This is a genomic window from Brevibacillus sp. TJ4, assembly GCF_044627595.2.
In the GTDB taxonomy this organism is placed as follows: domain Bacteria; phylum Bacillota; class Bacilli; order Brevibacillales; family Brevibacillaceae; genus Brevibacillus.
Map to the genome: position 1 here is coordinate 4,030,172 of NZ_CP185865.1, position 57,671 is coordinate 4,087,842.

The window sequence follows — 57,671 nt, forward strand, 5'->3', positions numbered from 1 at the left end:
TTGGGGTACCTTTGAGCTCCAGCCACACCTGATGGCCGTCTTTGTGACGGCGGACAATTTCATACGTAAACGGTTCCTGGGAGACGACCATGTTTAAAAAAACAGCCTGGAAATCGGTATCGACCCCTTCATCAGGCCGATGAAAGACCCATTTGCCGACATATTCCTGCGGGTCATACCCAAGGACCATTTGGTGGGACGGCGAAGCGTAGGTGACGATCCCGTCCAGATCGACCTGCTGGATCAGGTCGAGCGAATTTTCCGCCAACAGCCGGTAGCGTTCTTCACTTTCCTTCAAAGCCTGTACCAGGCGATGCTGCTCCGTTATATCCATCGCGATCCCGAACACACCGATGACTTCACCGTTGACGATCAACGGGATGTTTTTCACATGCAGATGGATGATCTCTCCACTTTTATGGATGGCATCCATCTTGTATTCGCAGGGAATCCCTTGCACGACGACGGCAAACTTTTCGTTTACCATGTCGAGGTGCTCGGGAACGGTCAATTCTTTGTAATGAACTCCTAAAAGCTCTTCCTTGGCATAGCCGAGCGACTCGGTTAATCCTTGATTGGCTTCAATGATCCTGCCCTCAGTGGAAAGGACGAAAATCCCATCCGTATTATGGTCAATGATCGATGTAAACACTTCGATAGACTGCTCACTCAAAAACCCAATCATTTTTTCCTCCTTCGGCAGCCCAGCCGTCCTAGCAATGCCGTAGACCTGTGGCTTTGCGTCCCAGACTTTCGTTCTGGGTTGCCTTTTCGCAGCAAAACGAAAACATATTCTCTGAATCTAGCATGTGTTTCCGCTTTGCACATCCTACTATGGTCATGCCTTATGTTAAAGTCAACTATATGTAGACACTTTAAATTCAGCAATAGTGTAATTATTGGAAAATGCACATAAAGAAAGAAGCCGTTTTTCAACGGCTTCCCTACACTTGACACTATCAGTCATTTTTCCTGTTGCCTTTTATCCGAATTGAGCCTGATGCAAACGGCTGTAGATGCCTCCTGATGTAATCAATTCTTCGTGGTTGCCTTGTTCGGCTATGCCTTCCTTGGTCACGACCAGGATGCGATCGGCATTTTTGATGGTGGCAAGCCGGTGAGCGATGACGAGCGTGGTGCGCCCCTGCGACAAATCCGCAAGCGACTTTTGAATCGCCAGTTCTGTCTCCGTATCCAGGGCTGAGGTCGCTTCGTCAAGGATGAGAATCGGCGGGTTTTTCAAAAACATGCGCGCGATCGACAGTCTTTGCTTTTGTCCACCTGACAGCTTCACGCCCCGTTCGCCGATGATCGTATCCAGTCCGTCTGGCTGGCTGCGGATAAACTCATCCAACTGTGCCTTGTGCGCTGCTTCCAGTATCTCTTCATCGGTAGCATCCAGTTTTCCGTAGGCGATATTATCCCGAATACTTCCGGAAAACAGGAAGACGTCCTGCTGCACGATACCAATCTGACTGCGCAACGAATTCAGCTTCATGTCGCGAATATCGACGCCATCCACTTCAATCGAACCGCCCTCGACCTCATAAAAGCGCGGGAGCAGACTGCACAGCGTCGTTTTCCCCGCTCCGGATGGACCCACAAAAGCGACCGTCTCTCCAGCGCGAATGTCAAACGAAATGTTCTCCAATGTTTTCTCGTGACCTTTGTACCCAAAACTTACATTGCGATAGCGGATGTTTCCTACGAGATCCACATGGACGGCCCCAGGAGACTCCGTGATGTCAGGAGCGGTATCCATCACTTCCGTAAACCGTTTGAAGCCGGCGATCCCTTTTGGATAGCTCTCGATCACGGCGTTGATTTTCTGGATCGGCCCGATGAGTACATTGGACAGCAGGATGAAGGCAACAAACTGTCCATTGGTGAGGTCTCCCGCGATGACAAACCATGTGCCGAACAAGAGCGTAAACAACGTAATCAGACGCATGAGCACGTAGTTCGCGGTGATGCTTTGGGCCATGATTTTATAGGAAGCCAGCTTTGTTTGCCGGTACTGTCCATTGTTGACGGCGAATTTTTTTTGTTCGTACTCTTCGTTGGCAAAAGCCTGTACGACTCGGATGCCGCCGATGCTGTCTTCCACGCGGGCGTTGATTTCCCCGACGTCCTGAAACAGTCTGCGAAATGTGCGCGTCATCTTTTTGTTGAAGTGAATCGCGAGCACCAGCAGGACGGGAATGACAATAAACGATATGACGGCCAATTTCCAGTTAATCGACAGCATGATGAGAAAGGAACCGATCAGGGTCATCACCGCGACGAAAACATCCTCCGGTCCGTGATGCGCTACTTCCCCGATCTCCTCCAGGTCTTTGGTCAGCCTGGAAATCGAATAGCCTGTCTTATGATTGTCATAATAGGAAAAAGAGAGCCTCTGCATATGCGCAAACAGCTCTCTGCGCATATCTGTTTCAATGTTGATCCCGAGCATGTGCCCCCAATAGGTGACGACGTAATGAAAGCCTGTGTTGAGCAAATAAATCAGCAGCAATCCCAGGCATGCCCAAAAGATGATCACCCAGTCGTTCCCGGGAAGAAGTTTGTCGATCACTTGATTTACGGCAATCGGAAAGGCCAGCTCCAGCAGACCTACGAGAATGGCACATGAAAAATCGAGAATAAACAGCCATTTGTACGGTTTGTAATAAGAAAAAAAGCGCAACAGCAAATAGACTTCCTCCTAACTTTGCGTAATGCAGTTCACCGGATTCAGCGAGGGAATTCCCCCTTCAATTTCTCCTTCATATTACACTACCTGCAGATAGAGATGAATGAAAAAAACCTAACTGCGATTTCACAGTCAGGTGTGGAAATTACCTTTTTCTCTTCCGAATCTGATCCATAATAGATCCGGTGCTCGTCTGCGGACTGGTCAAGACGGGTATGCCGAGCTCCTCCACGGCAAAACGGGCTCTTGCCATGGAGATTTGCGCCAACACAAGGACGTCCACATGGTTACCCGCAAGTTTTTGCGCACGCTCTTTGATCAACTGATTATGTTTGTCTGTATCGCCGTTTTGTAAGGCGTGGAAGGCTTCTACCATCGGCGATACGGAATTCATCGTCGCATGGACCAAACCGATCCTCGTTTTCATCGATTCCTCCTTCTTCACGGCGAAACAAATGTCCACCTTTTGCGTTTTCACAGCCGTTCAACAATCGCCTTGGTAAATTCCGTCGTCGATGCAGTTCCTCCCAGATCGCGTGTGGAAATGCCATCGTACATCGTCTGCATGGTCGCGTTCTCCACCGTCCGCGCTATTGTCTGCAAGTCCCGATCCTCATGCCGGGCAGCCAGCCAGTCGAGCAGCATGACCGCAGAAAGCAGCTCTCCGACGGGATTCGCTATGTTTTTGCCTGCAATGTCGGGAGCCGATCCATGTGCCGCCTGTGCCATCGCCTGATTGTCGTTCGTATTGATCGATGGCGACAATCCCAGGCTCCCTACCAGTTCACCAGCCAGGTCAGAAAGAATGTCTCCAAACATATTGGTCGTGACAATCACATCAAAGTCTCTTGCTCGCCGAACCATGTGAGCGGCCATGGCGTCGATATGATAATCTTCCACCTGCACCTCGGGGTACGCTCTCCCCACTTCCCGGCACGTATTCAGAAACAATCCATAGCCCAGCTTGATGACGTTTGCCTTGTGGACGATGGTTACTTTCTTGCGTCGCTGCATCGCCATCCGGAAAGCAGCGTGCGCGATTCGTTCGGCAGCCTTTCTGGTAAACACTCCGGTGACAATCGCCACATCCGGGTTCACCATGAATTCGCCGGTCCCCTGGTACATGTTGCGATCAGGGTAGAACCCCTCTGTATTTTCCCGAAAAATCACCATATCAGCTTCTCCCACAACACTTTTGATGCCGGCAATCGTCCTGCTGGGCCGAATATTGGCATACAGATCAAAATGATGGCGAAGCTCTCCGCTGGGATTTCGCTTGACTTGATGTTCCGGTGGGTACGCCGAAGAATCATGTGGTCCCATGATCCAGCCATGACATGTTTCCAGTGACTCTTTGGTGATGGCTGGTACAGGCTCACCGTATTCCTTGATTCCCGTCCACCCCATTGGCAGTTCAATAAAATCAAACGTGGCTCCCTTCACACGTTCCGCCGCTGCTTGAAGCACATCTACAGTAGACTGGACGATTTCAGGTCCGATCCCGTCTCCGTACAATACCCCCAACTTGTATGTCGCCATGTTCTCCATACCTTTCCGTCGTTGTTTTTCAAACTTTCTGTAAAAAATGTAGTACAACAAGCAACGAAAATAAAATAGTGATTTGGAATTGGGGTCCATAGTTTTTGGTTATCCCTGGCTTGCTTCCTACAGAACGCGGCTCTGGAAGACGGGACCCCGCTTCTGATCATCGCAGGCAAAGAATACGGCACAGGAAGCTCTCGCGATTGGGCAGCCAAAGGACCTTACCTGCTCGGGGTCAAAATGATTATTGCCGAAAGCTACGAGCGCATCCATCGCAGCAATCTGGTAGGGATGGGCATACTTCCCCTGCAATTTACTCCCGGAAACAGCGCCTCTTCGCTCGGCATCACCGGCTGCGAGAGTTTCGAAACGATAGGATTAGGCAACGAACTGAGACCCGGGCAAACGATCACGGTCAGAGCTACCCGCGAGGACGGAAGCATGTTTTCATTTGAAGTGATCGTTCGTTTGGACAATACGGTGGATGTGGACTATTATCGCAATGGCGGGATTATGCAGACTGTCGTGCGGCGGTTGTGCAAATAGCAAAGCCGAGGAAAATCAGGGCGCACAAACCCTGGTCCCTCGGCTTCCTTTGCGTTTTCCTGGTTCAAAGCGGCCTCCCTTTCTCTTCCGTGTCCGTGACCGTGCGCGCCTGCCCCGACCGCAACCAAAAGTACATCCCCATCCCGATCAAGGTCAGCAAACCTCCTGCCACCTGCATCGCTCCCACCACTTCACCGAGCAGCAGATAGGCGAGGATAATCGCCAGCACAGGCTCCCCGATCACGCCGACAGAGACTGTCGTGGCGCCGATTGTGTTCAGGAGCAGGTTGAACAGAAAATGACCGAAGACAGTGGGGATGATCGCCAGCAGGAGAAAATACGTCCACTCGGAAGAATCGTATTCGGTCAGCGAATAGCCTTGGGCGACGCTGTACGCCAGCAGCACGAGTCCACCCAGACCGAACACCATGATGCTGTACACATTGGCGGGTATCTTGCCGCTCAGCTTTTGCCCGGCCAGCAGGTAGACGGCGATGGCGATAGTTCCGAGCAGGGATAGTCCATCGCCGATCAGCGCCTGTCGCGACACCTCCATATCACCCCACGCGATCAGCACGGACCCGGCGAGAGATGCCGCCATGCACAAGACAATCCCGATAGTGACGCGTTCCCGAAACAGAAAGTACGACCCGACCATGACAAAGAAGGGCTGCAGCGTCAAAATCACCATCGAGCTTGCTACCGATGTATAGGACAGCGACTCCATCCAAAACAAAAAGTGCAATCCCAAAAACACGCCAGCCGTACACACCAGTCCCCATTCGGCTGCGGACAAGCGCATCGCTTTCACCGGCTTCCAGGGGACAAAGGGCGACAGGATCAATACCGTGATCAGCAGCCGATACATCCCGGCGACGGACGCCGGAGCATCCGACGATTTGATCAGGATGGAAGAGACGGCGATGGCGAGTACACTGATAAAAAGCAGGACATAGGGGTGGAACACCGTTTTATACGAGCTGTTCACTTGTACGCTATCCTCCATTGGACATACGGGAGCAGGCTTTACCCTCATCCATTTTTGGCTATTGTACAACGGTCACATGCTGCCTGCCACCCTGTTCGCTGAGCTTTTGCCACAGTGCGGCCACCCAACTGTCAGAGACCGGTGAAAACGCAATTAAACAATCGTGTAATTGAAGTCCTCTGGGCAAAAGACGGGGAAAATCAGGAGGAAATTCCCCCTCTCCATGGTTGACGATTGCATCTTCCGGTGTTGCAACTCCCCTTTATTCCGGTATATAGGGAAGTTCCAACTGCGTCGGGATATTGATCACATGCGTATCCGTGTAGGAGAGGATACCTTCCGCGCCGTATTCGCGCCCGACCCCTGATTGCTTCACGCCGCCAAACGGGAAGCGCACATCCAGCCCTTGTACGGCTGCCGTATTGATCATCGTCGTCCCTGCCTCGAGGCGTCGTGCCACTCTCACCGCATCCTCTTCCTTGCCCCAGACGGAGCTGGTCAGTCCGTAAATGCTCTCATTGTGCAGGGCGATGACCTGCTCTTCGTCATCAAACGGCAGAATCGGCACAGTAGGTCCGAACTGCTCTTCGACGACGATCGGATCGTTGTAGTCGCAGCCAAGCACCAGGGTCGGCTGCATAAAGTAGCCTTGTTCAAACAACTCGGGGTGAAGGACGCGTCCCAGCTTGATCACTTCGGCACCGCGCTGCTTGGCGTCATCGATCAGGCTTTGCACATGCTTGACCTGCCCTTCATTGTTGACCGGACCGATGGTGACATCGGGATCAAAGGGGTCCCCCACACGAATCCACTGGTTGGCCGCCTCCACGTACTTGGCGATGAATTCGTCGTACAGGGAGCCATGGACGTAGACACGTTTGGCGATCATGCAAATTTGCCCCGCTGTGAGAAAGTTGGAGATGACGAGACGGCGCATCGCGCGTTTGTCGCTTGGATCAAAGCTGGGCAGGATGATCGCGGCGTCATTGCCGCCCAGCTCCAGCGTCATTTTCTTGATCGTCTCGGAGGCAGCCTTCATAATGTGCTTCGCCGTTTTGGTTCCACCCGTAAAAGCGATTTTCGCTACCTTCGGATGAGAGGTCAGCTCCACCCCGACATCTGCCTCGCCGTGAACGATATTGAGCACGCCCGGCGGAAATTGTTCGGCTATGAGTTCAACTACTTTCGTGACCGCCAGCGGAGCGAATGGACTCGGCTTCAATACCATCGTGTTGCCCGCCAGCAGCGCAGGCGCAATTTTGATCGTGGACAGGGAGATCGGGTAGTTCCAGGGTGTGATCGCGGAGACCACGCCTACCGGATCATGGGAAATGATCGTTTTCCCCTTCTCGTGCTCCTTCACCTCATCACGCAGCACGTCTTTTGCAATATCGCAGGCAAACTCCATCCACATCAGGGATACCGCGAACTCGCCTTCAGCATCGTACAGCGGCTTGCCGTGCTCACGGGTCAGCAAGCGCGACAGCTCGGGTATCGCCGCCCGCACCTTTTCAATTGCCCGGCGCATGCGCTCCACTCGCTCGTCTACCGTGCTATTCTTCCATGTTGCGAATGTATCGTACGCCGCCTCAATCGCCTGGATCGCCTCTTCTCTCGTATTGATCGGCGCGTGGCAGACAATCTCATTAGGGTTCACAGGATTTTCCCGCGTGTATTGGCGCTGCGTCTCTATTTTTTTGCCGTTGATAATCGCGTGGACAACGATCGGTTCAGCCGTGCCGTGAGTGGACATGGGATCCCTTCCTTCTGCGTTGATTTGAGTCATCCTCGAGTAAAAAACTTCCAGACTCTTCCCATAGTGTTCGGCAGAGGCCGGGAATCTATACGACCGGGCAGATGGTACGGCAAGCAAAAAAGCCGACTCGCCCTGGATGCGACGAGCCGGCTGCCCCCTTTGTGGGGTGTCCTACGACAAAAGCAGGAAAGCAATCGGTGTAACCAAAATCAGAGACAAAATGGTGCGTTCCGCCCAGATGATCAAAAGCTGGGGAATCGTAATCGGAATCTCTGTGGAGAGAATGCACGGGATGCTGGCAGAAAAGAACAAAATTGACGAAATCGATACGACCGCAATAATGAACTTGGTGACGAGTGGCGCACCGGTAACGAGCAGCGCAGGCAGAAACATTTCCGCGATCTCGACAGAGACTGCTTTCGCCGCCAACAGCGGTTCCGGAATTTGCAGCAACAGGGTAAACGGATAGAACAAATACCCGACGAGATCGAACACCGGCGTAAACTCTGCCAATACCAGACCGATCAGTCCGACCGACATGATCGAGGGCAGGATTCCCATCGTCATCACAAATCCGTCGCGCAAATTCTCCCAGATGTTTCGTCCCAGACTGAGGGATTTGTTTGCGCTAGCCATCGCATCGTTCCATGCATGGCGCAGCCGGTTCCCCTTCACGATCTCTTCGGGCTCTCCCTTTCCGTCGTAGTACTCATCCGGCATTTTACTCAGCGGCCAGATGCGGACAGTAATGGCGGTGACCAAAAACGTGACCACCAGCGATGTCCAGAAGTACAGGTTCCATATGGACATCAAATCCAGCGTTTTGGCAATGACGATCATAAAGGTAGCGGAAACGGTGGAAAAGCCGGTCGCGATGATCGCCGCTTCTTTTACCGTATACTTCCCTTCCTTGAACACGCGGTTCGTAATCAAGAGCCCGATCGAGTAGCTGCCGACAAACGAAGCCACCGCATCGATTGCCGAGCGCCCCGGCGTTTTCCAGATCGGACGCATGATCGGCTGTACCATCTTGCCGATAAACTCCATCAGTCCGTAGCCTGTCAGCAATGCCAAAAAGACAGCACCGATCGGTACGACCAGCCCGACCGGGATCACCAGCTTCTCAAACAGGAATGGCCCAATATCCGGGTCCATCAACCACTCGGGACCGATATTCAGGTAGATGATCAGCGCCACCGCTACGCCAAACACCTTTAGCACCGAAAATGCGATGTTGACCTTGTTTTTGTTCCAGCTTTTCGTGATAAATGGATAAGCAGCCCCCAGTATGATGACCAGGAGTGCATAAATCGGAACGACAGAAGGGACAGTCGCACGTATCCAGCTCACCATATGATCGAGCGGAATGGAGGATGTTCCGTTAACCGTAATCGGGATAAAAAACATAAAAATGCCGATCAGACTAAATCCGATAAACTTCAGGGCACTGACAGAAGATTGCGGCGACGGTGTCTGTTCTGTTTTCACTACGTCGTTTGTACCTGTAGACATCTGCGAAATCCCCCTTTTGGTAGAATCTCTCTCCACTCCTGCCTCTTCACGTTACCTGTTTTCTCTTTGTTTGTACCCTGTCAGAAAAGACAGCATCGTATGAACGGCTGTTTTGACAGTCGCTTCTCCTCTATCCTTGAACGGATCGACACAGACGATATCCATCGCCTTCACCTTGAGGTGTTTGCCCGCCAGGTACACGGCTTCAAACAGCTCGTCACTCTGCATGCCGCCCGGTGTCGATGCCGGCACTCCAGGTCCGTAGCTGATATCCAGCACATCCATGTCCACAGTGAGGTAGATCATCTCGACTTTTTCAGCAAGCCGCTCCAGTGCGCTCTGGATCGTTTGCTCGATTCCCTGTTTTCGTGCCTGCCGCATGGTGACATAGTTGAGATTTACCTCATCCGCGTACTGTTTCAGCGACCGGGCGTTGAAGAAACCGTGAAGTCCGATGTTGAACACATCCTCCCCGCGGATCACCTGGCTTTCGATGAGATTGCGGATGGGCGTGCCGTTGCTCGGCCCATTGTCGGTCAAATCCCGCAGGTCAAAATGCGTGTCCAGCTGCAAGATTCCGATGCGTGTGCCCGGGTTCGCATCATGCATGCCTTTGACCAGCATGGCGGTGATAGAGTGATCGCCCCCCATGGTAAGTTGCAAAGTATGCGGATGGTGGCTGCATCGCTGGAACATCGCTTCCCGAATATTGCGATGGCATTGCCCGATGTCCGTCACATGCTGGCGGACATCACCCAGGTCGACCACGCGCAAGTCGCGCAAGTCTTCATCGTAATCGAGATTGTAGGTCGTAAAATACTTCCAGGCTCGACGCATCGCATCCGGGTTTTCGCTCGCGGCCGAGGCCGAGATGGACGAGCGGGAGAGCGGGACGCCGAGTATGGTGACGTCATACTCGGCCCAGTCATACCCTCCTGCCTGTGCAGGATCGAGTGTCTCGATCCACTCGCTTACCTTTCGTTCTGTCGGCGGCGAGCTTCTGTCCCAGGCAAAGCTCGGCGGTTTCAGCATGGGATACGGATATGTCCTCACACCAATCGCCCTCCATCCACGACTTTGACGCCAGACTTGATGACGGTCTGCACGTGGTTGACCCCGTAGCGATATTGCAGCACCATGTAATTCGGCACATCAAAGATGGTGACATCGGCCTTTTTCCCCCGCTCGATGCTGCCGATCTCCCTTCCGCGCCGGATGGCGTGCGCTGCATTGATCGTCGCGGCAGTCAACACCTCTGCTGGCGTCATGCCCATCTTCAGGCAGCCAAGGTTCATAATCAGCGGCATGGATACGGTCGGCGAAGAGCCCGGATTGCAGTCCGTGGAGATGGCGACGGCGACTCCGGCATCGATCATCTTGCGCCCGTTGGCCGATTCCGCCATCAGGAAGAACGCCGTTCCCGGCAGAAGTACCGCGATCACACCTGCCTCCGCCATTCGCTTGATCCCCGTATCCGAGGCGCGCAGCAGATGGTCGGCGGATACCGCTCCGATCTGCGCAGCCAGCTCTGCTCCTTCATACGGCTCGATTTCATCGGCGTGGATTTTCGGAAGCAACCCGTGCTTCATCCCCGCCTCGAGAATACGCCGTGACTGCTCCGGCGTGAAGACACCGCGCTCGCAGAAGACATCATTGAATTCAGCCAATCCCCGGCGTGCTACCTCCGGGATCATCTCGTCGATCACAAGCTGCACGAACTGGTCGGGATTTTCCTTGTAGTCTCTGGGCACGGCATGCGCCCCCATGAACGTGCTGACGATGTCTACAGGATGCTGCTCGTGCAACTGTTTGGCCACCTCGAGCTGCTTGAGTTCATGCTCCAGCGTCAGGCCGTAGCCGCTTTTCGCCTCGACCGTCGTCACGCCGTGCAGCAGGAACTGGTCCAGGCGCTTTTTGCTCTGGGCAAACAAGGCGGCGTGATCGGCTTGGCGCGTCGCCGTCGTAGTTGCGTGAATTCCGCCGCCGTTGTTCATAATCTCCATGTAGGTGGCGCCTTGCAGCCGCATGTTGAACTCGTTTTCCCGCGTACCCGCATGGACGAGATGCGTATGCGGGTCGACCAGACCGGGCGTGACCAGCTTTCCGGAGGCGTTGATGATCTCCGCCTCCGCCATCCTGTGCTGATAGGTGGCTGCCAGCTCCTCATCGCGTCCGACAGCATGGATAATCCCGTCCTCCAGCCAGACGCTGCCGTTCTCGATGATCCCCAGCTCCTCCATTTGCTTGCCCACACGCGCCGCTTCCGATCCGCCCTCCATGGTTACGAGTTGGCTCGCATTGCGGATAAAAACAGGCTTTTTTTGCGTGATCACAGTAGCGTCCCTCCTTTTCTTATCCTTGCAGCATCGGGATGTGTACACCTTTTTCTTTCGCTGTCTTCACGGCGAGCTCGTACCCTGCGTCTGCATGGCGTACGACGCCCATGCCAGGGTCTGTCGTGAGTACGCGTTCGAGGCGTTTTTCCGCTTCCTTGCTGCCATCCGCGACAATGACCATGCCAGCGTGGAGGGAGTAGCCCATGCCGACGCCGCCGCCGTGATGGACGGAAACCCAGCTCGCTCCGCCGACTGCGTTGATCATAGCGTTCAGGATCGGCCAGTCAGATACCGCATCGCTGCCGTCCTTCATCGCTTCTGTCTCGCGGTTTGGCGACGCCACAGAGCCGGAGTCGAGGTGATCGCGGCCGATGACGATCGGTGCTTTCAATTCGCCTTTCGCTACCATGTCGTTGATGATTTTGCCAAAACGGGCGCGCTCGCCGTAGCCCAGCCAGCAGATCCGCGCGGGAAGACCCTGGAACTGGATGCGTTCCTGCGCCATGCGAATCCAGTTGCACAGATGCGTGTTGTAGCTGAACTCCCGCAAAATCACTTCGTCTGTTTTGTAGATGTCTTCCGGATCTCCCGACAAAGCCACCCAGCGGAACGGTCCTTTTCCTTCACAAAACTGCGGACGGATGTACGCCGGTACGAAGCCCGGGAAGTTGAACGCGTTTTCCACGCCCTCGTCTTTTGCCACCTGGCGGATGTTGTTGCCGTAGTCAAACGTCACCGCACCGCGCTCTTGCATGTCGAGCATGGCCCGTACGTGCTCGGCGATGCTCGCCTTGGACTTGGCTACGTAGGTTTGCGGATCGTTTTTGCGCAGCTCTGCCGCTTCCTCGAGGCTCAGGCCGACCGGGATGTATCCGTTCAGCGGATCGTGGGAAGAAGTCTGATCCGTCAGGACATCCGGGATGAAGTCGCGGCGCAGCATCTCCTGCAATACTTCCGGCGCATTGCCCAACAGTCCGATGGAGATGCCTTTTTTGTCGCGCTTTGCATCGAGCGCCATCTGGATTGCTTCGTCCAGGCTTTCCGTCATCACGTCGAGATAGCGCGTTTCCAGTCGGCGTTGGATACGGGAGCGATCCACCTCGATATTGATGCTCACGCCGCCGTTCAGGGAAACTGCGAGCGGCTGCGCCCCGCCCATGCCGCCGAGTCCGGCCGTGACGGTAATCGTTCCCGCCAGTGTACCCTCAAAATGCTGGCGCGCCAGCTCTGCAAAGGTTTCGTACGTGCCTTGCACGATTCCCTGGCTGCCGATGTAAATCCAGCTTCCCGCTGTCATTTGTCCGTACATCATCAAGCCTTTTTTGTCCAGCTCGTGGAAGTGGTCCCAGTTGGCCCACGCCGGTACCAGATTGGAGTTGGCGATGAGCACGCGCGGCGCGTCCGTGTGCGACTTGAACACCGCAACCGGCTTGCCGGATTGAATCAGCAGCGTTTCGTCGCTCTCCAGGTTTTTCAGCGTCTGTACGATCGCCTCGAAGCATTCCCAGTTGCGTGCCGCTTTGCCGATTCCGCCGTATACTACCAGCTTTTCGGAATATTCTGCTACATCCGGATGCAGGTTGTTGAGCAGCATGCGCAGGGCTGCTTCCTGCACCCATCCTTTGGTATGAAGGGTCGTTCCTGAATATTGGGTGATCAGTTGTTGAATGGATTGTGTCGCTGTCATAGCGTTCACCTACTTTTCTGAATATTCTTCTTGTAGGTTTATTATAAAAAAACAGCCGCTGGCGATAACAGGCGGCTGTTTTTCGAATTTTCCTCATTATTTACGCTTGAAAGGGCAATCATTTTATCATTGCGAGCAGAAACCTATCATTTTTTTCGCTAGTTATCCTTTTTTACGATTTCGAAATGAACGAGTGGTTGTACCCGTTTTTTCTTTAAAAACCTTACTAAAGTAATTGACGTTCACAAAACCGGTTTTCTCCGCGATCTCCTGCACCGTCCATTTCGTTTCCAGCAGCAGCCGCTGGGCTTCCTTCATCCGGATCGTCGTCAGCAGTTGCCGAAACGTGGTACCGTGCTTCTTGGAAAGCAGCGAGCTGAAATACGCCGGACTGCGGTCGACGTGACGCGCCACATCCTCCAGCCGCAGCTCGGGGTTGCGAAAATGCTCTTCCATGTAGCGGATCGCCTGCTCGATCACGTCGGTGCGGGCATTTTCCTGCTGGTGGTTGGCGGCTTCCAGGACTTCGTACAGAAACAGCAGAAACTCCTGGACGATCCGATACAGAATCGGCGTGTACAAGATTTTCTCGAAAATGTGGTGGTAGCGTTCCTCCAGGCTGCCATGATCGAGGTAGTACGATTTCATAAAGCGGCGCACCTGCGCGAGAATACTGCTCAATCGCGTTCGCAGCAGCCCCGGCTCCGGGTACGGCTCCTCCATGTTGAGAAACTCCTGGTACATCCACTGCTTGATCTTTTCGCGATCTCCGTCGTTGAGCATGTCGATCCAGGCGCGCTGTTCGGCAGGCGTCAAAAACGGGTCGATCATCACCCACTGCACTTTATCCTCGATCGCCGAGATTTGCCGATAGCCTTTGAAAAAACGAATTTCCAGCGCTTGCCGGGCGTACAGATACTTCTCCTGCAAAGAGAGCGACGGGTCCGGTGAATCGTATACGACCAATGACACAGGCTCGATATGCGACGCCTCCCACTCGGCGAGAAGCTGTTTGCCGACCTGCCTCAGCCGCTGTACAGGCTCCTCGCCGCTGTAGGAAAAAACGCATACGATCATGTCGCTGAGCGGCAGCAGCACCGGCGGCTCCGAAAATGGAAAGTCCTCCAGAAAGGACAAGAGCAGCGTTTGCTTTTTCGGATTTTCCAGTTGCAGCAACAACAGTTGGTAGCGCCCCCCGGCCGTTTCCTGGGGCAGAAACAGGGAACGATACGACACTCCGGCCGGATTCGGTTCTGCTGCCTGCTCCGTCCCCAGTCTGCTCTGCGCCACGGTGCGACAGCATTGGGTCAGCACCCGCCGGATATGGTCGGGGGATTGCGGCTTGATCCACACATCGGCTGCGTGCAGCTCAATTCCTTGCATGGCTCGCTCAAAGGTGGCTTCCGCAGTCATCACGATGACGATCGGTCGGTACTGCCTGACTGCCTGCTTGAAACGATCCCATGCTTCCTTCGTAATCATGTCCAGCTCGATGCAGATGACATCGGGAAAATGGTTGTCGATAGTCTGGATCAGTTCCGAAAACGTACCGGTCGACATGACGCGGTCAAACGGAATGGCATAGGAGGAAACCAGCCAGCCGATACCGGTTCGTTCGTTCGGGTCGCGATCTGCGATCAACAGAGTTGTCATCGGTGTTCTCCCTCCCTGCAAGACGAATGGCGTGCGGTCAGCGCCAATTGTCGGCTTGTCCGTTTCGGCGGAATCTTACAATTCCTTTGTCATAAACACACTGTTCGGATCTTCCCTGTAATTTGCAAAGGGTCGGCATGATTGAAATCCAAAACTTTCGTACAATTTCCGCGCCGGCTCAAACGCTTCCATCGATCCTGTCTCCAGGCTGACACGCCGATAGCCTCGGCGTCCCGCTTCCTCCAGAATATGCGTCAGCAGTCTCCTGGCCACGCCTTTTCCCCGGTGCTTTTCAACCGTACGCATGGATTTGATCTCTCCATGGGAATCATCCAGTTCCTTCAACGCCCCGCAGCCCAGCAATTCATCGTCTGCCCAAGCGCTCCAGAATGTCACATCAGGCTGTTTCAAGCCATCTACATCGAGGGCATGGGTACTTTCCGGAGGCGACAGCTCGGCCATGTTGTTCAAATGTTCGCGAATCAATTCCCTTATTCTCGGACCACTCAGGTCATCTTGCCTGATTTCCATGGTTACTCTCCTTTGCACGCTTTGTATTCATTCTTCACGACGCCCAGCCGTTCTTTGATTCAATCATAACCAAAAGACCTAATGCTGTCGAATGGGAACAACAGTAGGTCTTTTGGAGATCGTTCACACGCCTTTATTGGTGGGTCAAGTCCTGCATGCACTGCTCACAGATGCCCAAAAGCAGCTCATCTTCCTCGTGTTCGTCCCATTCTTCTTCCACCCCGCAAATTTCGCATACTTTCATGGTCTCGCCTCCACCTGAAAGCCTCCGTCGATAATCGCCTGCTCAAAATCCCGGATCGACGCGGCCTTTTCATCAAATAAGACCTGCACCTCTCCGCGAGCTGTATCGACATGAACCTGTCTGACGCCCCACACGTCGCGAATGATCGACTGCACCCGCTTTGCAGCGTCCTGATCGGTCATGCCCTGGATGTGAATGGTTTTGTTTTGCATACATACACCTCGCTAATGAACGTGAGGGGATTCTTTTTGGAATGCTTCCCCCATCCCTTTTGCCAGACCGAGCATCGTCGCCATCGATGCGCGCACAGCAGGATCGCGCATGATTTTCATCATTTCCCACAGGGTCGGAGCGTGACCTTCTGCGGTTGCTTTGGTCGAGGACTCAAGCCCTTGTGCGACCCCATGTAGCAGCCTTTGTACATGCTCAGGATGGATATTGCCGAGCGCTTGCGTGGCTGTGATGACGTTTTTGACGGTGTTGTGCATCTTTGGTTGGTTGAACTGCTGGACCGCGATCGCGCCCACCTCATGGCTGCGCTCCAGCAGGCTTTTGACAGCAGCCAAAATGCCCAGCCGATGCAGATGATGAAGGATGTCCAGCGTATCCAAAACAGCCTCCCGATTGTCGGCCAACGCTTTGATCATCGCAGTTACGGCTTCTGTCTGCCTTTCCTCCGGCGTCGGTTCTGTCCGTTCGAAGTCACGGATGGGCTTGGCCATCGGTTTGCCCTCCTTTGAAAAGTTCTGCGACAGGCACAAAGTCGGGGCGGTTCCACTTTTCTTCTACCTTGACCCCGATCTGCGGCTGGCGGTTTCCAAACCGGTGATTGACTCTGGGGAGCGGCGGTTCCCCTGTCGCCTCGACCACTTCCAGCTTCACGCCCATCTCCTTGTAGTTCGGCGTATGGGTGTATTTGTCGTGGTAGCTGCTCGTCAGGCGGTTGACAGCTTGATGCGCATCCTGCGCGTTCATCGTCAGATAAATTTCATTGCCGGTGACGTTGTCTGTGACCAGCGCCCTGACCTCCACTTCCCCGTACGGCGAGGTCAGACGGACGAGCGCACCGTCTTCGACCCCTCGTTCGGCTGCGAGCTGTGGCGAGATCTCCACCCATGGATTGGGCACCTTGTGAGTAATGCCCTCCGAACGATACGTCATGTTTCCTTCGTGGAAATGCTCGAGCAGGCGACCGTTATTCAAGTGAACGTCGTATTCCGCGCCCGCCTCGAACGGTCGTGTCCAGTCGACCGGATACAGCCTCGCCTTGCCATCGGGAAAAGCAAAACGCTCGGTGTACAGCAGCGGTGTGCTCGTGCCATCTGGGGCTACCGGCCAGACCTGGCTGTTCCATGCCTCCAGCCGTTCATACGAGACACCGGCGAAGATCGGAGCGAGACTCGCTGCTTCTGCCATGATCTCGCCCGGATGCTGATAGTTCCAGTTCGCCCCCAAACGGTTGGCGATCTCCTGGAAGATTTCCCAGTCCGGCTTCGACTCGCCGAGCGGCTCAAACACTTTGTAGAATCGTTGAATACGCCGTTCGGTGTTGGTAAACGTCCCGTCCTTTTCCAGACTCGGCGCTGCGGGCAGCACGACATCGGCATAGTGTGCGGTCCTGGAGAAAAAGATGTCCTGCACCACGAAAAACTCCAGCTCCTCGAAGGCCGACTCGACAAAATTGGAGTTGGAATCGACGAGCGCCATCTCTTCGCCGAACAAGTACATGGCCTTGATTTTTCCCTTTTTGATCCCTTCTACCATCTGGTGGTTGTTGTAGCCAGGCTTCTTCGGCAGTGTGACGCCCCACGCCTTTTCATAGCGCGCCCGCACTTCATCGCTCTCGATCGGTTCGTAGCCCGGCAACCAGGCAGGCATCGTGCCGAAGTCGCAAGCCCCCTGCACATTGTTATGGCCGCGCAGCGGATAGGCGCCTGTTCCCGGACGACCGTAGTTGCCAGTGATGAGCAGCAGGTTGGAAATGGCGGTGCTCGTATCGGTTCCCCCGATATGCTGCGTGACGCCCATCGCCCAGCAGACACACAGCGATTTCGCCTCATGGATCATGGCTGCGAGGCGGATGATCTCATCTCGCGGCACACCGGTCATTTCTTCCGCATAGTCCAGCGTGAACTTCTCCAGCGACTGGACGTATTCTTCATAGCGATTGACGCGCTGCTCGATAAAGGCGGTATCGTGCCAGTTTTGATCGATGATGTACTTGGTGATCGCGGAAAGCAGGATCAAATCGGTACCCGGCTTCGGATGCAGGTACAGGTCAGCCCGCTCTGCCAGCTCGTGTTTGCGCAGATCGATCACCGCCAGCTTCTGTCCGTTGAGCTTGTGCGCCCGTTTGATCCGTGTCGCCAGCACCGGATGCGATTCGGCCGGATTCGCCCCGATGATCAGGACCATATCCGTGGTCTTCAAGTCTTCAATCGTGCCCGAATCTCCGCCGATGCCGACCGTACGCATCAGGCCCATGGTCGCCGGGGACTGGCAATAGCGCGAGCAGTTGTCGACATTGTTGGTCCCGAACACGGCGCGCGCGAGCTTTTGGAAAAGGAAGTTTTCCTCGTTCGAACACTTGGATGAAGCGATGAAGCCGATCGAGTCTGGTCCGTGTGCGTTTTTCATTTCCAACAGCCTGGAGGCGACCAGTTGCAGGGCCTCTTCCCACGACGCTTCCACAAATTTGCCGTCTTTGCGGATCAACGGCCTGGTCAGCCGCTCCTCGTGATTGACGAAATCCCAGCCAAACTTCCCTTTGACACAGGTCGAGATGCTGTTTACCGGAGCTTCGACTTGCGGCTCCACTTTGAGAATGTGGCGGTCCTTGGTCCAAATCTCGAAGCTGCAACCGACGCCGCAGTAGGTGCAGACCGTCTTCGTCCGTTTGATTCTGGCGCGCCGCATCGCCGCTTCCATCTCGGAGATGGCAAAGATCTCCTTGTAGCCGGGTTCGACCTCCTTCGTAATGTCGATCATCGGCTCCAGTACGTCCTTGGGAATTCCCGTCAGGAAGCCGGCTTCGCCGAGCATCGTTTTCTCCATCAAGGCATTGCACGGACAGACGGTCACACAATGCCCGCAGGATACGCACGACGACTCGTCAATCGGCACGTCATTGTCCCAGATCACACGCGGCACTTCCCTGTTCCAGTCGATGGTCAATGTCTCGTTGACCTGCAAATCCTGACAGGCTTCCACACAGCGTCCGCACAGTATGCACTGGTCCGGCTCATACCGGTAAAACGGATGCGAATTGTCCGGCGGATACGGCTTTGGCTGGAATTGATAGCGTTGGTGCTCGATCTCCAGTATCTCTGCGGTGTTGTGTACCACACAGTTGCCGTTGTTGTTGTCGCACACGGTGCAGTACAGCTCGTGGTTTTTCAGGATGCGGCTCATCGCTTCGTACTGTGCGTCGCGCACCCATTGCGAGCGCGTATCGACCCGCATCCCTTCCTGGACGGGCGTATTGCATGCCCGCACCAACTCTCCGTTGACCCCGACATGGCACGTATCGCATGACTGGATTGCCCCTAGAGCAGAGTGGTAACAGATGCTGGGGATCACCTGCTGATTTGCGCCTGCGGCATTCAGGATCGTCTGTCCTGGCTCGGCTGTACATTCCGTATCGTTTATGTAAAACGTCACAGTCGCTTTTTCATTTTGTGTCTGCACCTATTTGACCCCCTTTCGTAGTGAGACGAGGCTTGCCTTCTGATTTGTCCCTCTGATGTAGGCCATCCAGTACAGCAATGCGACGAACACCGCACCACCTGCGGCATTGCCCAGGAATACGGGAACAAAATTGGCGAACCAATCCGCCCAGCTGGCATGTCCGGCAAAAATCGCCGCCGGAATGACAAACATGTTGGCTACGACGTGCTGAAATCCGATCGCCACGAATGCCATGATCGGAAACCAGATCGCCAAAATTTTCCCGGCAATGTCGTCAGCCGCATAGGAAAGCCATACGGCTAGCGTAACCAGCCAGTTGCAGCCGATACCGGACAAGAAGGCCTGCAGGAAATTGTCGTGCAGCTTGCCATCGGCAATCGCCAGTGTCTTTGCCAAATAAGGCCCTTCCGCGACCAGGCCGACGACATGACCAAAAAAGTAAGCGACAAAGACAGCGCCGACAAAATTGCTGACGGTGATCCAAAACCAGTTGGACAACAGCCTCCCCACGGATAGTTTCCCTGCCAGTACCGCCAATGTGACGGACATCATGTTGCCGGTCAAAAGCTCTCCGCCCGCGATGATGACGAGCATGAGACCTACCGGGAAAACAGCCGCGCCCAGCAGGTTGATGAAGCTGCCCCATTCATGGGGAACATCTGCGACTACGCGAATGTCGAGCAAGAATCCCAGCGCAATAAACGCCCCCGCCAAAAACCCGAGAATCAGCATCGTCAGCAGGGGAAGAGTGGCCTTGCGCGCTCCTGCCTCAATACTTAGTTCAGCTACCCGTTTTGGTGTATGGTACGCCATGTTGTCCCCTCCACTAATCAACTGTAGTGTTAGTGTTATCCAGAACGGCAAGAAGTATAAAAACCGTATTGCGGTCGCGCTCGCAGCATCCAGCGTCAAAAGAAAAAGCCTGCTCGCATCGTATGGCGAACAGGCTTTGGGAATCGCCGCGATCAGCGGCAGTAGTTCAATCGAGCGGTATTTCGATTTTGATGTCATACGGTTTCATGTAGTGCACGCCTTCGATTATCATGGACTGCGGTTCCTCCGCGGCATCAAAGAGCAAGGTGCGTTCTTTCTTTATTCGCCCGTCCTCCTCCTTGATGTACTCCTGCCCGACTGTCGTACGCAGCGGAATGACTGCGGATTTTGTTTGGATCGACACGCCATCGAGCATGACATCCTCATCCGTTACAATCGTGATTCCCGCTTCCTGCGAAGACACAGACACCTTTTTCACCCGGAGCTCCTTGCCGCCGAGCATGACCGGCTTGTCGTCCAAGGCGTCCAGCGCAATGGTTTTCTCAAGTGTTTGGTAGCCGACAAACTCTTTGACGACGAGTTCGAGCGACTCCAGATGCGGCGGCAGTGCGTCATAGCGAATATCGAAGTTATACCCGCGAAGCGAAGACGAGCTTCCGCTGCCGAGCCACGGCACAGCGGTTCCGTTCGCCAACAATTCGATGCCGCCCAGCGGAACACTTACCCGGTCATGGTTTTCGACATTCATGCTCCCCTCAATCACGGTCATGGTCGGCGACGCCGTAATGCTTCTGAACGTAATCGTCCCCTTGTCCACTTCCACCTGCTTGTTAATCGTCTGTTTAAACTGCGCTTGCATCGCCTTGTTGGGATTGTACGGAAACGAGATGGTTGATTCGACCATTTGTCCATCCTGGAGCTGTTGCCAAAAGTGCAGCGTCAATGTTTTCGCAAACGGACTGACGGGATCAAACGACATCGATCCTTTGATCTCGGTCTGGTCGTCACTGATGATCGCCGTGCCGCCACCTGCAAAGGAGTCCGTGAAAAGACCGGTAATGCGGGAAGGTCGAAAGGTATCGATGGTCACCATATCGTCCAGCCCATCCGGATTGGTCAAGGTATAGTACATCACCAATTGATTCGCATCCGCCATGATCCCGTTGATGACGAGTCTGGTCCCATTCCGCAAATCCATTTCCTTTTCGACGATTTGACCCATTCCTTGATCGTTCAACTCCTGCAAGGTGCCGGTGATCACTTCGTCAAACCCGAGCAGCTTTTTCCCGTAAAAAGCGAAGGCGTTGTAATGATAGCCGATGATCGTAACCGAGCAAAACAGGGCTACCGCAGCCAGCTTCCAGGCTGGTGTCAGACGTTTTCTCCTCTTTGCCGGGGCCGCTTGCAGGGCGGTCCGCAGCCTTGCCTCCAGCTCGTCTGGCGCTGTGATCGAATCCAGCTGTTGTTTCGCCTTTGCCAACCGTTTTTCAATGTCGTGCATCATCGTCACCTCCATACTGGTCTCGAAGTTTTTGCAATCCCTGGTGAATCCTTGATTTCACGGTCCCGAGCGAAACATTCGTAATATCCGCGATCGTCTGGTAATCCAGATCGAGGAAATAGCGCAACTGGATCGCCTCTCTTTGCTGCGGGTTGAGATGAAGCAGCAGCTTTTGCAGGTCGATTTGCTGTTCGCTGCTGACATAAGGGTTGTCGGCCAAAAATCGTTGACTGCTGCCGCCGTCCCCACTCCACTCTTCGACGAGCACGAGCTTTTTTTGCTTTCGCAGCAAGGCTTTGCACTTGTTGACGAGGATCGTGTTGCTCCAGCTGTAGAACAACGCTTCGTCTTTTAGCTGATCGATTTTGTCATAGACGATGACGATCATTTCCTCCAGCGCATCGAGGGCATCATGCTGGTTTCCCATATAGGCAAAAGCGATTTTATAATAGCGATCTTTTTCCGCCATGATGAGCTGCAATAGCGCCTCTTTGTCTCCCCTTTTTGCTCGTTTGACCAGTTGTTTTGCATTCATGCCTTCACCTCTCTCGTCTGTAAGAGTCGCGGGGGTGCCAAAAAGTTCATTTTTTCTGTTCCCGATACAGAAAAAGCCAGTCCCAGCACGAAAATCAAGTGCCTGACCGACTTTCCGTAATGAGCAGCTTGCAAATGTATGGTTCCCGTTCTGTATTCCTGATACGATACAAAGAGAATCGTGCGTCCTGTTCGTGATGATTGATCGATTTTACTGCCGTTCGGAGGGAATCCATCGTGGCCAATCGCCGAAACCAAATTATCCATTCGTACGTTCCAACCGGGCTTTTGATATGGCTTCTTCTCTGGTTGGTTCCCCATTATGACCAAACGGAGCGGATCATTTTGTTCGCCGCCTTCGTGGTCGTGCCGTTGACGTTGTACCGCGTGTTTGAATCGGCTGCGCATACGCCGGACTACATTTTGAACCTCCTCATCTGGCTGATGCCGATTGGGGCTCTTACTTTGGCAGTATCTTTTGTTTTGCCGCCGGGAGCGGCAGCCGGATTGCTTTCCATTCCGTGGGCTATGGTCACTCTCGCAATCGCTGCATTTGGCGCCCTGCTTTTCCTGAAAAAATCCGCAAATCTGGCGACAGTCTCCAGGGCGATCGGCTTTCTGTACATCAGTATAGCCGGAATCTGGCTGGTTGCACATCAATTCGGCGTGCCCCTGCTCGGCTTTGACGGGCTGATCATGCTGCTTACGGTCAATCATTTTCACTACGCCGGCTTTGTCGCGCCGGTATTGATCGGGTTTTTGTACGACAGCCAAGAAAAAAAGACCCTGCCCGGTCTGACCGTGCTGCTCGGCGGGATTGCTCCGATCCTCATCGCGCTCGGCATGACGTATTCCCCGATGATGGAATGGCTGTCTGTCCTCGTCTTCACAGCGTCCCTGCTCCTCTACAGCATACTTGTGTTTCTGTATGTGATCCCGGCAGCGACGCGCTGGACAAAGGGCTTTCACCTGCTCTCAAGCGGAGCTATCTGGGTGACGATGGCGCTTGCTGTCGCGTACGGGTTCGGCGAGTGGATCGGTCAGCCGACCGTACCGATCTCCACGATGATTACATTCCACGGCTGGGGCAATGCCGTGCTGTTTTGCTTTTTCGGGGTGCTGGCATGGCACGCGACCTTGATGGACAAGGAGACGGCGAGAATTCCGTTTAGCCATATTCAGGGCAGCGGGAAAATCGGCTCTGACATCTTTGCGAAGCTGGCTGTCCTCGACCCGACGCCGCAAAAAGTGCCGACGGGGCTCGTCGACGACATGCGCGAGTACCAGAGAGACAGCTTCGACCCTGCGCGGCTCGACCAGGATATCATCGATTTTTACGAGCAAACCGGCGACTACGAGCTGTATTTGACGCCCAACTGGAGCAGGCCGTTCCGACTTCCGGCGAAAATCTACAAACAGATCAGCCAGCGACTGGAACAGATGAACTTCCCCTTGGAAGCGGAGACGAGCGACTTGCAGGTGAAAAGCGTCATCCTCCCCATCCGGGACGAAAAGGACGGCCGCCCCGATGTACGAGCCTGGGTGCGGACGTACACAGCATCGAAGCAGGCGATTTACGCCGCCTTGTATTCCACGCATGTGTCAGCAGGCACACGCTATATGAACATCGCGTTCCCGCTTCCGTACTCGCAGATGACCAGCATTTTGCATCTGCGGCATGGAGCGGACAATACGCTCGTATTGACCTCCTGGCTACAGGAAGGCAATTCGGGCGATCAAGGCGTGTACCTCGTCATCGATCAGAAAGCGATCCGCCTCCCGATCAATGAAACGATCACGGTATGGAAGGACCCGGCAGCGCCACAAGGGAGCATCGAGGCGCTCCACGAGATGTGGCTGTTCGGGATGAAATTTTTGACACTGGAGTATCACATCTTCAGAAAAACGCACAGCGCTGACTGATCGTGGCGCTTTAAGGGGCAAATGGGCAGACAGCCGGCGCAGCCGCTGGTCTGCTCTGCTCGCAAACTGCCCCCATGTACGATCTCGGCAGAAGCAAAAAGGAGGGCGCAACGCATTGGATTGGCTAATCGGTCTGGTTTCAAGTGCCACAATCGCGGGAGCGGCGTATGCCAAGCGGTCGCTGGCGGGCTCCGGCTTTCTGGCGGCAGTGATTTTGGGCACGGTGATGTACGCGCTGGGCAGCGCCGTCTGGTTCGGCACGCTCATCGCCTTCTTTGTGTCGTCCACGCTATGGTCGAAGTGGAAGAAGCACGCAAAGCAAGAGGCAGAAAACAGTTATGAAAAAAGCGGGAGGCGCGATGCCGGACAGGTGTTCGCCAACGGAGGGCTTGCCCTGCTGCTGTGTGTCGCCTACTGGGCATATCCGCATCCGCTCTGGTGGTACGCCTTCCTCGGCGTAATGGCAGCGGTCACAGCCGATACCTGGGCGACGGAAATCGGCGGCTTGAGCCGCAAACCGCCCCGCTCGATCAAGACAGGACGGCTGGTTCCTGCGGGCACATCCGGTGGCGTCTCCGGTCTCGGACTAGGCGCTTCGCTGGCGGGCGGCCTGTTTATCGGTACCGCAGCATGGGCGCTGCTAATGCTGCCCGGACAAGCTGCACCGGACGCGGTCACCGCCGCGCTGCGACCCGCAGTATGGATCGGGGTAGCCGGTCTGGCCGGGATCATCGGCTCGCTGGCCGATTCGTGGATCGGCGCGACCTGGCAGCGCATGTACCGCTGCGCCACATGCGGCCGGGAAATCGAGCAGTCCCGCCACTGCGGCAGCAAAGCCATACCGATCCGCGGCCGCAACGGCTGGAACAACGATGCCGTCAACGTCGCGAGCTCGCTGATAGGCGGTGCAACGGCTGTTGTGCTGGCGGTGGTATTTGGGTTGGGGTGAGATACAAGTCGATTTCGATCCACGCATCCGCGTAGGATGCGACTTATTATACCCAACCTATACATATTTGTATAGGGATTTCAATCCACGCATCCGCGTAGGATGCGACTTTTGCAAAGTTTCGCAGGTCGCCCCCCGGGTGGCATTTCAATCCACGCATCCGCGTAGGATGCGACGCGGCATGTTCACGATTACGTGACGTGCGGTTGCGATTTCAATCCACGCATCCGCGTAGGATGCGACAGTCATATTCATAGTTCAAACGATTTGCAGCTATCATTTCAATCCACGCATCCGCGTAGGATGCGACCTATTGATATTAGCGGCAAGGATATTCCCGTCAAAATTTCAATCCACGCATCCGCGTAGGATGCGACTCCATCTGCGGATAACACCGGACGCGCGCCTGACATTTCAATCCACGCATCCGCGTAGGATGCGACCGCTGCGACTTGGTAAAGGCCAATCTCCTGCAGTATTTCAATCCACGCATCCGCGTAGGATGCGACACTACTTACGGTCAGCAGTTGGCGACTATCGGGAATTTCAATCCACGCATCCGCGTAGGATGCGACTTGCAGTTAAACCAATACTTCGCCCCTTCGACGATTTCAATCCACGCATCCGCGTAGGATGCGACTGGGGATTTGCTGGATATTCGGACGGTTTTGTCTATTTCAATCCACGCATCCGCGTAGGATGCGACCTCATCTGGCGTCCACTTGATATGATTGTTCAACCATTTCAATCCACGCATCCGCGTAGGATGCGACTCAAGCGCGAGTCTGGCGTTATCCGCAGGTGGACATTTCAATCCACGCATCCGCGTAGGATGCGACGCGCCAGCATGTCTGGCTTCTCGCGCTCGTCCAATTTCAATCCACGCATCCGCGTAGGATGCGACAGGAGCGATCGGCTTAACAAACCATTACGGGAGTATTTCAATCCACGCATCCGCGTAGGATGCGACGCCTGGGGTGGTAATGCTTTCGATGACTGGAGGGATTTCAATCCACGCATCCGCGTAGGATGCGACTACCCGACTCATATCGCAGATTTGCGATTTTTGATATTTCAATCCACGCATCCGCGTAGGATGCGACCCACCCCTGTTCTGCTTTACGGGCAACTCGTGGTATTTCAATCCACGCATCCGCGTAGGATGCGACAGCGAATTTTTAACCCAAATATGCTTTCCTTTTCATATTTGTAATCAAAATACGCTTAAATCCAATCATTCGTTAAGATAATTAGAGAAAGTAGACAAAAAACGGGCATTTCAACCCGTTTTTCGGGTGCGAATCTCCCTGGAAATTCGTGTGCGCTACACATTCGCACTAGAAAATCAATGGCCCCTCTAAATCAATCGACTCTTTCACACCCAGATGCTCTACCTTATTCTTATAATTATTGCCTAGTTGATAAATACGGAGGCTATCCTGATCTTGATCGATGATCGAGAGCAATTTAAGCCTCAATGCGGTAAGCTGTGTGGAGTCCACAACGCATTCAAACACGAAATTTTGGACACGTTGACCGTAATCTTGACATATTTTCGAGACGCGACGAAGTCTTTTTTGCCCTGCACTGCTAACTGTGCTCACATCATACGTAATCAATACCAGCACACCATTCACCTACTTCCACAAAAAAGGAGGATACTCATCCAAATCATTCCGTAAAAAACGGGCTAACAATAAAGCTTGTGCGTGCGGAACCAAGCCCCAGGAAATTTTCTTAACTGTCATTATCCATATCGGAACGCTGCTACGATCTCCCGTTGTTTTTTGTAGAACGATGTCATCATTAATCATATAACATTTTTGGTAAATCGTGTATAAACGGCCCTGGTCCATGCGTTACAGGACCAAGGCCGCTTAACCGATCTATTCATACTGTTTCGCCGACGGGGTGACGTTCACAGCAATGCGTCATTCAACAGATAGCTGCAGCCATTCTCTCCATTTGACGGCATTCTCACAATCCGGATCAATCCCGGAGGAGGCAGAGCTTACAAAAGGGAGCATCTTCCAGTCCTCGGTTCCGGGGCATCCGATTCTCGTCCACCGATCCATGAAATCGACGAAATCGTTCCCGAGAATGGCCCCGTGCCCCTCCCCGTCGTCATGGGATAAGTAGACCACCGGACAATCCGGTCCATGCGCAAGATCAAAGGCGAGGTAATCGCCGTTGCCGACGTCGTGAAACGCCAGCTTGTTATGCCAGACCTTGTCGTAAGGGTCTTCCGGATTCGGGAAGACCTGCTCAATCCAGCTATCTTTATCGCGGTTGAGCTCGACCAGACGATCCAGGTCCCAACTGCAATTTCCCCATTGCGCTTCATTCCATGCACCTGGCAACGACTGCACCCACTCGTTTTCATCAGGCACATACCACGAAAACGCTACGCGCGCGGAGGATTCCAGCACGGTTTTGCGAAAGGAAGGCGGCAGCGCCACCCCGAGCGTTTTTTCGATTTGCTCTACCTGCGGCAAGCTAGCTGGTGGAGCAATCAACACGTTTTTCGTCTCCCCGCCGACCCGGCTGATCGCCTCTATCATTTTCTCCCATCGATACACCCAGTTCTCCCAAGGTTGTTGCATGTCCCACGTCACTCCTTTTCGAGTTCATCTGCATGAAATAAGATTCGATGTTTTAGCTCCCTGCTCACTTCGCTTCCTGCGACGAGTCATCCGCCTTTTTGACCTTCAGCGACAGACCAAAGCAGAGCAGCAAAACAACCGCAGCGAGTACGTACGGATAGTTGATGTTCACATCGAACAAAACCCCGGCTATGACTGGCCCTGCGATATTGCCGAGACTCGTAAAGGCCGAGTTGAGACCGGCAACGTACCCTTGCTGATCCTTCGCCACCATCGACATTTGCGTACCGATAGCCGGGCGCAAAATATCGATCGCCAGAAAGATAATAAAGGTAGCGGCAAAAACGGTCCAGAAATTGTAGGCGAACAGCGTCAAAAGAACAAACAGGCCGGCAAAGAACAGGCAGACCGAGATGACCCGCTTCTCTCCAAAGCGGTTCAAAATCCAGCTAAAGCACGTCGCCTGAACGACAGCACCGGCGATCGAGCCGAACGTAATGATAAACGCAATATCTTTTGGCGTCATTCCGAATTTATGATCGACAAACAGGCCAAAAACAGTCTCAAAATTGGCGAGCCCAAAAGACAGCACAAACACGATGATCAAGCTGAAAAAATACGGCTCGCGGTAAGCATATCGCAGTTGCGTGACCAGGCTGCCTCTCTCTTTTTGCGGAGCAGACGAATCGGATGCGGCTTCTTGTGCCGGGCGCGACTCCTGCAAGATCAACATCGTGATACAGGCTGCCACAACCCCCGCTACTGCCGCGGTATAAAACGGGACGCGCATCCCGAATTCGGCGATGTAGCCGCCAATCCCCGGCCCGATAATAAAACCGGTCGTAATCGCCGCGTTGATATAGCCCATCCCGGCAGCCCGCTCTTCCTTCGTCGTCACATCCGCCACGTACGCCATGACGGCCGGCATGATCATCGCGGCACTCACGCCTCCCAGCAGCCGCGAAACGAACAGCAGCACGGAATCGTTCGCGATCCCGAACAGCCATTCCGACAAGGCAAAGACAAACAAGCCGATGACAATCATCCGTTTTCGTCCGAACGTATCGGTCAGACGGCCCGCTACGGGAGAAAACAGAAGCTGTGTCAGCGAAAAAGCCGCAACCAACAGGCCGACAATGCTTCCGCTAATGCCCAGCTCTGTCATAAACGTCGGCATAATCGGGATAATCAGACCGATCCCGGTAAAAACCAGAAAAATATTGAGCATCAGGATCAAGACAGAACCCCGATTTTTAAATAGCAATGACATTCTCTACTCCCCCATACGGAATACATACTGAATATTTATTCTATATTATTGATAAAAAAATGAGCGGCTCTTCCGCGTGATTCCATGCAAAAATACATCCATAGCCAGGCGGTACGTCGCCAGCGCCTGCTCTCTCTCCATGTAACGCGAGTGCAGGTTCAGTCCGTACAGGAGACTGTCCAGGACAATCGCAAGCCCGCTCACATCGGTGACATCAAACTCACCGTTGTCGATCCCTTTCTGCAAAAGCTGCCGGTTGAAGTCCAGATACCGTTTGACCATTGCGCTCGTACGCTCTTCCACATCCGACGTCTTCTCCGTGTTGTTGTAAAACTCGTCAGCGGCCTTCGTCAGCGGATGGTTCAACTGGTCCAATGCCAAATGTTCAGCCATCCCGTACAGCTTGTCGACTGTCGTCGAATACTGCGGTTCCTTCTCCAGCCACGTCTCTTCCCACTCCCGATCCCATTCTTCGATCAGATGCAAAAACAGCCCTTCCTTGCTCTTGAAGTGGTAATAAATGTTGCCGGCACTGCACCCGGTCGTTTTGACGAGGTCTTCAATCGAGGTGGCTTTGTAGCCTTTTTGTATAAACAGCGCTCTCGCTGCATCGGCAATCTTTTTCTTCGTCTGCTCGCTTTGCTGCTTTTTCTTGTTCACTGGCTTCATGTGCGTATCACCGACTTTCTGTGTCATCGTCTCGGGGCAGGGAGAGCCTTCCTTTTTCGGCACTTCTATAATACTGAACATTTATTCAGTATTATACCGGATTACAGAACAGTACACAAATGTAAGCTGGTGGCAGCGTGACAAGAGACTAATCACCGAGAGTCTTCGCTTCTTTACGCGGACAGCGATCGGATACAAAAAAACCCCGCAGCAGCGAGGTTTGCAAAAACAGCCGTATGATCGGGTCTAACCAGAGATTGTCATTTCCCTATTGGTACGATCCAGCACTTCACTCTTCACCGTCCCGCCCAAATAACGTGACACGAGATCAGACAATTCCTGGAGCGCCATATAAAACTCGTCGCTTCTCGTCTCATCGATCAATTCGATACAGAGGAAGGCATGCTTCGTCTGTTCGGTTAGCATCGTCCTCTGTGCCTCGCGCCAATTCCAGCATCTGCATATGGCACCGGCATCATCCTTGTAAACAACTTCTCCTTCATATGGCGGAGCATTTTCATCGCTTCCCAACGGGAGAAACGGCTCGTCCCCCTTGGCCAGTGTCAGCCGAATATCCCCTGCAAACGCGTCGATATCTTCTCCCCCGCACGGAAGCCCATAGCGCAATGAAATGGAATTATACACATCGACCAGCGGATTGATGGTTCCGATCGGGTTGCCATTTTTCACCCGTTTTAACAAGGCTTCGATGGAGCACCTGGCTCCTTTTTTTGTCTTGAATTTCTGAAAGGCTTCGCGCCAAACGGAGATGACCGGATTGCTGCTGAACTCCTCCATAAGCAAAAATTTGTGAGCTTCTTGCTCTGCATCTCGCAGCAGCTTCTCGTAGACTTCAACATCCCTTATCGAATTATCAATTCCCTGGCAAATGACCGTGCCTATTTTGGCATGGGGGAAAAGCGACCAAAAATCTTCTTCAATGATAAAGCGTGTCATTGAATCTCTCTCCGTTTCATTCATATGGATTGGCTGGGCAGACCTGCAATGTGTCGTGTCTTATGTTTTCGAGGGGCTAGCCAAGGCAGAGAGCACCCCCAGTACAATATAGAAAGAACCGGCTATGCGACTCTGCATCCTTGAACCTGCCTTGATCCGGTTCCGAATACTCGCTGCAAGCACTGCATACAAACCATCGCTGAGGAAAGCCAGGATGATAAATATGGCTCCCAAAAGGAGAAATTGTCCTGCGACCGATCCGGCCTGCGGTGATATAAATTGCGGAAAGAAAGCCAGGAAAAACAGTGCTGTCTTCGGGTTCATTACTTCTACGAGCGCTGATTCGGCAAAAATCTTGACGTATGTCTTGCGAGGGACTTCCGGGATTTCTGACGTTGTCCGATCCGAGCGGGAGCATAAAGTCTTGCACCCCAGATAGATCAGATAAGCAGCACCCATGTATGTAACGATAGCAAAGGCTGTTGCGGATGTCATCAGGATCGCCGAAACTCCGATTGCTCCGGCAAAAACGTGAACGGCACCGCCAAGCGAAACGCCAAGCACGGATACCAGGCCCGCTTTCCTGCCCTGGTCTATACTTCTCGCCATGATATAAAACACAGCCGGACCCGGTATGATCAACAACGTAACAGCAGCAAGGACAAACAGCCAAATCGTCGAAAGCTCCATAGCAGGCGACTCCTTTTTTGTATGTTTCACGAATACACTCATCCGCGATTCAGGGACGACACGGTTAATCTTTCTTTTTCAGATTTGTTTTCATCAAGGAGGCGATGCGTTGCTCATTTGAAGAAGGAATCTGTTCCAACTGTTGGATAATGAGCTCTTGTCTGAGCGCGGATTGATTTTGGCTTGCCTTGGCCTTTCCTTCCATCCGGTCGATATTGATTTTGAACCCTTGAACGCCTTTGCTCATGCCGGCGAGAAAATCAGCATCCACATCCTGCAATCGGTACGAGCTGTCAGGGGCTTCATACTTCAACACCAGATCGTGCAAGGTGCGCATCAGCTCCTGTTCATCCCGGATCAGCTCGATTTCTCCGTACACATGGACGGTCACGTAATTCCACGTGGGTACTGCTTTGTTCGTCTCATACCAGGACGGAGAGATATAACAATGAGGACCGTGGAAAACGGTTAATACCGTCTGGTTTTGAATGTCCTCCCACTGCGGGTTCGAACGGGCAAAATGACCGTACAAACAGGTCTTCTCCTCATTCAACATCAGAGGCAGATGCGTGGCAAAAGGCTCTCCTTTGTGAATGGAAAACAGTGTCGCAAAGCTGTTCTCCTGTATGACTTCGTAGGCGGTCGTGACGTCCTGTATCCGAAAATGCTCGGGGATATACATGTTTGCACTCTCCTCAGTCGTTATTTTTGACGTCTGGCGAATATCTGTTATACGGTATGATAGTATTCAAACTGACATTATAAAAGGTACAAAATGAAGAAAATGCACATGTCAGATGATGGCGCCAGGGAAGCGTTTCAATTGAATCGTTTTGCGCTTGAAACAGTGCTTCCATCGATGCAACGAGATCGATTTATCTCGGGAATTTTTCGAAGTGCTTTCTGCCCGGAATTCGTTTAAGTTATATGGTGTTGCCCCAGCCACTGATCACCCGCTATCAAAATCAATTCAAACATGAAACGGATGCGGCTCGTTTACAAACGGAAAATAAATATAGGGAAAGGATGCTTTTATGAAAAATCTGTTCACAATAGGAGAAATGGCAAAACTTCATAACATGACCATGAAATCACTGAGATATTATGATGAGATTGGATTGCTTAAGCCAATTCAAATTGATGCAAGTAATGGGTATAGATACTACTCAACCGAACAGTTTGAACAACTTAATACGATTCAGTATTTAAAGAAACTAGGTTTCTCTTTGAAGGAAATCAAGGCTCACCTAGACCACAGGGATATTGATGGTTTCTTAGAATTATTGGAGAAGCAAAAAAGACTAACAGAGGAAAAAATAAAAGAATTAGAACGAGTAAACCGTAGATTTCAAAATCGTATTAACGATATTACATTAGCTCAAGAAATAACTGAATTAGAAGTAGTGAAAATAATAGAAATGAAAGAGAGGAAAATAGTGAGATTAGTGGAAAAAATCCAGTCAGAACCGGAGTTGGAGTTTTCATTGAGGCAATTAGAGAATTTGGCAAACTTGAATTCCTCCATTTTTATTGGTGGTGTCGGTCTTACAGTGGATGTAAATGACCTGATAAATCAAAGATTTAATAGATATAATTCCATTTTCATCTTAACTGAAGAAGAAGATATCGAAGGCCCATTAGTAACAACTTTGCAACAGGGGACGTATGCCAGCATTTATTACAGAGGTGATCATACTAATTCCTTTGAGTATTATAAAGCCCTGCTGGATTATATTCAGAAAAATGATCTCCAAATAACAGGGGATGCCATCGAAAGGACCATCATTGACCAATACATCTCAATAAATAAAGAAGATTATCTTACAGAAATACAAATTCCGGTTACTTATTGACCTTCCCATTAGGGGAAGGTTTATTATTTGTATGCTGTTTGAAGGGGGTATTCTCTATGTGAATTCGCGAATATATTATTCCAATAAAGGAGAGAAAAAAATGACTACTATTAATAATAAAATGTGGTCGCTTTCGTTTATTTTCGTAGTGATCTCCAATGCCTTAGTTTTCATGATTTTTGAAATGCTATTACCGACCCTTCCCTTATTTGTCACGGCTTTAGGTGGAGGAGCAAGCCAGGTTGGTTTAGTAACAGGGATTTTTATGTTATCAGCTATTTTAATCCGCCCCTTTGCAGGAATTCTTGCAACAAAGTTTGATAAAAAAATACTTTTAATTTTAGGGATTATCATTATTGCTCTATCTACAGGTGCCTATTATCTCTCTGGCAGCATATCAATGTTATTGCTTATCCGGTTGATCCATGGGGCTGGGTTCGGCTTGGCAACCACCTACTTTGCGACACTTGCTGCTGAAATCATTCCTAAAGATCGTCGGGGAGAGGGGATTGGCTATTTTGGTGTTGGAGAAACAATAGCCATCTCGGTAGGTCCAATGATTGGCATTATGACACTAGAATTATATGATTTTCAACGATTATTCTTTGGAGGAATGGCTGTTCTTTTCCTAGCTGTTATCATGGCTATTTGTATAAAAAGAGCACCGAAAGGAAAAGAGTTAGATAAACAAGTGAGTGGGAAATTTAAACTATTGGAGAAACGAGTTTTGTTTCCCGCGTTGCTGATCTTTTTAATTGGAATCGCGGCAGGAGGGATTATGTCTTTCTTTTCTCTATATGCCATAGAGAGGAACTTTACTCAAGTAGGACTGTTTTTCTTGTTGATCGCCGCAGCAAGTTTTCTCATTCGTTTACTATCGGGAAAGTTTATTTGATATGTACGGACCGTCGATTATTTTAATCCCAGGCTCCATTTTGTCGATTGTAGGATTGATTATTCTGTATATAGCAGCCAGTGATAGCATGTTTTTCATCGCAGCTATCTTTTATGGATTTGGATTTGGTGCAATCTTCCCAGCCGTTCAGACGTGGTGCATGAACTTGGTAGAGGCACATGAACACGAGGATGCGATGGCTTCCTTCTTCAATTTCTTTGACCTAGGTATTGGAGGCGGATCTTTTATCCTTGGTCTAGTTGCCACCGCCATATCTTATCAAACAGTATATCTTGTCGCATCAATTGTGTATGCTATGGTTCTAGTTATCTATGTTGTTTATGTTGCTATGAAAGGAAAGCCTGATAAACATCACGGAAAAAGTGCCCAAGTAGATAATCAAGCAATTTAGAATAATAAGGAAAAACACCTTCAAGTTGTCCCCGTTTCTTACGACATGGTCACATTCTCTTGAAGGTGTTTTGATTTGTCCACCTTATGGGGTCAGTCCCGACCCCATTTTGCTGTTTGACAGGGTTTTTTGATATGACTTGCACATAGGCAAACCTTTTATTTCGATGTCCTCTCAATTTGTATAACGCTTCTTTGTACAGGCTATGTTGATTTCCGGGCGCATTTCTTTTATCAGGGATTCGATGAACTCAGCAAGTATCTTCCCGTGATCGACTGCTCCGCATGGATGATCTGTGAAGGCGTGCCCTCGAACACCACCTGGCCGCCCTTGCTTCCTCCGTCCGGACCCATGTCGATAATCCAGTCCGCCTGGCTGATCACATCGAGGTTGTGTTCGATGACGATCAACGTATTGCCGGCATCCACGAGGCGATTCATAATCGCGAGCAAGTGACCGATATCCGACATGTGCAGTCCGGTCGTCGGCTCGTCCATCACGTAGATGCTGCCCTTCTTATGCAGCTCGCTTGCCAGCTTGATGCGTTGACATTCCCCGCCCGAGAGCGTGCTGAGCGGCTGGCCGAGGGTAAGATAGTTCAGCCCCACATCGCTCATCGCCTGGAGCTTCTTTGCAATCTCTTTTTGCTCGAAAAAATCCAATGCCTGCTCCACTGTCATCTCCAGCACTTCCGCAATGGACTTGCCGTTCAGCTTGTAGGTGAGCACTTCTTCCTTGAACCGTCTTCCACCGCACACTTCGCATGGCAGCTTGACGCTGTCGAAGTAGGAAAGGTCTACATATACAACGCCCAGCCCTTGGCAGTTTTCGCAAGCCCCCTTGGAGTTGAAGCTGAAAAGTCCCTGATTGACCTTGTTCGCGGAAGCAAACGCCTTGCGTACATCATCCATAATGCCCGTATAGGTCGCGGGATTCGAGCGTGTTGACACACCGACGGCCGATTGGTCGATGACGATCGCATCCGGATGGTGACGGAGGAATACTTCGTTAATCAACGTACTCTTGCCCGAGCCGGCGACACCCGTAACTACCGTCAGCACTCCGGTTGGAATGTCTACACTGACGTTTCGCAGATTGTGTACTGTGGCATCCTTGATCGACAGCTTGCCGGACGGCTGCCTGCAATCATGCTTCAGCTTTAGCGGCCGCTTCATATGGGTGCCTGTCAGCGTGTCCGCTTCCAGCAAGCCCTGGAAACTTCCTTCGTACACGATGGTACCGCCGCGGCTGCCGGCGTGAGGCCCGACGTCGACGATATGATCCGCCACCTTGATCACATCGGGATCATGCTCGACGACAATCACGGTATTGCCCTTGTCGCGCAGTTTCTTCAGCAACCCGTTTAACCGGTGTACATCGCGCGGGTGCAAACCGACGCTGGGTTCATCGAAAATGTACGTGACATCCACCAGGCTGCCGCTCAGGTGCTTTACCATCTTGACGCGCTGCGACTCGCCGCCAGACAACGTATCCGTCTCACGGTCCAGTGTCAAGTAGTCAAGTCCGATATCGACGAGGTGCTGCAACCGTTCTGTCAGCGACTTCACGATCGGCGCTGCGATCGGGTCGTCAATTTGCAAAATGACGTCGATGAGCTGTCCGACCTCCATGGAGGACATTTCCGCAATGTTGAATCCATTGATCCTGCAGTTGAGCGCGGCCTGATTGAGTCTCGCGCCGCCGCAACTCGGGCAAGGTCCCTCGGTGATGTACGGCGCGACAGCTCGCTGCGTGCGCTCGGACTTCGCCTTCACATCCTGCTTAATGTACTTGTTGGTAAACTTTTCGATGACGCCCTCCACCGTAATATTCGTTGCCTTGCCGGCGAAATCCATCTTCACTTTTCTCGCCTTGGCGTACAGCAGTTGCTCCAGTTCCTCATTCGAATAATCGCTCAGCTTTTTGTCCGGATCAAAGTCCCCCGACTGCACGACCATGTTCCAGTCCCAGCCGTTCACCGAGTAGTCCGGCAGCATAATCGCTCCTTCATTGAGCGACTTTGACATATCTACCGCCTTGCTCATGTCTACGCCAAGTTTGCGACCTAAGCCGTTGCACTCCGGACACATGCCGTGCGGATCGTTAAACGAGAATAGATGCGCTTCTCCAACATGGGGCTGACCCACTCGGGAGAAGAGCAGCCGGAGAATAGGCGCGATATCGGTAATCGTGCCCATCGTGGAGTGGGAACCTCCGCCCAGCCGCTTTTGGTCGACAATAACGGCCATGCTCAGATTCTCGATCGCGTCCGCATCCGGCTGCGGAACACGCGGCAGAAAGGTGCGGACGAACATGCTGAAGTTTTCGTTCAGCAGGCGTTGGGATTCGGCGGCGATCGTATCGAAGACGATTGATGACTTGCCGGATCCGGATACTCCGGTGAAAATCGTGATCTTCCGCTTGGGGATGCGCAAAGATACGTTCTTGAGATTGTTTTCCCGCGCAGCCGAAATGACAATATACTCCTGGTTAGATTCGCTCATGCCTACCATCCTTCCGATCGTGTTACCTTCTGCTTGTTTTCGTTGTACTTTTTAGTATACGTTGAAAGGCCAGCAGGCCAAACTTGTTTTCGTTCTTGTCCTTACCAGGGGAGATACGATTACCTGTACAAACTGACAGGAACTTTGTCGGGGGTGGTCCGAAGCAGACTTAAAACCGGCTGCAAACTACATGCAGTCGGTTTAGAGTGGTTCGGGTCAAACCGTTTTCAACGATCCGTCCCCATTCGTGTGGCTGTGGAGAAGATGCTATTGTTCCAACACTTTTTCAAGCTCGCCGATCCATTCACTCCAGCCGTACTTGGCGCCTGCGAGTCCGTGAGCATTGGAGAATCCGGTTTGTTCGAGATGAAGGTTCACCTTTCCGTCCCCCAAATCCTGGAGCGTCAGCGTGACCATATGCTTCTCGTCTCCGGTCGCCCAGGAATAGGCCAAGCTGTTTGGCTCGTCCACGATCAGCACTTCGCCGTTTACGATGCCATCCCAATATTCGTTCGGCTGATGGCGAAACTGAAAACGGTGTCCGACGACAGGCTTAAAATCATTTTCCGCAATCCACTTGGCCAGCTTGCTGGAATCGGTTACGGCAGACCACAGCTTCTCGATCGATGTCGTGAACTGAAAATCCATAGATAATGTCAAACTCATTCTTCTTCCTCCTCTAATAGTTGCTGTAAGCGCAGCATATTCATGCTCCAGTACTTGCTGTAAAAAGCCACCCAATCTTGGACTTCCTTGAGCGGGGAGGCGTTGAGTCTAAATCGCGTTTCTCTGCCGACTTTACGGTCATGTACCAGCCCGGCCTCTTTGAGGATTGTCAAATGCTTGGATACCGCTGTCCGGCCCATTTGAAACTGTGCCGTCAACTCATGCAGCGGTTTCTCCTCAGCCTCTGCCAACAGAGCAATCAGTTGACGCCTGGTTGGATCTGCAATCGCGTCAAATACATCCCGCATCTGGTTGTTCTCGTTCACAGCTACCCTCTCCATAATCGTTTTATGTAGTAGAGATCTATTGCTGTAGTATACCAAGGGACAGCCGTTACTTTCACCACCTCCTTAAAGTACACGGCTCTTCAGGCGTAGGCCCACGAGGCGATATATTGTGAAGCATATGAAAACCGAAGGATATTCGCAAATCCGTATCACGACCCCATAATAGGACACCAAATGGTGACGTTTTGATGATATGACACCATTTAGTGTCCTGTCAACAACAATTTTTTGCACTACCAGCGAGAAACGAGGTCTGTGCCATATCTTTGCAATGAATGGAAACAGTTTTTCGCTTTAAGCAGAGCATTCAAAGATCGTGATCATGAAAAAGTTACCCACCTGACGAGTGGATTGATTTTTGTCATGGCGGTCAATTGGCAGTATCACCAGCGAGCACGGCTACTACGACCAAGCGCACTTCATCAAGAACTTCAAGCATTTCACCCTGTTCACTCCGAGGCAAATCATCATGCTGCTGCAATCTCCCCTTCCGTTTTGAAAAGAATCGGGTTCATCCCAAGAAAAGCGAAACAGTCCGCCTGGATAAGCAGTGGACTGTTTGGTATGGGGGGTTAGCATATGTTGGATGCGACCTGGCCCAGGGCGATTAGAACAATATTTTAAGCTACGTATCTGCGTAGGATGGGACCATGACGGCTGTCAGGACGTCTTGGTCGAGGACGCTATTTCAATCCACGCATCCGCGTAGGATGCGACCCTCCGTCACCGCCGGCAGCACCACCTCCTTCGTTATTACAATCCACGCATCCGCATAGGATGCGACGATTCCTGCTGCACGAATTTCGTTCCGATCAAATTATTTCAATCCACGCATCCGCATAGGATGCGACCCTTCATATTTATTAGCATTTTCAATGTATCGCTATTTCAATCCACGCATCCGCGTAGGATGCGACTCCGAACTGGCCGAAATTTCATCGGATTCGAAACGATTTCAATCCACGCATCCGCGTAGGATGCGACGAGTGAACCGATCTGGCCGCAGACATGCCCACCTATTTCAATCCACGCATCCGCGTAGGATGCGACCCCTTTACAGTCCGCTGGCTTCAACAACGTCTGAATATTTCAATCCACGCATCCGCGTAGGATGCGACGCGGGTACACATCCCCCGGACCACTCGCCCACACAATTTCAATCCACGCATCCGCGTAGGATGCGACTAACTGAATCTGTTACTCATCTTTCTCACTTCAGATTTCAATCCACGCATCCGCGTAGGATGCGACAAAGACTTGCGGACATAGTCCTCTCCAAGCGTGATTTCAATCCACGCATCCGCGTAGGATGCGACGCGATGCCCCGCTCATCCTGCAACAGCTCATCAGATTTCAATCCACGCATCCGCGTAGGATGCGACCTACGGGGATATTTGTTCGTGGAACAGACGTTTGGAATTTCAATCCACGCATCCGCGTAGGATGCGACGAATGCGGTATTCCCATTTCCCTCCGAATTTTCTATTTCAATCCACGCATCCGCGTAGGATGCGACAGCGAATTTTCAATCTAAATATGCTTTCTTTTTCGTATTTGTAATCAAAATCAACCTAATTCCATATTTACATTTACGATAATGAGAGAAATCAGACAAACAAAGAGCATTTCTATCCGTTTTTCGGGTGCGAATCTCCCAGGGAATTCGTGTGCGCTACACATTCGCACTGGAAAACCAATAGCCTACAAAATCAATTGACTCTTTTGCACCCGAATGCTCTTCCTTATTTTGCAAGTATATCCTGACTGATACATAAAGAGGCCTCTTTTTTAAAAACATCCTTCGTGCCCACAATGAACGAGACTAGTACGCGATACAGCCTTCCCCTTGCCTTAAACTAACCTGCACAGCAGCTCGACCGCTAGATTTTTTTGCTTCAATCCGCGCACATGCTCCAAAAATTCGTCCGAACGTGGCTTGTCCCTTCATTTTAACATGATACCTGGTTTCTTCGGCAACATAATGAGAGGTGGTCACAGTGAATGTATTCGCTTTTGGCTAAGGCACTACGAAATCTCTCTAACCTCTGTCTGCATGTACTGACCTCACGACCTCGGCTTTTGACCGATGGATCAAGCAAGCTCAGACGACGGGGTCGTTCAAAGAGAAGGACAATCGTTCACTTGAAGAAAACGAGCTCATCGCTTTTCGCAAAGAACTCCAACGCCTGAGAATGAGAATGATATTTTAAAGTAAGCCGCGCTGATCATGGGACTGTAAATGAGAACTGATAAACGCCAAGGGTTGCCATTCTGTTATTGGTACTTTGAAAGAAAAAGAGCTGCGCGGAAGTTCCCGGCAGACTCTCTGTGTGACAGACCTTTTAAGAGGTAGTCAGTTTTGGCTTGTTGACGATATGAATGGCGTGACCGAGTGCGGCTTCGGCTGCTTCCAGCCAGACCTCGCTCAGAGTCGGATGAGGATGCATGGTAAGTGCCACATCCTCCACTCGCGCAGCCATTTCCAGCGCAAGAGCTCCTTCCGCGATCAGGTTGGACGCGTCTTCCCCCGCGACATGCATGCCCAGCAGAAGATGGGTGTGTTCGTCGACGATCACTTCAGCGAACCCTTCCTTGGCATCGATTGCCAGCGCCTTTCCATTCGCCCGATAGGGAAAGGAGGCCACCTTGACCTGATAGCCCTGCTGCTTCGCTTCTTCCTCAGTCATCCCGACCCCTGCGATTTGCGGTTCGGTGAAAATGACATAGGGAACAAAGGGAGAGTCCATACTGCTAGGCAGACCCGCGATCGCCTCCGCTGCGACGATTCCCTGCTTGGAAGCACGATGCGCCAGAGCCGGCCCCGGCGTAACATCTCCGATCGCGAAAATATGCGGATTGTTCGTACGGCACGTCGTATCCACTGGGATATACCCTCGTTCGTTTACCGTGACTTGAGCTTGCGCAAGGCCGATGTCCTCTGTGTTGGGAACACGACCAATCGTGATGAGAGCTTTGTCGGTGGTGAGCTGCTCTCGCACGTTTTGCGAAGTTCGGATATCCAGCACGACCTTGCCACTGCTCACGTCCGCCGTCTCCACTGCGGTACCCGTTTTCACGGTTATCCCGAGCTTTTTCGCTTGCTTCAAAACCTCTGCCGAAAGATGCGGGGCGGTCTGCGGGAGAATTGTGCCAGCCGCTTCGACCACAGTCACTCTGGTGCCCAGCTTGGCGAATGCCAGCCCGAGCTCCATCCCGATGTATCCACCGCCCACGATGGCGAGTGTCCGGGGGATCTCCTGCAGCTTCAGGGCATCCGTGGAATCGAGGAGATACACATGATCCGGTTCCAAAAACGAAGGGATATACGGGCGGGACCCTGTGGCGACGATCGCCTGCCGGAACTTGTACGTCTCGAAATCCCCGCCGGTCTCTACCCCAATCCGATCCTCGGACAAGAACGCCGCTGCTCCTTTCACCACCGTCACGCCATTTGCTTGGCAGAGGTGTTCGACACCCAGACTCAATCGCGAAACAATGGATTCTTTCCACGCCTGCCACTTTGACATGTGAAACGAAACGACCCCTTCCGGCAGCTCGATCCCCAGCTTGGACAGACTCGCGAGCTTGTGATACTCCCCCGCTGCATGGATCAAGGCTTTTGATGGGATGCAGCCTCGATTCAAGCAGACACCGCCGAGTTCTGCCTTTTCCACCAGGACGACAGACTTGCCCAATTGCCCCAGGCGAATCGCGGCTGCGTATCCGCCTGGTCCTCCTCCGATCACGACTACATCCGTTTCTACTGCGACTTCACCGACTACCATCTATACCATCTCCGCAAACAATAGAGTAGGATTTTCCAGCAATTCCTTGATCCGATTGGTAAACCTCACCGCCGTCACTCCGTCGATCAGGCGATGATCAAAAGACAGAGAGAAATTCATCATCCAGCGAATGACCCCTTCATCCTCTCGCACGACCCAGCGCTTCTCCATTTTGTGCAAGGCGATGATCGCCACTTCGGGATGGTTGATGATCGGATTGGCTTGCAGACCGCCGATCGGCCCGACATTGCTGATGGTAAAAGTCCCGCCAGTGATCTGCTCCAGCGTCAGTTTGCCGGCACGAGCCAGCTCAGCCAGTTGGGCGATCTCCTCAGCCAACTGAAATATGGATTTTCGATCTGCGTCCTTGATGACCGGCACAATCAGCCCATCCGGTGTGTCTGTCGCCACTCCGATATGGTAGAAGCGCTTCAGCAAAATTTCTTGGGCAGCATCATCGATGGACGCATTGAGCACGGGGAATTCTTTGAGCGCAATCACCAACGCCTTGATAAAAAAAGGAAGGAACGTCAGTTTGATGTTTCGTTTTTGCGCAAGGGGCAGCATTTGTTCACGCAAGCCACGGAGCTGATCCATCTCCATCTCATCTACGGAAGTCACATGAGGAATGATCGTCACTGACTTTGTCATATGTTCCGCGATTTTCTTGCGGATTCCTTTCATCGGGATTCGATCGATCCGGGACATCGATTCCCCAGCATGCTTCCCCACAGAAATCTTCTCCACCGGGGCTGTGACCGCCTCACTGTTCGCTGCTGGAACGATGGTTCGTTTTGCTGGCTTGGTCGAAGCAGCGGCAGCGTATTGGCGCAAATCTTCCTCCGTCACTCGCCCTGCTGCACCTGTCCCCGCGACTTTTTCAATATCGATCTTCATCTCGCGAGCCATTTGGCGAACGTACGGAGTCGCAAGTGCGCGGGTTGGTCGGGAAGTCACGTGACGAGGTGTACTTGCCTCCCCTTTTTCCTCCGTTCTCACGGCTTCCTGAGTCGCAGCCGCTCCCTCCTTGGCTGATCCGGCAGACTGCTCAATGACCAGCAGAGTGGTCCCCACTTCGACTGTCTCTCCCTCAGCAATGCGAATTTCCTTGATGACGCCCGTCACGGGTGCGGAAAGCTCTGCGTTCACCTTATCCGTCTGTACTTCAATCACGGGCTGGTCTTGCTCGACCGCATCTCCCGGCTTCACCAGAATCTTGATGATTTCCCCTTCGTGCATGCCTTCTCCCACGTCGGGAAGTTTAAACTCGACCATGGCGCTCGCTCCTTCTCCTAGTACGTAAACGTTTCCATGATTCCGCTCATCACACGGCCAGGTGTTGGCAGATAGTCATCCTCGATGCTGAATTGGGGAACCGGCACATCAAAGCCGGTAATCCGCTTTACGGGTGCCTTCAGGTAAATCAAGGCCTCATCATTGATGATGGAAATAATCTCTGCCCCCATGCCTGCCGTCTTGTGCGCTTCGTGGACGACGATCGCGCGCCCTGTCTTTTTCACCGACTGCACGATGACATCCCGATCCAACGGGTAGATCGTGCGCAGGTCCACCACCTCACAGCTGACTCCTTGCTCGCGTTCGATCTGTCTGGCTGCCTCATCTGCTACCCGGAGCATGGCTCCCCAAGCAAAGATAGACACATCCATTCCTTCCCGTACAACCTTCGCCTGGCCGATCGGAACCCTGTACATTTCTTCCGGAACCTCTTCCTTGAAGGCTCGATACAGTTTCGTGGGCTCGAGAAAAATGACCGGGTCCGGGTCTTCCATCGCTGCAATCAACAAGCCTTTTGCGTCATAGGGATTGCTCGGGGCCACTACCTTTACGCCGGGCACATGCGCGAAAAACGATTCCACGCTCTCCGAGTGAAGCTCAGGTCCGCGAATACCTGCACCGTACGGCGTGCGAATGACCATCGGCACATGGTACTGGCCGCGTGTTCGGTAACGCATCCGCGCAGCGTGGGACACAATCTGTTCAAAGCCTGGATAGATAAACGCGAGGAATTGAATTTCCACGACCGGAAGCATTCCGTTCATGGCGAGCCCGATGGCAGATCCGATGATCCCCGCTTCGGACAGCGGCGTATCGACGACACGATTCGCCCCGTATTTCTGAAGCAGGCCCTCCGTCGCGCGGAACACACCGCCATTTACCCCCACGTCCTCACCCAGGAGCATGACGCGTGAATCCTCCGCCATTTTTTGATCCATCGCTTCCGTAATCGCCTGAATCATGGTCAGTTTGCGTTTCATGCCGGGATTCCCTCCTGTTTGGCCGGCTGCACGAGTTCTTTTTCCTGTTCCGTCGCCATCCAGGTAGGTTCTGCATAGACGTGCTTGAACATCTCTTCTGGACGTGATTTCGGATAGCTCTCTGCCTCCGCCAAGGCGGCATCGATTTTTGCTCCTGCACTCGCAATGAAATCGCTTTCTTTTTTCTCGTTCCAGAGGCCGAGCTTCTCCAGATAAACCCGAAGCCGCTGAATCGGATCTCGCTCTTGCCGCCACTCTTCCGACAGTCTCTCCTGATCCCTGTATTTTTTGGGGTCATCGGCAGTGGTATGGGCGCCGTAACGGAAAGTCATCGCTTCGATCAGCGTCGGGCCTTCCCCCGCGAGTGCACGCTCGATCGCTTTTTTCATCGTGAGCCAAACGGCGAAGATGTCGTTTCCATCGATTCGTACGCCTGGGATGTCATACGCGGCTGCGCGTTGTGCAATGGTTTTGGAAGCGGATTGCTGCTCAAATGGGACACTGATCGCAAACCCGTTGTTTTGGCAGAAGAATATCGTTGGCGTTTTGAAAACACCTGCAAAGTTCAATGCTTCATGGAAGTCCCCTTCGGAGGTGGCGCCGTCTCCAAAGTAGGCGAGACTCACGTGTTTTTCGTCTTGCAGCTTGCTCGCCCATGCTGTCCCCACGGCATGCACCATCTGGGTCGCAATCGGCACGCATGGAGGCATGATATTCAAATGATTGGGACTTATGCTTCCTTCCATATGTCCCATCCAGTACAGAAACACCCTCATCATGGATTGGCCATGGACAATCGCCGCTGCATGATCCCGATACGTCGGGAAGAGCCAGTCGCCGGGAGTAAGGGCCATGGCGCTGCCTACCTGCGATGCTTCCTGTCCTTCAAAAGGAGCATAGGTGCCCATGCGTCCCTGCCGCTGCAGGTTGATGCATTTGCGGTCAAACAGGCGTACGAGCAGCATATTTTCCAGCATGCTGATCATGGTGGCTTCGTCCAGCTGTCCCTCGATGTCGTGCAAGAGCCCACCCTCTGGAGTCAATACCTGATATAATGGAGACATTCATACATCCCTCTCTTTCCGATTCATTCCAGCAAATTCTTACAGCAAGTAGCATGCCAGGCGAAATTTCACCGGATTGATCAGGTATCGAATGAAAAATAGTCAATTTTGCATATGCATTTTCGCGCATCGATGATCAATTCTGATTATTCCGATTACTAGGGCGTTTCAAGGGGGGCTCATTATGTACCAAACCCAATACTTTCAAGCCAGTGACAATGACGAGCTCGTCAAATTGATAACGACGATCTTCCATACCTCCCACGACGGACTGGCTATCTGCGACAAGAATGGCTATGTCCTTCTCTACAACGAGGCGTATTTGCACATCACGGGCGTTCCGGCAGAGGTATTGAATCGGTACAGCTTTATCGAGCAAAAAGAAATGCATATGGTCCCGGATTCCTCAGCCGCTCTCGCCATCCAAACGAAGCAAGTCCACAGCGTAATGATTGAATACGCGAACGGCAGAAAAGCGATCAACACAGCTACGCCCCTGCTCGATGAAAACCAGGAGCTGTTGTTTGTCGTAGGAAACGTCCGCGACATTACGGAGCTGAATCAACTTCAGCAGGAACTGGAAGAGACCCGTCAGATCAACTCTGCCTTTCAACAGGCTTTGGAGCAGATCCAAAATGAGATCGATTTCGAAGGGCAGCTGATCTATCGAAGCAACGTCATGCACCGCATCGTCTCCCTGGCACAGCGATTTGCTGAAAATGACTCCCCTGTCCTGCTGCTGGGGGAATCAGGTGTCGGCAAGGACGTCCTGGCAAACTACATTCATGCCAAAAGCGGAAGAACGGGAGATTTGATCAAAATCAACTGTGGAGCCATACCCGATCACCTTCTTGAATCGGAGCTGTTCGGATACGAAAAAGGTGCGTTTACGGGGGCGAGCCAATCCAAGGAAGGGCTTTTGGAGCTTGCCCACAGCGGAACCATTTTCCTCGATGAAGTAGGCGATCTTCCCTTTCCCCTTCAGGTCAAGCTGCTCAATGTGTTGCAGGATGGAAAGATTCGGAGGTTAGGGGGGAAAACAGCACGCCAGGTCAACATGCGAATCATCGCTGCGACCAACAGTGACCTCGAAGAGATGGTCGAGCGCAAGCAGTTCCGGCAAGATCTCTACTACCGGCTCAACGTGCTATCCATCTCCGTGCCTCCCCTGCGCGAGCGTCGTGATGACATCCCCGCCCTGATCTTTTACTTTTTAAAGATGCTCGAGAAAAAATACAAGCAGGACATGCGCATCGAGAGCGAAGCGCTGGAGGCGTTCATGGAATACGAATGGCCCGGAAATACGCGTGAGCTGAAAAACGTCGTCGAGCGCTCGTATCACATGAGTGAAAACGGAAAGATCACCCTCGATCAGCTCCCTGCCTCCATTCGCAAATCGCAGCAGGCGTCTCTCCCCTTGCAGCTGGCCAAAATGGATCAGTCACTGCCTTTGAAAGAGGCCGTAGATCGTTTTGAGCGGGAGTACATTCAACGGGTCTTGCGGGAAACGCGCACGATGCAGGAATGCGCTGACCGGCTGGGAATCAACATCTCTACATTGGTACGCAAGAAGCGGAGTTTGGGGATCAAGTCTTGATGAAATGACAAAAAGCCCGATCATGTATCGGGTCGGGCTTTCTCTCATTGTTCATTAAGCCCCCTCCTTGTTTGGGGAAATACTGTCCATTTTCACTAATTAAAAAAATAGGTGGCGGATATGACTATTCTGAATTAATTCGTTGCAAATGTAAATTTGCTCCCTGAGTGCTCCTTTTTCGATACCCGATCAAGAAACTGTTGATAGAAAAAAACACCTCCAAGTTGCCCCCATATCCTATGACATGGTCGCATTTTCTTGAAGGTGTCTTGATTTGTCTCGGTCCGGATTCATAGCAAAAGGGTTAGATGGATCTGCGGCTTCACGCGGTACTGGCGGTCGGCCTTACGATCATCTCATTCACATCCACTTCAGGCGGCTGCCCGATTGCAAACGAGATCGCTTGGGCAATCGCGGAAGGCGGAATAGAAATTCGCCGATAATTTTTCATAACCTGCTGTGACCGAGCAATCACATGTCATTCCTCGCGATACAGAATCATTCCGGCATGATAGAGAATCCCGTTCCGAAAATCGCCATCGGCCGTAAACCCTGTATCATCTACGTACTCGATGTGATCGCCATTTACAAAGTAACGGCCTTGGTAGGCGCTTTTTCGATTGCCGCGCGCTTCGTCATAACGTCCGTTTGGCAATAGTTCGTGACGGATATACCCGTCCTTTGTAACCCACATTCCTACATAGGGATGAAGGTTCTTACCCGCATGTTTACGTTGCTCCATTTCTGTACTCACCCTCTTTTCTCTCACCTGATCCTGCCTCGATTTGTTTGCCTGGATGTGCAGACAGTGATAGTCAGAAGCAGGGCCAGCAGCAGCTTCACCTTTTGTATGGATCTCCCTTTGGCTGATGCCGTTTGGGATATTTTCATTATGAAGCCAGTCTACAAGGGTACGGTAGCCGGATATTCTCGCGTTATTGCCTATTCCTACGAAGTTTATTAGTATGGAACCAAATGCGACGCAAGGGGGAGGCACACCAATAACATGAAGGTAGACAACGGCGGACGCGGAAACGAACTGCTAAGTGAGCTCATAGCCTACATCGAAAAATACACAGGCATAGACGGCACACACACCACAAGCATTCCGGACCTACAGTTGATACGATCCTCTGAAGAGACCGAACGGATCTACTCGATACACGAACCTGCGCTCTGTATTGTCGCTCAAGGTAAAAAAATGATGATGCTGGGAAGTGAAGGCTATCTCTACGACCCAACCAGCTATCTCGTGGTTTCCTTGCAATTGCCCGTTTCCGGTCAAGTGCTTGAGGCCTCGCCGGAGAGTCCCTATCTGTGTCTGCGACTGAACTTTGATAAGCAGCAACTTTTCGATTTGGTCAAGCGAAGTGAAAAAAGCCCTCCCAAAACAACGGATTCACAGAGAGCCCTCTTCATAAGCAAAATGAACCATTTACTCCTTGATGCTGTCGTCAGGCTTGTTCGCCTCCTGGATACACCGGATGATATTCCCGTAATGGCACCGCTGATCACACAAGAAATTCTTTATCGAATTCTTCAAGGTGAGCTGGGTCAATCCATGAAACAGTTCACCATGATCGGAAGTCATGCCGAGAGAATCGCACAGGTCGTTCAGTTGATCGAACGTGAATACAATCAGCCTCTCCAAATCGCACGGCTATCTGCCGCTGTAAACATGAGCCAATCCTCCTTACATCATCACTTCAAGGAAATCACCGCCATGAGCCCCCTTCAATACCAGAAACAGCTCAGATTGCAAGAGGCTCGGCGCATCATGCTCACAGAGGCGGTAGATGCAGCGGATGCAGGTTTTCAGGTCGGGTATGAAAGCCCCTCGCAATTCAACAGGGAATATGCCCGAATGTTTGGCCTGCCCCCGATTCGAGATATCAGGCGTCTTCGCGATTCACTCGGGCAAATGCCGAATTGAGCAAATAAAGAGTGTTAGACTGGCTGTTACTAGTAAGCAAGGAACAATTGCCGGTTCAATCAGCAAAAAAGAACACAATACCGTTCTCACGGTTGTGTCCTTTTGCTGAATCAAATCAACCAAGCTCCTTCTCCACAGTAAACGTATACGTACTTGTCGTCACATTGTCCGGCGCTACAATCTCGATCTTGATTACCGTACCATCCGAAACGGAAATCTTGTTCCTCGAACCGTATTCAACCTTTTTTCCGTTTATCCTGATCGACTTGACCTGTGTCGACATGGTGATCGGGGTGATCGTTATGTGTTCGTTAGAGGCAGGGACTTTGATCGTGTAGTCATAGGACCATGGATCAAACTTGTCTGGGAGGGAGTTGCTCACCGATATGGTGCTTCCCGCCCAGTTGAAAGGTTCGGACTCAGGTGCCCACTGGACTGTCTTGCCCACAAGCTCTCCGCCTTCGATTTCAATGTTGGAGAGTACGGAATATTTCATGTACCCGTCCTTGCCATTGTAGTTGATTGGCGATGAAGTCAGATATTCCGTGTCGTCTCCCTTGATTCCGGGAAGTTTGATGGCGATCCAATTCGTTCCGTCCTTCCACATGTCTCCAATGATTGTCGTCCGGCTGTTCGGAGCATCATTATTTCCGCGAAGGGTGGGAGAAGTCCCCGCTTCGCCTTTGTCAATCACCTGCTGCAAGGCTGCCTCATAGCGCCCGAGGTGACTAGCATCAAGTGGCAATTCGTCGTGCCCGGTAAAAATCTGAATGATCTTTCCGCCGTCTTTTTTGAAATTCGAATACGTTTGCTGGGTAAGTGAAAGGAAAAGGTCCGTACGTACCCCTGATATATTCACATTGTCGGCAGAGCCAGCTCGTGTGCAGCCGTAGACGTCGGATGCGAAAATCAGCCCGTTCTCCTTGTCTTGAAGAATGATATCGCTGTGGTCGTGCCCCGGCAAGGCATACGCGTACAGTTTGCTGCCACCCAGATCAATCACATGGCCCTCGTCGATATTCTGAATCTTCGCCTGATCTTCCGGGTTGTGCAAGACCTGGACGCCAATAGCCGACCATCCCCGTTCATTTACATAGATATCATGGTCGTGGACGAAATTAGGGACCTGTGCCATATGATCCCCATGTGTGTGCCCGACGACTACCGAATACGGTTTTTTCGCGATATTTTGGTCGATATACTCTTTCAGGTTTTTGACGTCGGCTCTCGTCTGCAAAGCATCGAACAGGATGCCCTTGTTTTGCCCTTCCACATACCAAGCCATTGGTCGGACGGACTCCGAATCGTTATACAGTTGATATACGGCGGGACTTGTCTGTGTCTTCTCCTTGATGAGCGTATGCTTGAAATCATCGATCACAGGACGATAGAGATGCCAGGTAAAGGTCTGGACCGGACTTGCCACCATTCCGTCCTTAACCGCGATGGCCTTGTATACGACTTCCCGTTCGGGCAATTGATTTTCACTCAGCATCTCATTGATATGCCCCTTTGATTCGACGGTGTATACGGGGCTGGAAGTGGTGGGAGTCGTACCGTCCGTAGTATAGTGAATGGTTGCACCCGGGGTAGGAGTATACAGCTTGATATAGCGTCTGGGAGCCACAGTGTTCTGCTTCGGCAGTGCTTGGACAGGTGTAACCATTGTCTGTGTGATCTTGTCAAAAATTTTGTCTGCTTCCGACCGTTTGATGGCATCATTCGGCTTGAACAAATTCGCTGTTTTTCCGGACATAAAGCCCCATTCTACCAAAGCATTGACGCTTGCCCTGGCGTCCGCCCGAATTGTTTGGTAATCGGCAAAAGGTGCCGCATTGCTGCCTTGGATTTTAAACACATTCGCGAAAATAACCGCAGCATCCTGGCGGGAAATCTCGCTTTCGGGATTGAAGTTGCCCAAAGCGTCTGGACCTATGATGCCTTCCTCATAAGCGGCCTCGATTTCCTTTCCATACGGGTCTGTTGTTTGTACATCGTTGAATTGCTTCAGGGGAGCCTTCCAAATATCTTTGTAGTCATTCGGATGAGGCCAAGCAAAATAGCTGGAAATCTTCGCAATAAATTCAGCCTTCGTGATCCTGTCTCCATCTCCGTTTTGAGCGGATGCAAAGACAGAGCTTGGTACTAGCATGATGACTACCATCATTATCAAGAAAGCCTTGTTTTTCGCTATCAGATGTGACTTCATCCGGTTTCCCTCCCGTTTGTAATTTGAAGAGCTAAGAAAGCAGTTGCATGTTCTCCTGACGAAAATCAATTTGGAAGCGAGTTTTTGACCCCTAGATTATTTGATGTAATGACGGACTCCCTCTTTATCCATCTCCCAGCGAGAAAACCATTCTTCCCACAGTTCCCATACTTCAGAGACGATAAAATTATGGGCTCTGTCCTTGGTCTGCGTGTATTTGTACATCGGGATGCCGTTTTCATCATACCAAGTGTAGGTTGTAAATCGATCTACTGTGGTCACCACAGCATCATCCATTTCTCCCAGACCGTTTCGATCAAGCCAGTATTGGACTGTATCGTTGACCTGACCCGGGATAGTGTGATCCCAGTTCGCGATGTCATATTGACCAAATATCAGATAAACCGGCATTTTATCCGTCTTTCCTTCAGCAGGTCTTCGCTCAATCATCAACGGACCGGAAGTGGAACCGACGGCGGCGAAATATTCCGGCATTACCATGGTTGCATAATTGGAGAACATGGAGCCCAGCGATTGGCCGGTAAGATAACGCCTGCCGGGGTCGGTATTGTAGTCTTTGTCAATTTGTGAAATGACTTCCTTTAGGAACAGAAAGTCATCTTGCTTATTGGAGTCACCCCAGATATTCCAAGTCACTTCTGTAGAGGAGCTGTACTGTTCGCTTGGCATAACAAGCATGAAACCGTACTTGTCAGCTACTTCCCACCAATGGCTCGCATCGAAGAATACCCTGGCTTGCTGCGTGTTTCCGGCAAGAGCATAGACAACCGGAATATTTTCTTTCGGAGCTGATTTCGGCACGTAAACCAGATATTCACGAACGTAACCGTCCAACACCATTTCCTTGATCTCGACGCCCATCTTTTTATAGTCTGGCCTTACGCCAAGGACGTTGCCGTTGATCGAGGTGCTGTCATAGCGTGTGTAGTAGGATAGAAACTCGTATAGATGCTTGCTAAACCCTTTGTTATAAACGTCATGTTCCCCTTTTTCCAGAACCGCAACCTGCGAACGGACATCGCTGTAGGAGGTTACGATGCTATCGGAATCCTCATCCTGCATGAAAACGGTACTTCCCATCAGCGCATCTTTTTGGTCCGTTCCCTCTGCGCCAGTGTCATTGGCAGCTTTCCAATACGAAACAAGGTTTTCAACAGCATTCAGGTCTTTATTCACGAACCAGGTCGGAACAGGAACCTCGCTGTACGAGATGTCCTTGTTTTCGGGGAAGACTTGTGTGCCGGTCTTGGCAATGAAGGCTTCATCCAGATCCTCCGTTTGCACAAAAGCGGAACTAATTACGAAATGCGGATTTTCCATGGCCCAGGCCTGGAGGGCTGTACCGCCTTTTCCGTAACCGGCCAGATAAAACAAACCGAATGTATTGTAATAGGTTGTATCCCGCAGGATTTTGAACGCTTCATTGAGATAGACAAGTTCTTGCTCAACCGTGCCCCAGCCATCTGCCGCAGGCTCCAGTATGAACAGGCCTTCTGATTTTTCATTGGCAATATCAAGCCAGCCTGTTATTCGCAAAAACATTTCCGTGGTCATACCATCTGGGACAGCGATGACCGTAAAATAGTCGCGGACCGTCGTCTCTGGCGCAACATAGATTTTGACCGTTCGCGTTTCCTCACCCACTGAAACATTGCGGGTGAAATAACCGGTAAGCGGCAATTTGTTGCCCTTCGAGTTGTCAATGGACGGTTTTTCCATCCCATCGAGGGAGGTAGCTATCAGTTCTGTTTGTACACCAGTTGCTGCCGGTGCCGCTGAAACCGGTATTGCACTTGAAGACAACAATAGTGTGGTCACAAGGATTGGAACTGTTATTTTCAATATCATTTCTTACACTCCCTTTCGAGGAAATGAGATGACTGATTAGATCGATCTAACAAAATCGAAAAAATGTTTCTTTACTTGACCTTGCGTTGACTGCAAAGGGATTCATTTTCATCAGATAGAGTTGACTTCCCCCTAAAAATGCAAGGGATTCCTTCGACTCAAACATTCCCCCTTCCATACCATCTAGCCGCAAAAGTTTTTGCCCATTACGACTGAATATGATCTTGTCTGTAGAGAACCAAGCTGTTTATTAGATCGGTCTAATAAAATGGAAGCGATTTCATTATAATTTTCCGGATATACGTTTGTCAATTCAGAAAAAACAGAATATTGCATTGGCCATGCGCACGGAAACAAACTACAGTTGCCCAACCTCTTTTTCGTTTATCTGCCTTCCTCGTCTGCCGAGGGACCGTAGAGACCCGGCACACGGGAATGACATAGAAAAAAACACCTCCAAGTTGTCCCCATATCCTATGACATGGTCGCATTCTCTTGAAGGTGTGTGGATTCATCTCACCTCATGGGATCAGTCCCGAACGAATTTCCCCGTTCTTTTCCCGGAAATTCAAGCTAAACACGTACATGAACCAGGTGTGTACGATTTACAATCTGAGACTGCTGCATGACTCTCTGACGACAAGTTCAGGTTTCAAGATAATGCGTTTCGGCGGCTCCACCATACCGACGATTCGTTGATGGAGCAATTCAGCCGCGTGCTTCCCCATTTTGTCGGGAAAGGTGGATACTGTCGTTAATTCTGGACTGTGTACGGCAGACTCCGATATATTGTCAAACCCGATGACGGAAAAATCCGGTCCAGGCTGCATACCAGCCGCCTTCAGCCCTTTCATCACACCTAAAGCGACGACGTCATTAAAACATAATGCAGCCGTTGGCGGAATCGGATGCCGTAAAATCCGCTCTACGATTTCGATGCCACCTTTTCGGGTGATTGGTCCTTCCATCACCAAAGATTCGTCGATTTCAATACCGGCTTGGGTGAGTGCGTCAAGGTACCCCTGCTTTCTGTCTCTCCACGTCGATATTTGCGGAGAACCGCCGAGTAATGCGATTCGACGGTGACCGTTCGCGATCAGATATTCAACAGCCATCTTCGATCCCGCAATATTGTCCACGCCAACGAAGTCATAATTCGTCATTTGCAACGGTTCTCTCGTCGCAATAACCATCGGAATGCCCCATTGCTTCAACTGATCCAAATTTTCATGGGAGCTGCCCGAGACTGGACTTACTATCACCCCACCTACTCGATACTCCAACATCATAAATAAGAGTGTTTCTTGTTTTGTCGGTGAATCGCCAGTCGCTCCCAAAAGCACCGTATATCCTTGTTTATCAAGCGTTTGCTGCACGCCCTCGACCAATTCGGAAAAAAAGGGGTTGGAGATTTCCGAAATAATAAGCCCAATTGTCGAAGAGCTTTGAGAGCGAAGGTTAGCTGCTACTCGATCGTATACATAACCTAAACTTTTCATAGAGGCTAACACTTTTTCACGTGTCTTTGCGGGAATCCGTGGATGCCCGCGTAAAGTCAGCGATGCGGTTGACTTGGATACACCTGCGTGATCGGCCACTTGCTGCAAGGTTACACGTGATGTTTTCTTTCCATTCATAACGTCACCTACTATACGATTGAGATCCATCTGTCTGTATGAATTATACGTTAGCGTCTCTATTTTAAAAGATCAATCTATTCCAATATACCAAACTAACCATACACTGGAAAAACGAAATTTCTTTTTGGCAACGAACTGACATCAAGAAAGGTTGGTCTGGGTTACACCTGATAGGCTCCAGACTACGTAAACCATTCCAGGGGAACCGTAACGAGAGACGGGAACAAGATTAGTAAAATAAGCACTACGATCTCTACCAGCAAGAACGGCCAGATTCCTTTCAATATATCTACCAGCGTAATTTTTCCTACACTGCATGCTACATTTAACACAGTGCCGACAGGAGGAGTCAACAGACCGATACATCCGGCAACGACAAATACCACGCCAAAGTATACCGGATCGATGCCTGCCAGATTTACGAGCGGCATTAAAACCGGGGTGAGAATCAAAATTAACGGAACCATGTCCATCGCTGTTCCCAAAGCGATTACCAGGAGAGTGATAATGAGCATTAGGGCAAGCGGACTTTCAATCAATGGCTCCAGCAGGCCCGTCAATAGAGAAGGCAGATCAGCAACGGTAATCAGCCAGGCCGATACCATGGCGGCAGCTACCAGGAACAAAACGGTACTCGTCATTTTTGCAGCCGCAACCAAAACCTTGTACAATACCTGAATTTTCAGCTCACGATAAATCACCAAACCCACAAACAGCGCGTAGAAGGCAGCGATAACCCCCGCTTCGGTAGGCGTAAAGATCCCGCCGCGCAATCCCGCTACAATAATGACCGGCAACAGTAGCGCCCAAATCGCTTCTCGCGTGGCCTTAACGATTTCCTTGCCGGATTTTCGAGGGAACACCTGCATATTATCCTTACGTACCAGCCACCACCAGATGACAATCAGTCCCACTGCAATCAGCAGGCCCGGAACGATACCAGCCATAAACAATTTGGTAATCGAGACACCGCTCGTTACACCGAAAATAATCATCGGTATGCTTGGCGGAATGATGGGCGCAATGATGCCGCCAGCAGCAATCAGCCCTGTCGAACGATTCCTGTTGTATCCAGATTTGACCATCATCGGGATGAGAATAGCTCCCAAAGCTGCCGTATCCGCTACCGCAGAACCGGATAAACCGGCAAACAGGACACTACCGAGGATTGCCACATAACCCAATCCGCCGCGAATGTGCCCAAACAGCGCCATGGCCAGATTCACGATTCGTTTGGAAATACCGCCCGCGTTCATCAATTCTCCGGCTAGAATGAAGAACGGTACAGCCAGAAGAGGAAAACTGTCAGCACCTTTAATCAGGTTTTGAGCGATAATGACGCTATCGAAAATGTCCAGATAGATCATCAACGCCACACCGCTTGCCAGCAAAGCAAACGCAATAGGAGCACCCAACGCCATGACTCCCAGAAGCACAATAGCAAAAATCGTTAGCGTCATGTTACTTCTCACCCCCGGAAGCAGGTTCAGTCAGATCGGTGCTGGGTTCCGCGATGTCTTCATCCGGCGGTACAGTTGGCATTTTACCGGTGATAATTTGGTAAATGTGAAACAAAATGACAACTCCCATCCCAAGGCTGCAGACAATCCCGACCCCAAACAGAACCGCATATGGCAAGCCAGTAGCAGGGGCAAGGCTTTCCAAGCTGAGAACCGTCAATTTCCAGCTTCCATCCAGAACGAGCCAAAGAATAAATAAACAGATCAGATTCGCCAGTAGAAGGGAAACGCGCCGGAGGCTCTCCGGCAACTTTTTGATAACCAGATCGACTCCCAAGTGGCCATGATCCTTCAACGCTCCTATGGCTCCGAGAAAGACCATCCAAACAAACAGAAAACGCGACATTTCCTCCGCCCACGGGATTCCGGAATTCAAGGCATACCGCAAAACGACATTACTGAAAACGAGTATTGACATGAGTGCCAGGCAGACCGCCATAAAGACATTGAGAAATGAATTTAACAGTTTGCTGATTCTCTCCATGGTTCACCCTCATTGGTTTTGACGTAGAACCGATAGCTCAAAGAATGGAGGTTCCCTAAGCTATCGGCATAACAACCCTACTTCGTCGCTTCTAGCAGTTTATTGACCAGATCTTCCCCAAGCTCTGCCGCATACTTTTCATATACAGGTCTTACTTTTTCCTGAAACTTATCCTTTTCTTCCGGACTCAGTTCGGTGATTGTCATTCCTTGCTGAACCAAATATTCCATCGCCTCTTGGTCTTCCTGCTGGTTTAATTGACGCGATACTTCTTTCATCTCATCTGCAACCTTGGCGATAATCTCTCTCTCCTGATCGGTCAGAGAATCCCAGAAATTTTTGCTGACCAGGAAGATCATCGGATTATATACATGGCCCGTTTTGGTTAAGTATTTTTGTACCTCGTAAAACTTGGCGGTTGTGACATTGCCGGAAGGATTTTCCTGTCCGTCTACCACTTGCTGTTCCAACGCTGTAAACAACTCCGTATAGGCCAGCGGAGTAGGTGTAGCCCCCAGCTCTTTCCACAGATCCAAGTGAATTGCGCTCTCCATCGTCCTGATTTTCAGCCCGGCAACGTCATCGGCCGACTTTACTTCCCTCACGTTATTCGTCAGATGCCGAAATCCGTTTTCCCAATAGCTCAGACCGACGACCCCTGTTGGCGGCAAATCTTCGAGCAATTCTTTTCCGACAGGCCCGTCAAGAACTTTATAGGCCGTCTCTGCATCTTTGAACAAAAACGGCAGTTCCAAAGCATTAAATCGCGGAGCATCCGCAGCGATTGGCGCCGGAGCGATAAGTGAAGCCTGAATTGTATTCGCTTTCATTCCGTTGTAATTATCACGGTCTCCACCCAGTTGCCCATCCGGGAAAATTTGCACCTTGATCGAGCCGGCGGTTTCCGCTTCCACTTTTTCGGCAAAGCTGTACAGCGCTTTGGCGTACGATCTGTCCTTCGGCACCGTAATCGCGACCTTCATGGTTTTTGGCGCTGGCTGACTGTCCCCGGTAGTTGAATTGCTGCTATTCGAAGAACTGCAGCCTGCCAGTGCCAACATGCACGTCAATACGGAAAATACAACGAATTTTTTCATGGAAGCCCCCTGTAAATGGAATTTTTAGGTACATATTTGATGCAGTCTCCACTTTCCTCACATTGAGTTGTCGTGAAGAAAGCGGAAACTGCTTGTCCCTCTATTTTTCTAAATCAGCATCGTAGAATTGCCCAAACAGTTCTTCATCGGAAGGCTTGTCCTCAGGAATCGGCGTGGAAACCCATGTTGTATTCAAGTAATGTTTCAGGTGTATATTTTCCGAGGTGATATTGCCTCCCCATGTTCCACAGCCCATGCTGGAAGTCATCGGCATACCATTGTTGAATGCTCCGGCGTTGGCTTTCGACTGTGGCTGACGCACCATAATTCTGCTCACGGGAGCAGCGAGCGCCAGACGGTGAATGTGGTCATCATCGAAGGAGTAAATTCCGACCGAGTGGCCTCTACCTCCTACTTCATAAATCGCCCGCATCGTATCAAGCGCGTTTTCAAACTCACCCTCGTATTTGTAAACA

Annotated in this window: 47 protein-coding genes, 3 pseudogenes, 2 CRISPR repeat arrays and 1 riboswitch (2 of these 53 running past the window's edge); of the genes and pseudogenes, 9 read left to right on the top strand and 41 right to left on the bottom strand. The window is 51.6% G+C overall.

Going from position 1 to position 57,671, the window contains the following annotated elements:
- From ACAF76_RS19770 to ACAF76_RS19785, 4 genes are all read right to left on the bottom strand, one after another.
- Positions 1 to 685: the 5' portion of a diguanylate cyclase domain-containing protein gene (locus tag ACAF76_RS19770; RefSeq protein ID WP_400164563.1), read on the bottom strand. Its footprint begins 587 nt before the window's first position; only the first 685 of its 1,272 coding nucleotides appear in the window; the start codon lies at positions 683 to 685; the stop codon falls past the left edge of the window.
- A gap of 10 nt (positions 686 to 695) precedes the next feature.
- Positions 696 to 778: riboswitch (cyclic di-GMP riboswitch) on the bottom strand.
- A gap of 204 nt (positions 779 to 982) precedes the next feature.
- Complete coding sequence (locus tag ACAF76_RS19775; protein WP_400164564.1) at positions 983 to 2,692, bottom strand: ABC transporter ATP-binding protein; 1,710 nt, start codon at positions 2,690 to 2,692, stop codon at positions 983 to 985.
- Positions 2,693 to 2,837: 145 nt separating this feature from the next.
- Positions 2,838 to 3,119: a hypothetical protein gene (locus ACAF76_RS19780; RefSeq protein WP_400164565.1), complete on the bottom strand. Its 282-nt coding sequence runs from the start codon at positions 3,117 to 3,119 to the stop codon at positions 2,838 to 2,840.
- A gap of 47 nt (positions 3,120 to 3,166) precedes the next feature.
- Positions 3,167 to 4,231 carry an isocitrate/isopropylmalate dehydrogenase family protein gene (locus ACAF76_RS19785; protein WP_400164566.1) on the bottom strand — a complete coding sequence of 355 codons (1,065 nt, stop codon included), beginning with the start codon at positions 4,229 to 4,231 and terminating at the stop codon, positions 3,167 to 3,169.
- A 147-nt stretch (positions 4,232 to 4,378) separates the two neighbouring features.
- Here ACAF76_RS19785 and ACAF76_RS19790 point away from each other — a divergent pair.
- Positions 4,379 to 4,780 (top strand): annotated as a pseudogene (locus tag ACAF76_RS19790) (aconitate hydratase); the annotation flags it as partial.
- 64 nt (positions 4,781 to 4,844) lie between these two features.
- Here the strand turns inward: ACAF76_RS19790 and ACAF76_RS19795 are convergent.
- From ACAF76_RS19795 to ACAF76_RS19860, 14 genes are all read right to left on the bottom strand, one after another.
- Complete coding sequence (locus ACAF76_RS19795) at positions 4,845 to 5,768, bottom strand: DMT family transporter (protein ID WP_400164567.1); 924 nt, start codon at positions 5,766 to 5,768, stop codon at positions 4,845 to 4,847.
- Positions 5,769 to 6,030: 262 nt separating this feature from the next.
- Positions 6,031 to 7,521 carry an aldehyde dehydrogenase family protein gene (locus ACAF76_RS19800; RefSeq protein ID WP_400164568.1) on the bottom strand — a complete coding sequence of 497 codons (1,491 nt, stop codon included), beginning with the start codon at positions 7,519 to 7,521 and terminating at the stop codon, positions 6,031 to 6,033.
- A gap of 174 nt (positions 7,522 to 7,695) precedes the next feature.
- Positions 7,696 to 9,036: a YjiH family protein gene (locus tag ACAF76_RS19805; RefSeq protein ID WP_400164569.1), complete on the bottom strand. Its 1,341-nt coding sequence runs from the start codon at positions 9,034 to 9,036 to the stop codon at positions 7,696 to 7,698.
- Between the two features lie 51 nt (positions 9,037 to 9,087).
- On the bottom strand, positions 9,088 to 10,068 hold the full coding sequence (locus ACAF76_RS19810; protein ID WP_400164619.1) for an agmatinase family protein: 981 nt from the start codon (positions 10,066 to 10,068) through the stop codon (positions 9,088 to 9,090).
- 17 nt (positions 10,069 to 10,085) lie between these two features.
- Positions 10,086 to 11,315: an imidazolonepropionase gene (gene hutI / locus ACAF76_RS19815; RefSeq protein WP_400164620.1), complete on the bottom strand. Its 1,230-nt coding sequence runs from the start codon at positions 11,313 to 11,315 to the stop codon at positions 10,086 to 10,088.
- 73 nt (positions 11,316 to 11,388) lie between these two features.
- Positions 11,389 to 13,059 carry a urocanate hydratase gene (gene hutU / locus ACAF76_RS19820; protein ID WP_400164570.1) on the bottom strand — a complete coding sequence of 557 codons (1,671 nt, stop codon included), beginning with the start codon at positions 13,057 to 13,059 and terminating at the stop codon, positions 11,389 to 11,391.
- Between the two features lie 162 nt (positions 13,060 to 13,221).
- Positions 13,222 to 14,712, bottom strand: a complete 1,491-nt coding sequence (locus tag ACAF76_RS19825; protein WP_400164571.1) for a helix-turn-helix domain-containing protein — start codon at positions 14,710 to 14,712, stop codon at positions 13,222 to 13,224.
- Between the two features lie 75 nt (positions 14,713 to 14,787).
- Entirely contained in the window at positions 14,788 to 15,243 is a 456-nt protein-coding gene (locus tag ACAF76_RS19830; protein ID WP_400164572.1) for a GNAT family N-acetyltransferase, read from the bottom strand.
- 240 nt (positions 15,244 to 15,483) lie between these two features.
- Positions 15,484 to 15,699, bottom strand: a complete 216-nt coding sequence (locus ACAF76_RS19835; RefSeq protein ID WP_251255540.1) for a heavy-metal-associated domain-containing protein — start codon at positions 15,697 to 15,699, stop codon at positions 15,484 to 15,486.
- Positions 15,700 to 15,711: 12 nt separating this feature from the next.
- On the bottom strand, positions 15,712 to 16,209 hold the full coding sequence (locus ACAF76_RS19840; RefSeq protein ID WP_251255539.1) for a DUF1641 domain-containing protein: 498 nt from the start codon (positions 16,207 to 16,209) through the stop codon (positions 15,712 to 15,714).
- Positions 16,190 to 19,174, bottom strand: coding sequence for a formate dehydrogenase subunit alpha (gene fdhF / locus ACAF76_RS19845; protein WP_400164573.1), 2,985 nt, complete (start codon positions 19,172 to 19,174; stop codon positions 16,190 to 16,192). The genes ACAF76_RS19840 and fdhF overlap by 20 nt, the downstream gene beginning before the upstream one ends.
- Positions 19,175 to 19,987, bottom strand: a complete 813-nt coding sequence (locus tag ACAF76_RS19850; protein ID WP_400164574.1) for a formate/nitrite transporter family protein — start codon at positions 19,985 to 19,987, stop codon at positions 19,175 to 19,177.
- 166 nt (positions 19,988 to 20,153) lie between these two features.
- On the bottom strand, positions 20,154 to 21,452 hold the full coding sequence (locus ACAF76_RS19855) for a DUF4179 domain-containing protein (protein ID WP_421617299.1): 1,299 nt from the start codon (positions 21,450 to 21,452) through the stop codon (positions 20,154 to 20,156).
- Complete coding sequence (locus ACAF76_RS19860; RefSeq protein ID WP_400164576.1) at positions 21,436 to 21,984, bottom strand: sigma-70 family RNA polymerase sigma factor; 549 nt, start codon at positions 21,982 to 21,984, stop codon at positions 21,436 to 21,438. The genes ACAF76_RS19855 and ACAF76_RS19860 overlap by 17 nt, the downstream gene beginning before the upstream one ends.
- A 236-nt stretch (positions 21,985 to 22,220) precedes the next feature.
- Between ACAF76_RS19860 and ACAF76_RS19865 the strand changes: the two genes are divergently transcribed.
- Complete coding sequence (locus ACAF76_RS19865; protein ID WP_400164577.1) at positions 22,221 to 23,906, top strand: YndJ family protein; 1,686 nt, start codon at positions 22,221 to 22,223, stop codon at positions 23,904 to 23,906.
- A gap of 115 nt (positions 23,907 to 24,021) precedes the next feature.
- Entirely contained in the window at positions 24,022 to 24,855 is an 834-nt protein-coding gene (locus ACAF76_RS19870) for a DUF92 domain-containing protein (protein WP_400164578.1), read from the top strand.
- Between the two features lie 11 nt (positions 24,856 to 24,866).
- Positions 24,867 to 26,024: direct repeats of the CRISPR family, unit length 32 nt; unit sequence ATTTCAATCCACGCATCCGCGTAGGATGCGAC.
- A gap of 168 nt (positions 26,025 to 26,192) precedes the next feature.
- On the opposite strand, the gene cas2 is transcribed toward ACAF76_RS19870, so the two are convergent.
- The 7 genes from cas2 to ACAF76_RS19905 form a co-directional block, all read right to left on the bottom strand.
- Positions 26,193 to 26,483, bottom strand: coding sequence for a CRISPR-associated endonuclease Cas2 (cas2, locus tag ACAF76_RS19875; RefSeq protein WP_400164579.1), 291 nt, complete (start codon positions 26,481 to 26,483; stop codon positions 26,193 to 26,195).
- A gap of 303 nt (positions 26,484 to 26,786) precedes the next feature.
- Positions 26,787 to 27,458, bottom strand: coding sequence for an SMI1/KNR4 family protein (locus tag ACAF76_RS19880; protein WP_400164580.1), 672 nt, complete (start codon positions 27,456 to 27,458; stop codon positions 26,787 to 26,789).
- A gap of 64 nt (positions 27,459 to 27,522) precedes the next feature.
- On the bottom strand, positions 27,523 to 28,728 hold the full coding sequence (locus tag ACAF76_RS19885; protein ID WP_400164581.1) for an MFS transporter: 1,206 nt from the start codon (positions 28,726 to 28,728) through the stop codon (positions 27,523 to 27,525).
- A 45-nt stretch (positions 28,729 to 28,773) separates the two neighbouring features.
- Positions 28,774 to 29,388: a TetR/AcrR family transcriptional regulator gene (locus tag ACAF76_RS19890; RefSeq protein ID WP_400164621.1), complete on the bottom strand. Its 615-nt coding sequence runs from the start codon at positions 29,386 to 29,388 to the stop codon at positions 28,774 to 28,776.
- 255 nt (positions 29,389 to 29,643) lie between these two features.
- On the bottom strand, positions 29,644 to 30,354 hold the full coding sequence (locus tag ACAF76_RS19895; RefSeq protein ID WP_400164582.1) for a B3/4 domain-containing protein: 711 nt from the start codon (positions 30,352 to 30,354) through the stop codon (positions 29,644 to 29,646).
- A 60-nt stretch (positions 30,355 to 30,414) separates the two neighbouring features.
- Entirely contained in the window at positions 30,415 to 31,044 is a 630-nt protein-coding gene (locus ACAF76_RS19900) for a LysE family translocator (protein ID WP_400164583.1), read from the bottom strand.
- Positions 31,045 to 31,108: 64 nt separating this feature from the next.
- Positions 31,109 to 31,726: an FMN-binding negative transcriptional regulator gene (locus ACAF76_RS19905; RefSeq protein WP_400164584.1), complete on the bottom strand. Its 618-nt coding sequence runs from the start codon at positions 31,724 to 31,726 to the stop codon at positions 31,109 to 31,111.
- Between the two features lie 352 nt (positions 31,727 to 32,078).
- Between ACAF76_RS19905 and ACAF76_RS19910 the strand changes: the two genes are divergently transcribed.
- Entirely contained in the window at positions 32,079 to 32,897 is an 819-nt protein-coding gene (locus ACAF76_RS19910) for a MerR family transcriptional regulator (RefSeq protein ID WP_400164585.1), read from the top strand.
- Between the two features lie 100 nt (positions 32,898 to 32,997).
- A pseudogene (locus ACAF76_RS19915) lies at positions 32,998 to 34,204 on the top strand (MFS transporter).
- Between the two features lie 233 nt (positions 34,205 to 34,437).
- Here the strand turns inward: ACAF76_RS19915 and ACAF76_RS19920 are convergent.
- The 3 genes from ACAF76_RS19920 to ACAF76_RS19930 form a co-directional block, all read right to left on the bottom strand.
- Positions 34,438 to 36,708, bottom strand: a complete 2,271-nt coding sequence (locus tag ACAF76_RS19920) for an ATP-binding cassette domain-containing protein (RefSeq protein WP_400164586.1) — start codon at positions 36,706 to 36,708, stop codon at positions 34,438 to 34,440.
- Between the two features lie 267 nt (positions 36,709 to 36,975).
- Positions 36,976 to 37,374 carry an SRPBCC domain-containing protein gene (locus ACAF76_RS19925; RefSeq protein ID WP_400164587.1) on the bottom strand — a complete coding sequence of 133 codons (399 nt, stop codon included), beginning with the start codon at positions 37,372 to 37,374 and terminating at the stop codon, positions 36,976 to 36,978.
- A complete protein-coding gene (locus tag ACAF76_RS19930) occupies positions 37,371 to 37,700 on the bottom strand; it encodes an ArsR/SmtB family transcription factor (RefSeq protein WP_400164588.1) in 330 nt (109 codons plus the stop codon). The genes ACAF76_RS19925 and ACAF76_RS19930 overlap by 4 nt, the downstream gene beginning before the upstream one ends.
- 379 nt (positions 37,701 to 38,079) lie before the next feature.
- Between ACAF76_RS19930 and ACAF76_RS19935 the strand changes: the two genes are divergently transcribed.
- Together ACAF76_RS19935 and ACAF76_RS19940 are read left to right on the top strand one after the other, a co-directional pair.
- Complete coding sequence (locus ACAF76_RS19935) at positions 38,080 to 38,220, top strand: hypothetical protein (RefSeq protein ID WP_400164589.1); 141 nt, start codon at positions 38,080 to 38,082, stop codon at positions 38,218 to 38,220.
- A gap of 118 nt (positions 38,221 to 38,338) precedes the next feature.
- A CRISPR array of direct repeats spans positions 38,339 to 39,237; the repeat unit is 32 nt; unit sequence ATTTCAATCCACGCATCCGCGTAGGATGCGAC.
- 544 nt (positions 39,238 to 39,781) lie between these two features.
- Positions 39,782 to 39,933, top strand: a pseudogene (locus ACAF76_RS19940) (IS3 family transposase); the annotation flags it as partial.
- Positions 39,934 to 40,063: 130 nt separating this feature from the next.
- On the opposite strand, the gene lpdA reads toward ACAF76_RS19940, so the two are convergent.
- Genes lpdA through pdhA form a run of 4 tightly spaced genes read right to left on the bottom strand, consistent with a single transcriptional unit; the run spans position 40,064 to position 44,846 of the window.
- Positions 40,064 to 41,506: a dihydrolipoyl dehydrogenase gene (lpdA, locus tag ACAF76_RS19945; RefSeq protein ID WP_400164590.1), complete on the bottom strand. Its 1,443-nt coding sequence runs from the start codon at positions 41,504 to 41,506 to the stop codon at positions 40,064 to 40,066.
- Positions 41,507 to 42,781, bottom strand: a complete 1,275-nt coding sequence (locus tag ACAF76_RS19950) for a dihydrolipoamide acetyltransferase family protein (protein WP_400164591.1) — start codon at positions 42,779 to 42,781, stop codon at positions 41,507 to 41,509. It lies immediately after the preceding gene.
- A 17-nt stretch (positions 42,782 to 42,798) separates the two neighbouring features.
- Entirely contained in the window at positions 42,799 to 43,782 is a 984-nt protein-coding gene (locus tag ACAF76_RS19955; protein ID WP_400164592.1) for an alpha-ketoacid dehydrogenase subunit beta, read from the bottom strand.
- Positions 43,779 to 44,846 carry a pyruvate dehydrogenase (acetyl-transferring) E1 component subunit alpha gene (gene pdhA / locus ACAF76_RS19960; protein ID WP_400164593.1) on the bottom strand — a complete coding sequence of 356 codons (1,068 nt, stop codon included), beginning with the start codon at positions 44,844 to 44,846 and terminating at the stop codon, positions 43,779 to 43,781. The genes ACAF76_RS19955 and pdhA overlap by 4 nt, the downstream gene beginning before the upstream one ends.
- A gap of 184 nt (positions 44,847 to 45,030) precedes the next feature.
- Here pdhA and ACAF76_RS19965 point away from each other — a divergent pair, with 184 nt between their 5' ends.
- Positions 45,031 to 46,443 carry a sigma-54 interaction domain-containing protein gene (locus ACAF76_RS19965; protein WP_400164594.1) on the top strand — a complete coding sequence of 471 codons (1,413 nt, stop codon included), beginning with the start codon at positions 45,031 to 45,033 and terminating at the stop codon, positions 46,441 to 46,443.
- 322 nt (positions 46,444 to 46,765) lie between these two features.
- On the opposite strand, the gene ACAF76_RS19970 is transcribed toward ACAF76_RS19965, so the two are convergent.
- Both ACAF76_RS19970 and ACAF76_RS19975 read right to left on the bottom strand, forming a co-directional pair.
- Positions 46,766 to 46,918 carry a hypothetical protein gene (locus ACAF76_RS19970; protein ID WP_421617300.1) on the bottom strand — a complete coding sequence of 51 codons (153 nt, stop codon included), beginning with the start codon at positions 46,916 to 46,918 and terminating at the stop codon, positions 46,766 to 46,768.
- 3 nt (positions 46,919 to 46,921) lie between these two features.
- Complete coding sequence (locus ACAF76_RS19975; protein ID WP_400164596.1) at positions 46,922 to 47,185, bottom strand: Atu4866 domain-containing protein; 264 nt, start codon at positions 47,183 to 47,185, stop codon at positions 46,922 to 46,924.
- A gap of 264 nt (positions 47,186 to 47,449) precedes the next feature.
- Here ACAF76_RS19975 and ACAF76_RS19980 point away from each other — a divergent pair, with 264 nt between their 5' ends.
- Positions 47,450 to 48,376: an AraC family transcriptional regulator N-terminal domain-containing protein gene (locus tag ACAF76_RS19980; protein WP_400164597.1), complete on the top strand. Its 927-nt coding sequence runs from the start codon at positions 47,450 to 47,452 to the stop codon at positions 48,374 to 48,376.
- A gap of 115 nt (positions 48,377 to 48,491) precedes the next feature.
- Here ACAF76_RS19980 and ACAF76_RS19985 read toward each other — a convergent pair whose 3' ends face one another.
- From ACAF76_RS19985 to ACAF76_RS20015, 7 genes are all read right to left on the bottom strand, one after another.
- Positions 48,492 to 50,585, bottom strand: coding sequence for an S-layer homology domain-containing protein (locus tag ACAF76_RS19985; protein WP_400164598.1), 2,094 nt, complete (start codon positions 50,583 to 50,585; stop codon positions 48,492 to 48,494).
- A gap of 96 nt (positions 50,586 to 50,681) precedes the next feature.
- Positions 50,682 to 52,454, bottom strand: coding sequence for an alpha/beta hydrolase family esterase (locus ACAF76_RS19990; RefSeq protein ID WP_400164599.1), 1,773 nt, complete (start codon positions 52,452 to 52,454; stop codon positions 50,682 to 50,684).
- Positions 52,455 to 53,059: 605 nt separating this feature from the next.
- Positions 53,060 to 54,091, bottom strand: coding sequence for a LacI family DNA-binding transcriptional regulator (locus tag ACAF76_RS19995; RefSeq protein WP_400164600.1), 1,032 nt, complete (start codon positions 54,089 to 54,091; stop codon positions 53,060 to 53,062).
- Between the two features lie 185 nt (positions 54,092 to 54,276).
- Positions 54,277 to 55,554: a TRAP transporter large permease gene (locus tag ACAF76_RS20000; RefSeq protein WP_400164601.1), complete on the bottom strand. Its 1,278-nt coding sequence runs from the start codon at positions 55,552 to 55,554 to the stop codon at positions 54,277 to 54,279.
- Position 55,555: 1 nt separating this feature from the next.
- Positions 55,556 to 56,098 (bottom strand): TRAP transporter small permease, encoded by a 543-nt coding sequence (locus ACAF76_RS20005; protein ID WP_400164602.1) that lies wholly within the window; start codon positions 56,096 to 56,098, stop codon positions 55,556 to 55,558.
- Positions 56,099 to 56,175: 77 nt separating this feature from the next.
- A complete protein-coding gene (locus tag ACAF76_RS20010) occupies positions 56,176 to 57,195 on the bottom strand; it encodes a DctP family TRAP transporter solute-binding subunit (protein ID WP_400164603.1) in 1,020 nt (339 codons plus the stop codon).
- Between the two features lie 100 nt (positions 57,196 to 57,295).
- Positions 57,296 to 57,671 carry the end of an aldehyde dehydrogenase family protein gene (locus ACAF76_RS20015; RefSeq protein WP_400164604.1) on the bottom strand. The gene runs 1,055 nt beyond the window's last position, so 376 of the gene's 1,431 nt are visible here — the last part of the coding sequence; its start codon lies beyond the right edge, outside the window; the stop codon is at positions 57,296 to 57,298.

Excerpts from the sequence above, each read along its gene's own strand:
- ACAF76_RS19780 (WP_400164565.1), bottom strand. The coding sequence starts at position 3,119 with ATGAAAACGAGGATCGGTTTGGTCCATGCGACGATGAATTCCGTATCG.
- ACAF76_RS19785 (WP_400164566.1), bottom strand. The coding sequence starts at position 4,231 with ATGGCGACATACAAGTTGGGGGTATTGTACGGAGACGGGATCGGACCT.
- ACAF76_RS19800 (WP_400164568.1), bottom strand. The coding sequence starts at position 7,521 with ATGTCCACTCACGGCACGGCTGAACCGATCGTTGTCCACGCGATTATC.
- ACAF76_RS19805 (WP_400164569.1), bottom strand. The coding sequence starts at position 9,036 with ATGTCTACAGGTACAAACGACGTAGTGAAAACAGAACAGACACCGTCG.
- ACAF76_RS19810 (WP_400164619.1), bottom strand. The coding sequence starts at position 10,068 with ATGCTGAAACCGCCGAGCTTTGCCTGGGACAGAAGCTCGCCGCCGACA.
- hutI (WP_400164620.1), bottom strand. The coding sequence starts at position 11,315 with ATGGAGGGCGGATCGGAAGCGGCGCGTGTGGGCAAGCAAATGGAGGAG.
- hutU (WP_400164570.1), bottom strand. The coding sequence starts at position 13,059 with ATGACAGCGACACAATCCATTCAACAACTGATCACCCAATATTCAGGA.
- ACAF76_RS19825 (WP_400164571.1), bottom strand. The coding sequence starts at position 14,712 with ATGACAACTCTGTTGATCGCAGATCGCGACCCGAACGAACGAACCGGT.
- ACAF76_RS19830 (WP_400164572.1), bottom strand. The coding sequence starts at position 15,243 with ATGGAAATCAGGCAAGATGACCTGAGTGGTCCGAGAATAAGGGAATTG.
- ACAF76_RS19835 (WP_251255540.1), bottom strand. The coding sequence starts at position 15,699 with ATGCAAAACAAAACCATTCACATCCAGGGCATGACCGATCAGGACGCT.
- ACAF76_RS19840 (WP_251255539.1), bottom strand. The coding sequence starts at position 16,209 with ATGGCCAAGCCCATCCGTGACTTCGAACGGACAGAACCGACGCCGGAG.
- ACAF76_RS19850 (WP_400164574.1), bottom strand. The coding sequence starts at position 19,987 with ATGGCGTACCATACACCAAAACGGGTAGCTGAACTAAGTATTGAGGCA.
- ACAF76_RS19855 (WP_421617299.1), bottom strand. The coding sequence starts at position 21,452 with ATGATGCACGACATTGAAAAACGGTTGGCAAAGGCGAAACAACAGCTG.
- ACAF76_RS19860 (WP_400164576.1), bottom strand. The coding sequence starts at position 21,984 with ATGAATGCAAAACAACTGGTCAAACGAGCAAAAAGGGGAGACAAAGAG.
- ACAF76_RS19880 (WP_400164580.1), bottom strand. The coding sequence starts at position 27,458 with ATGCAACAACCTTGGGAGAACTGGGTGTATCGATGGGAGAAAATGATA.
- ACAF76_RS19885 (WP_400164581.1), bottom strand. The coding sequence starts at position 28,728 with ATGTCATTGCTATTTAAAAATCGGGGTTCTGTCTTGATCCTGATGCTC.
- ACAF76_RS19895 (WP_400164582.1), bottom strand. The coding sequence starts at position 30,354 with ATGACACGCTTTATCATTGAAGAAGATTTTTGGTCGCTTTTCCCCCAT.
- ACAF76_RS19900 (WP_400164583.1), bottom strand. The coding sequence starts at position 31,044 with ATGGAGCTTTCGACGATTTGGCTGTTTGTCCTTGCTGCTGTTACGTTG.
- ACAF76_RS19905 (WP_400164584.1), bottom strand. The coding sequence starts at position 31,726 with ATGTATATCCCCGAGCATTTTCGGATACAGGACGTCACGACCGCCTAC.
- ACAF76_RS19910 (WP_400164585.1), top strand. The coding sequence starts at position 32,079 with ATGAAAAATCTGTTCACAATAGGAGAAATGGCAAAACTTCATAACATG.
- ACAF76_RS19920 (WP_400164586.1), bottom strand. The coding sequence starts at position 36,708 with ATGAGCGAATCTAACCAGGAGTATATTGTCATTTCGGCTGCGCGGGAA.
- ACAF76_RS19925 (WP_400164587.1), bottom strand. The coding sequence starts at position 37,374 with ATGAGTTTGACATTATCTATGGATTTTCAGTTCACGACATCGATCGAG.
- lpdA (WP_400164590.1), bottom strand. The coding sequence starts at position 41,506 with ATGGTAGTCGGTGAAGTCGCAGTAGAAACGGATGTAGTCGTGATCGGA.
- ACAF76_RS19950 (WP_400164591.1), bottom strand. The coding sequence starts at position 42,781 with ATGGTCGAGTTTAAACTTCCCGACGTGGGAGAAGGCATGCACGAAGGG.
- ACAF76_RS19955 (WP_400164592.1), bottom strand. The coding sequence starts at position 43,782 with ATGAAACGCAAACTGACCATGATTCAGGCGATTACGGAAGCGATGGAT.
- pdhA (WP_400164593.1), bottom strand. The coding sequence starts at position 44,846 with ATGTCTCCATTATATCAGGTATTGACTCCAGAGGGTGGGCTCTTGCAC.
- ACAF76_RS19965 (WP_400164594.1), top strand. The coding sequence starts at position 45,031 with ATGTACCAAACCCAATACTTTCAAGCCAGTGACAATGACGAGCTCGTC.
- ACAF76_RS19975 (WP_400164596.1), bottom strand. The coding sequence starts at position 47,185 with ATGGAGCAACGTAAACATGCGGGTAAGAACCTTCATCCCTATGTAGGA.
- ACAF76_RS19980 (WP_400164597.1), top strand. The coding sequence starts at position 47,450 with ATGAAGGTAGACAACGGCGGACGCGGAAACGAACTGCTAAGTGAGCTC.
- ACAF76_RS19985 (WP_400164598.1), bottom strand. The coding sequence starts at position 50,585 with ATGAAGTCACATCTGATAGCGAAAAACAAGGCTTTCTTGATAATGATG.
- ACAF76_RS19990 (WP_400164599.1), bottom strand. The coding sequence starts at position 52,454 with ATGATATTGAAAATAACAGTTCCAATCCTTGTGACCACACTATTGTTG.
- ACAF76_RS19995 (WP_400164600.1), bottom strand. The coding sequence starts at position 54,091 with ATGAATGGAAAGAAAACATCACGTGTAACCTTGCAGCAAGTGGCCGAT.
- ACAF76_RS20000 (WP_400164601.1), bottom strand. The coding sequence starts at position 55,554 with ATGACGCTAACGATTTTTGCTATTGTGCTTCTGGGAGTCATGGCGTTG.
- ACAF76_RS20005 (WP_400164602.1), bottom strand. The coding sequence starts at position 56,098 with ATGGAGAGAATCAGCAAACTGTTAAATTCATTTCTCAATGTCTTTATG.
- ACAF76_RS20010 (WP_400164603.1), bottom strand. The coding sequence starts at position 57,195 with ATGAAAAAATTCGTTGTATTTTCCGTATTGACGTGCATGTTGGCACTG.